General features: G+C 71.2%; 56 protein-coding genes and 1 pseudogene (2 of these 57 running past the window's edge). 18 read left to right on the forward strand and 39 right to left on the reverse strand.

Annotated features, from left to right (window positions below; all coding sequences use genetic code 11):
• The 5 genes in view from AC4BG9_RS11435 to AC4BG9_RS11455 are tightly spaced (at most 59 nt apart) and all read right to left on the reverse strand, a layout consistent with a single transcriptional unit that may run on beyond the window.
• Positions 1–455 carry the beginning of a WXG100 family type VII secretion target gene (locus tag AC4BG9_RS11435; protein WP_490571223.1) on the reverse strand. It extends 1,222 nt beyond the left edge of the window, so the window shows 455 of its 1,677 coding nt (coding positions 1–455); it begins with the start codon at positions 453–455; the stop codon falls past the left edge of the window.
• On the reverse strand, positions 452–1,468 hold the full coding sequence (locus AC4BG9_RS11440) for a hypothetical protein (RefSeq protein ID WP_490571224.1): 1,017 nt from the start codon (positions 1,466–1,468) through the stop codon (positions 452–454). Before AC4BG9_RS11440 ends, AC4BG9_RS11435 begins: the two co-directional genes overlap by 4 nt.
• Positions 1,469–1,527: 59 nt before the next feature.
• On the reverse strand, positions 1,528–2,826 hold the full coding sequence (locus tag AC4BG9_RS11445; protein ID WP_490571225.1) for a TRAP transporter large permease: 1,299 nt from the start codon (positions 2,824–2,826) through the stop codon (positions 1,528–1,530).
• Positions 2,823–3,437 (reverse strand): TRAP transporter small permease, encoded by a 615-nt coding sequence (locus AC4BG9_RS11450; protein WP_490571226.1) that lies wholly within the window; start codon positions 3,435–3,437, stop codon positions 2,823–2,825. Before AC4BG9_RS11450 ends, AC4BG9_RS11445 begins: the two co-directional genes overlap by 4 nt.
• A gap of 1 nt (position 3,438) precedes the next feature.
• Positions 3,439–4,461 (reverse strand): TRAP transporter substrate-binding protein, encoded by a 1,023-nt coding sequence (locus AC4BG9_RS11455; RefSeq protein ID WP_490571227.1) that lies wholly within the window; start codon positions 4,459–4,461, stop codon positions 3,439–3,441.
• An 80-nt stretch (positions 4,462–4,541) separates the two neighbouring features.
• Here AC4BG9_RS11455 and AC4BG9_RS11460 point away from each other — a divergent pair, with 80 nt between their 5' ends.
• From AC4BG9_RS11460 to AC4BG9_RS11470, 3 genes are all read left to right on the forward strand, one after another.
• Complete coding sequence (locus AC4BG9_RS11460) at positions 4,542–5,348, forward strand: helical backbone metal receptor (RefSeq protein WP_490571228.1); 807 nt, start codon at positions 4,542–4,544, stop codon at positions 5,346–5,348.
• A 50-nt stretch (positions 5,349–5,398) separates the two neighbouring features.
• On the forward strand, positions 5,399–7,174 hold the full coding sequence (locus tag AC4BG9_RS11465; RefSeq protein ID WP_490571229.1) for a hypothetical protein: 1,776 nt from the start codon (positions 5,399–5,401) through the stop codon (positions 7,172–7,174).
• A gap of 260 nt (positions 7,175–7,434) precedes the next feature.
• On the forward strand, positions 7,435–8,916 hold the full coding sequence (locus tag AC4BG9_RS11470; protein WP_490571230.1) for a hypothetical protein: 1,482 nt from the start codon (positions 7,435–7,437) through the stop codon (positions 8,914–8,916).
• On the opposite strand, the gene AC4BG9_RS11475 is transcribed toward AC4BG9_RS11470, so the two are convergent.
• The 4 genes from AC4BG9_RS11475 to AC4BG9_RS11490 are packed head-to-tail and all read right to left on the reverse strand — an operon-like array spanning position 8,917 to position 11,895.
• Positions 8,917–9,612, reverse strand: a complete 696-nt coding sequence (locus AC4BG9_RS11475) for a dihydrofolate reductase family protein (protein ID WP_490571231.1) — start codon at positions 9,610–9,612, stop codon at positions 8,917–8,919.
• Positions 9,594–10,100 carry a class III extradiol ring-cleavage dioxygenase family protein gene (locus AC4BG9_RS11480; protein WP_490571232.1) on the reverse strand — a complete coding sequence of 169 codons (507 nt, stop codon included), beginning with the start codon at positions 10,098–10,100 and terminating at the stop codon, positions 9,594–9,596. The genes AC4BG9_RS11475 and AC4BG9_RS11480 overlap by 19 nt, the downstream gene beginning before the upstream one ends.
• Positions 10,097–10,957: a dihydropteroate synthase gene (gene folP / locus AC4BG9_RS11485; RefSeq protein ID WP_490571233.1), complete on the reverse strand. Its 861-nt coding sequence runs from the start codon at positions 10,955–10,957 to the stop codon at positions 10,097–10,099. The genes AC4BG9_RS11480 and folP overlap by 4 nt, the downstream gene beginning before the upstream one ends.
• On the reverse strand, positions 10,957–11,895 hold the full coding sequence (locus tag AC4BG9_RS11490) for a glucosyl-3-phosphoglycerate synthase (protein ID WP_490571370.1): 939 nt from the start codon (positions 11,893–11,895) through the stop codon (positions 10,957–10,959). Before AC4BG9_RS11490 ends, folP begins: the two co-directional genes overlap by 1 nt.
• Before the next feature lie 71 nt (positions 11,896–11,966).
• Here AC4BG9_RS11490 and AC4BG9_RS11495 point away from each other — a divergent pair, with 71 nt between their 5' ends.
• On the forward strand, positions 11,967–12,329 hold the full coding sequence (locus AC4BG9_RS11495) for a YidH family protein (protein WP_490571234.1): 363 nt from the start codon (positions 11,967–11,969) through the stop codon (positions 12,327–12,329).
• Positions 12,326–12,655: a YidH family protein gene (locus AC4BG9_RS11500; protein WP_490571235.1), complete on the forward strand. Its 330-nt coding sequence runs from the start codon at positions 12,326–12,328 to the stop codon at positions 12,653–12,655. The genes AC4BG9_RS11495 and AC4BG9_RS11500 overlap by 4 nt, the downstream gene beginning before the upstream one ends.
• Positions 12,656–12,667: 12 nt before the next feature.
• On the opposite strand, the gene AC4BG9_RS11505 is transcribed toward AC4BG9_RS11500, so the two are convergent.
• The 10 genes and pseudogenes from AC4BG9_RS11505 to AC4BG9_RS11550 all read right to left on the reverse strand — a co-directional run bounded on the left by AC4BG9_RS11505 (position 12,668) and on the right by AC4BG9_RS11550 (position 20,457).
• Positions 12,668–13,207 (reverse strand): nuclear transport factor 2 family protein, encoded by a 540-nt coding sequence (locus AC4BG9_RS11505; RefSeq protein ID WP_490571236.1) that lies wholly within the window; start codon positions 13,205–13,207, stop codon positions 12,668–12,670.
• Positions 13,204–14,433 carry a cytochrome P450 gene (locus AC4BG9_RS11510; RefSeq protein WP_490571237.1) on the reverse strand — a complete coding sequence of 410 codons (1,230 nt, stop codon included), beginning with the start codon at positions 14,431–14,433 and terminating at the stop codon, positions 13,204–13,206. The genes AC4BG9_RS11505 and AC4BG9_RS11510 overlap by 4 nt, the downstream gene beginning before the upstream one ends.
• A gap of 57 nt (positions 14,434–14,490) precedes the next feature.
• Entirely contained in the window at positions 14,491–15,276 is a 786-nt protein-coding gene (locus AC4BG9_RS11515) for an SDR family NAD(P)-dependent oxidoreductase (RefSeq protein ID WP_490571238.1), read from the reverse strand.
• On the reverse strand, positions 15,267–16,115 hold the full coding sequence (locus AC4BG9_RS11520) for an ABC transporter permease (protein ID WP_490571239.1): 849 nt from the start codon (positions 16,113–16,115) through the stop codon (positions 15,267–15,269). The genes AC4BG9_RS11515 and AC4BG9_RS11520 overlap by 10 nt, the downstream gene beginning before the upstream one ends.
• Positions 16,112–17,002, reverse strand: coding sequence for an ABC transporter ATP-binding protein (locus AC4BG9_RS11525; protein WP_490571240.1), 891 nt, complete (start codon positions 17,000–17,002; stop codon positions 16,112–16,114). Before AC4BG9_RS11525 ends, AC4BG9_RS11520 begins: the two co-directional genes overlap by 4 nt.
• The gene (locus AC4BG9_RS11530; RefSeq protein ID WP_490571241.1) at positions 16,995–18,029 is read right to left on the reverse strand and encodes an ABC transporter substrate-binding protein; all 1,035 of its coding nucleotides are present in this window, start codon (positions 18,027–18,029) and stop codon (positions 16,995–16,997) included. The genes AC4BG9_RS11525 and AC4BG9_RS11530 overlap by 8 nt, the downstream gene beginning before the upstream one ends.
• A 144-nt stretch (positions 18,030–18,173) precedes the next feature.
• On the reverse strand, positions 18,174–18,548 hold the full coding sequence (locus AC4BG9_RS11535; RefSeq protein ID WP_490571242.1) for an SbtR family transcriptional regulator: 375 nt from the start codon (positions 18,546–18,548) through the stop codon (positions 18,174–18,176).
• Between the two features lie 9 nt (positions 18,549–18,557).
• A pseudogene (locus AC4BG9_RS11540) lies at positions 18,558–18,773 on the reverse strand (helix-turn-helix domain-containing protein); the annotation flags it as partial.
• Between the two features lies 1 nt (position 18,774).
• Positions 18,775–19,326, reverse strand: coding sequence for a UGSC family (seleno)protein (locus AC4BG9_RS11545; RefSeq protein WP_490571243.1), 552 nt, complete (start codon positions 19,324–19,326; stop codon positions 18,775–18,777).
• Between the two features lie 24 nt (positions 19,327–19,350).
• Positions 19,351–20,457: a hypothetical protein gene (locus AC4BG9_RS11550; RefSeq protein WP_490571244.1), complete on the reverse strand. Its 1,107-nt coding sequence runs from the start codon at positions 20,455–20,457 to the stop codon at positions 19,351–19,353.
• A 135-nt stretch (positions 20,458–20,592) separates the two neighbouring features.
• Here AC4BG9_RS11550 and AC4BG9_RS11555 point away from each other — a divergent pair, with 135 nt between their 5' ends.
• Complete coding sequence (locus tag AC4BG9_RS11555) at positions 20,593–21,945, forward strand: MFS transporter (protein WP_490571245.1); 1,353 nt, start codon at positions 20,593–20,595, stop codon at positions 21,943–21,945.
• Positions 21,946–21,952: 7 nt separating this feature from the next.
• On the opposite strand, the gene AC4BG9_RS11560 is transcribed toward AC4BG9_RS11555, so the two are convergent.
• A complete protein-coding gene (locus AC4BG9_RS11560) occupies positions 21,953–22,654 on the reverse strand; it encodes a tyrosine-protein phosphatase (protein ID WP_490571246.1) in 702 nt (233 codons plus the stop codon).
• The gene (locus tag AC4BG9_RS11565) at positions 22,651–23,433 is read right to left on the reverse strand and encodes an enoyl-CoA hydratase-related protein (RefSeq protein ID WP_490571247.1); all 783 of its coding nucleotides are present in this window, start codon (positions 23,431–23,433) and stop codon (positions 22,651–22,653) included. The genes AC4BG9_RS11560 and AC4BG9_RS11565 overlap by 4 nt, the downstream gene beginning before the upstream one ends.
• A 219-nt stretch (positions 23,434–23,652) precedes the next feature.
• On the opposite strand from AC4BG9_RS11565, the gene AC4BG9_RS11570 reads away from it, so the two are divergent.
• From AC4BG9_RS11570 to AC4BG9_RS11595, 6 genes are all read left to right on the forward strand, one after another.
• Positions 23,653–24,174 carry a hypothetical protein gene (locus tag AC4BG9_RS11570; RefSeq protein ID WP_490571248.1) on the forward strand — a complete coding sequence of 174 codons (522 nt, stop codon included), beginning with the start codon at positions 23,653–23,655 and terminating at the stop codon, positions 24,172–24,174.
• 651 nt (positions 24,175–24,825) lie between these two features.
• Positions 24,826–25,356, forward strand: coding sequence for a hypothetical protein (locus AC4BG9_RS11575; RefSeq protein WP_490571249.1), 531 nt, complete (start codon positions 24,826–24,828; stop codon positions 25,354–25,356).
• A gap of 101 nt (positions 25,357–25,457) precedes the next feature.
• Positions 25,458–26,228 carry a hypothetical protein gene (locus tag AC4BG9_RS11580; RefSeq protein ID WP_490571250.1) on the forward strand — a complete coding sequence of 257 codons (771 nt, stop codon included), beginning with the start codon at positions 25,458–25,460 and terminating at the stop codon, positions 26,226–26,228.
• 276 nt (positions 26,229–26,504) lie between these two features.
• Positions 26,505–26,825, forward strand: a complete 321-nt coding sequence (locus AC4BG9_RS11585) for a hypothetical protein (protein ID WP_490571251.1) — start codon at positions 26,505–26,507, stop codon at positions 26,823–26,825.
• Between the two features lie 190 nt (positions 26,826–27,015).
• Complete coding sequence (locus tag AC4BG9_RS11590) at positions 27,016–27,558, forward strand: hypothetical protein (RefSeq protein WP_490571252.1); 543 nt, start codon at positions 27,016–27,018, stop codon at positions 27,556–27,558.
• A 209-nt stretch (positions 27,559–27,767) separates the two neighbouring features.
• Positions 27,768–28,421, forward strand: a complete 654-nt coding sequence (locus AC4BG9_RS11595) for a hypothetical protein (RefSeq protein WP_490571253.1) — start codon at positions 27,768–27,770, stop codon at positions 28,419–28,421.
• A gap of 4 nt (positions 28,422–28,425) precedes the next feature.
• Here AC4BG9_RS11595 and AC4BG9_RS11600 read toward each other — a convergent pair whose 3' ends face one another.
• The 4 genes from AC4BG9_RS11600 to AC4BG9_RS11615 form a co-directional block, all read right to left on the reverse strand.
• Positions 28,426–28,935 (reverse strand): carboxymuconolactone decarboxylase family protein, encoded by a 510-nt coding sequence (locus AC4BG9_RS11600; RefSeq protein ID WP_490571254.1) that lies wholly within the window; start codon positions 28,933–28,935, stop codon positions 28,426–28,428.
• 1 nt (position 28,936) lies between these two features.
• Positions 28,937–29,401 carry a carboxymuconolactone decarboxylase family protein gene (locus tag AC4BG9_RS11605; RefSeq protein WP_490571255.1) on the reverse strand — a complete coding sequence of 155 codons (465 nt, stop codon included), beginning with the start codon at positions 29,399–29,401 and terminating at the stop codon, positions 28,937–28,939.
• Positions 29,402–29,464: 63 nt separating this feature from the next.
• Positions 29,465–30,469 (reverse strand): UDP-glucose 4-epimerase GalE, encoded by a 1,005-nt coding sequence (galE, locus tag AC4BG9_RS11610; protein ID WP_490571256.1) that lies wholly within the window; start codon positions 30,467–30,469, stop codon positions 29,465–29,467.
• An 11-nt stretch (positions 30,470–30,480) separates the two neighbouring features.
• On the reverse strand, positions 30,481–31,023 hold the full coding sequence (locus AC4BG9_RS11615; protein ID WP_490571257.1) for a dihydrofolate reductase family protein: 543 nt from the start codon (positions 31,021–31,023) through the stop codon (positions 30,481–30,483).
• 127 nt (positions 31,024–31,150) lie between these two features.
• On the opposite strand from AC4BG9_RS11615, the gene gmd reads away from it, so the two are divergent.
• Positions 31,151–32,164, forward strand: coding sequence for a GDP-mannose 4,6-dehydratase (gene gmd / locus AC4BG9_RS11620; RefSeq protein WP_490571258.1), 1,014 nt, complete (start codon positions 31,151–31,153; stop codon positions 32,162–32,164).
• A gap of 121 nt (positions 32,165–32,285) precedes the next feature.
• Here the strand turns inward: gmd and AC4BG9_RS11625 are convergent, their stop codons facing one another.
• From AC4BG9_RS11625 to AC4BG9_RS11660, 8 genes are all read right to left on the reverse strand, one after another.
• Positions 32,286–34,616: an arylsulfatase gene (locus AC4BG9_RS11625; RefSeq protein ID WP_490571259.1), complete on the reverse strand. Its 2,331-nt coding sequence runs from the start codon at positions 34,614–34,616 to the stop codon at positions 32,286–32,288.
• A gap of 56 nt (positions 34,617–34,672) precedes the next feature.
• The gene (locus AC4BG9_RS11630) at positions 34,673–37,012 is read right to left on the reverse strand and encodes an arylsulfatase (protein WP_490571260.1); all 2,340 of its coding nucleotides are present in this window, start codon (positions 37,010–37,012) and stop codon (positions 34,673–34,675) included.
• A 66-nt stretch (positions 37,013–37,078) separates the two neighbouring features.
• On the reverse strand, positions 37,079–38,032 hold the full coding sequence (locus tag AC4BG9_RS11635; protein WP_490571261.1) for a formylglycine-generating enzyme family protein: 954 nt from the start codon (positions 38,030–38,032) through the stop codon (positions 37,079–37,081).
• Positions 38,029–39,714, reverse strand: a complete 1,686-nt coding sequence (locus AC4BG9_RS11640) for a dipeptide ABC transporter ATP-binding protein (RefSeq protein WP_490571262.1) — start codon at positions 39,712–39,714, stop codon at positions 38,029–38,031. The genes AC4BG9_RS11635 and AC4BG9_RS11640 overlap by 4 nt, the downstream gene beginning before the upstream one ends.
• A 2-nt stretch (positions 39,715–39,716) precedes the next feature.
• Positions 39,717–40,610: an ABC transporter permease gene (locus AC4BG9_RS11645; protein ID WP_490571263.1), complete on the reverse strand. Its 894-nt coding sequence runs from the start codon at positions 40,608–40,610 to the stop codon at positions 39,717–39,719.
• A complete protein-coding gene (locus tag AC4BG9_RS11650) occupies positions 40,607–41,566 on the reverse strand; it encodes an ABC transporter permease (protein ID WP_490571264.1) in 960 nt (319 codons plus the stop codon). The genes AC4BG9_RS11645 and AC4BG9_RS11650 overlap by 4 nt, the downstream gene beginning before the upstream one ends.
• Positions 41,567–41,569: 3 nt before the next feature.
• Positions 41,570–43,132 (reverse strand): ABC transporter substrate-binding protein, encoded by a 1,563-nt coding sequence (locus tag AC4BG9_RS11655; RefSeq protein ID WP_490571265.1) that lies wholly within the window; start codon positions 43,130–43,132, stop codon positions 41,570–41,572.
• A 108-nt stretch (positions 43,133–43,240) separates the two neighbouring features.
• A complete protein-coding gene (locus AC4BG9_RS11660) occupies positions 43,241–44,416 on the reverse strand; it encodes an ROK family protein (protein WP_490571266.1) in 1,176 nt (391 codons plus the stop codon).
• A gap of 376 nt (positions 44,417–44,792) precedes the next feature.
• On the opposite strand from AC4BG9_RS11660, the gene AC4BG9_RS11665 reads away from it, so the two are divergent.
• Positions 44,793–46,307: a sugar transferase gene (locus tag AC4BG9_RS11665; RefSeq protein WP_490571267.1), complete on the forward strand. Its 1,515-nt coding sequence runs from the start codon at positions 44,793–44,795 to the stop codon at positions 46,305–46,307.
• 7 nt (positions 46,308–46,314) lie between these two features.
• Here the strand turns inward: AC4BG9_RS11665 and rfbA are convergent, their stop codons facing one another.
• Complete coding sequence (gene rfbA, locus AC4BG9_RS11670; RefSeq protein ID WP_490571268.1) at positions 46,315–47,181, reverse strand: glucose-1-phosphate thymidylyltransferase RfbA; 867 nt, start codon at positions 47,179–47,181, stop codon at positions 46,315–46,317.
• Positions 47,182–47,228: 47 nt separating this feature from the next.
• Here rfbA and rfbB point away from each other — a divergent pair, with 47 nt between their 5' ends.
• Both rfbB and AC4BG9_RS11680 read left to right on the forward strand, forming a co-directional pair.
• Positions 47,229–48,227 (forward strand): dTDP-glucose 4,6-dehydratase, encoded by a 999-nt coding sequence (gene rfbB / locus AC4BG9_RS11675; protein WP_490571269.1) that lies wholly within the window; start codon positions 47,229–47,231, stop codon positions 48,225–48,227.
• A gap of 5 nt (positions 48,228–48,232) precedes the next feature.
• On the forward strand, positions 48,233–49,633 hold the full coding sequence (locus AC4BG9_RS11680; protein ID WP_490571270.1) for a sugar nucleotide-binding protein: 1,401 nt from the start codon (positions 48,233–48,235) through the stop codon (positions 49,631–49,633).
• 18 nt (positions 49,634–49,651) lie between these two features.
• Here the strand turns inward: AC4BG9_RS11680 and AC4BG9_RS11685 are convergent, their stop codons facing one another.
• From AC4BG9_RS11685 to AC4BG9_RS11705, 5 genes are all read right to left on the reverse strand, one after another.
• Positions 49,652–50,023, reverse strand: coding sequence for a phosphomannose isomerase type II C-terminal cupin domain (locus AC4BG9_RS11685; RefSeq protein WP_490571271.1), 372 nt, complete (start codon positions 50,021–50,023; stop codon positions 49,652–49,654).
• Positions 50,024–50,100: 77 nt separating this feature from the next.
• Positions 50,101–50,385, reverse strand: a complete 285-nt coding sequence (locus AC4BG9_RS11690; protein ID WP_490571272.1) for a DUF2516 family protein — start codon at positions 50,383–50,385, stop codon at positions 50,101–50,103.
• A gap of 111 nt (positions 50,386–50,496) precedes the next feature.
• Positions 50,497–51,087 (reverse strand): hypothetical protein, encoded by a 591-nt coding sequence (locus tag AC4BG9_RS11695; RefSeq protein ID WP_489963999.1) that lies wholly within the window; start codon positions 51,085–51,087, stop codon positions 50,497–50,499.
• A 6-nt stretch (positions 51,088–51,093) separates the two neighbouring features.
• Complete coding sequence (locus AC4BG9_RS11700) at positions 51,094–51,501, reverse strand: helix-turn-helix domain-containing protein (RefSeq protein ID WP_489964000.1); 408 nt, start codon at positions 51,499–51,501, stop codon at positions 51,094–51,096.
• Between the two features lie 60 nt (positions 51,502–51,561).
• The gene (locus AC4BG9_RS11705; RefSeq protein ID WP_490571273.1) at positions 51,562–52,542 is read right to left on the reverse strand and encodes an asparaginase; all 981 of its coding nucleotides are present in this window, start codon (positions 52,540–52,542) and stop codon (positions 51,562–51,564) included.
• A gap of 42 nt (positions 52,543–52,584) precedes the next feature.
• Between AC4BG9_RS11705 and cysC the strand changes: the two genes are divergently transcribed.
• Together cysC and AC4BG9_RS11715 are read left to right on the forward strand one after the other, a co-directional pair.
• Complete coding sequence (gene cysC, locus AC4BG9_RS11710; RefSeq protein ID WP_490571274.1) at positions 52,585–54,342, forward strand: adenylyl-sulfate kinase; 1,758 nt, start codon at positions 52,585–52,587, stop codon at positions 54,340–54,342.
• Positions 54,342–55,094: the 5' portion of a sulfite exporter TauE/SafE family protein gene (locus AC4BG9_RS11715; RefSeq protein ID WP_490571275.1), read on the forward strand. 276 nt of this gene lie beyond the right edge of the window; the window shows 753 of its 1,029 coding nt (coding positions 1–753); its start codon is at positions 54,342–54,344; the stop codon falls past the right edge of the window. Before cysC ends, AC4BG9_RS11715 begins: the two co-directional genes overlap by 1 nt.

A 55,094-nucleotide genomic window follows, 5' to 3' on the forward strand; every position in this document is an offset into this window, starting at 1 on the left:
TCGAGGCTCACCTCGTCGCCGGTCAGCACCGCCCGGATGGCGGCGAGCTGCTGGTTGTAGGACTTCCCGACGTCGATCAGACGCGCGTTGACCAGCCGGGCGAAGAGCTCCTCGACGACCGGCGGCCAGCCGGCGGGCCGGTTGCGCCAGCAGCCGATGTAGTGATCGGCGTTCGTCTCGGCGGTCTCGTAGGCGCGGATCGCCGCGTCCAGGGCCCAGCGGGCGCGGGCGACCGCGGAGCGGGTCACCGACAGGCCCCGCTGCAGGCCGTTGGCGCGGAGCAGGTACGAGGACGCCGCCGGCCCGGACCACACCGGGACCTCCTGGGCCTGGGTGAGGTCCTCGTCGACGCCGGCGATGTCGTGGATCACGCCTTCCAGCGTGGCGAGCCTGGTCCGCAGGGCGGCGGCGTCGCCCGAGACGATCCTGCGGTACTCGATCTCCGGGTTGGTCATCCGTCCACTCCTCCCAGGTCGACGGCCGCGAACTCCGTCGCGCCGGCGGGCAGCACGATCCTGCGGCCGGTGGAGTCCGGCCACGTCGTGCACGACCCCGACGGCACGAGGCACGACATCAGCGTCGCCGTGTCGCCGGGCGCCATCCGCTTCCCCGTGCCGGGACCGGTGACGACCATGCCGACCACGGTCTCCTGGTCGGCCCACCAGGAGAGCCACCAGCGCGGCTCGTCGACGGAGAGGGCGACCTCCTCACCCGCGCGGCCGACCACCCGGTCCGGTCCGGCGTCGGGCTTCTCGATCGACCAGCGCCCGTCGGGGCTGACCAGCGCGTCACCTCCCCCGCGCACGTCGTCCTCGCCCGCCGGGCGTCCCTCCCCGGTGGCGAGGTCGTAGACGAAGTCCCCCTCGCGGGCGGCCACGTGGACCTCGTCGTCGGTGATCCCCCAGACCTGGACCTCCGCCTCGAGCAGCTGGTGGACCGGGTCCTCGGCCTCGGGCTCCATGCCGTCGGCGGAGGTCAGTGCCTCCCCGCCGGCCAGGTCGAAGATCCGCAGCGCGGCCTCACCCGTGTCGTAGTCGGCCTCGAGGACGACGAGGGTGTCACCGTCCGGCGAGGCCGCCAGGGCGTCGTCCGCGACCTCGAGGCCGGTGTCGACCGGCTCCCCGCCGGGGGCGACGAAGAACAGGTCGCCGCCGGAGAACTGCAGGGCGTCGTCCTCACCCTCGCCGGGGACGAAGAAGACCCCGTCCCCGGCGACGACGAAGGCCCGCACCGGGTCGCCGGTCTCGACGGTGGTGCCGTCGCCCAGGGTGACGACCGAGCCGGTCGCCCAGGCGAACCCCCCGGTCTCCACCGGGTCGGTGCTGGTCCGCCATGGGGCGTCAGGGCCGTCGGCGGCTCCGCCGTCCTCCCCGCAGCCGCCCAGCGCCAGGACCAGCGCGAGGACCAGTGCCGGCGCGTCGGCACGCGCCCGCAGACGCGTGCCGCGCGACCTCCCCCGTGTGTTCACCCCCGCACGATCCCACCGCGGGGGCCACCTCAAACCTCAGCGCGCCGGTGGGCCCCCGGTCAGCCCCCGCGACCCGGTAGCCAGAGCACGATCTCGGGGAAGACCGTGAGCACCCCGACCGCCCCGAGCATGATCAGCACGTAGGGGAACGCGCCCCGGAAGATCACCCCGAGCGGCTCCTTCGACACCCCTTGCAGGATGAAGAGGTTGACCCCGACCGGCGGTGTGATCAGCCCGATCTCGATCAGGATCACCATCACGATGGCGAACCAGACCAGGTCCACCTCGTAGAGCTGGAGCAGCGGGAAGAGGATCGGCATGGTCAGCAGCATCATCGAGATGCCTTCCATGAAGAGCCCCAGGAAGAGGAAGAGCACGTAGACCAGGAGCAGGAAGACGGTCTTGTTGGGCGCCAGGTCGGTGATCACCGAGGCCAGCTCCCGCGCACCACCGGTGATCGCCAGGGCGTAGGAGAGCATGTGCGCCCCCACGATGATCAGCATGATCATCGCGGTCACCTCGGCGGTGCGGCGCAGGATCTCCCAGAGCCTGGCGAACGAGAGCTTGCGCATCGCGGCGGCGATGAGGAGCGCTCCCACGGCGCCGAGCGCGGAGGCCTCGGTCACCGTGACGTAGCCCGCGTAGATCCCGCCCAGGACCACCACGATCAGGACGCCGAGCGGCACCAGGTCGCGCAGCGCCGCGAGGCGGTCGCTCCGGGTGACCTCGACGGCCTCGGCGGCCGGATCGACGGGGATCGGGTTGCGGCGGTGCGCCAACGCGACATGGACCATGAAGGCGGCGAGCATCAGCAGGCCGGGCACGATGGCCGCCGCGAAGAGGTCGACGACCGAGACGGAGACCAGCGCGGCGTAGAGGATCAGCGGGATGCTGGGCGGGATGAGGATGCCGAGCGTGCCGCCCCCGGCCAGCGACCCGACGCTGAGTCGCGTGGAGTAGTTGCGCCGGCGCAGCTCGGGGTAGGCCACCTCGGAGATCGTCGCGGCGGTGGCGACGCTGTTGCCCGCGATGGCGCTGAAGACGCCCGACGCCACGATGTTGGTCTGCAGGAGACCGCCCGGGGCCTTGTCCAGCCACAGCGCCAGGGCGCGGTAGAAGTCTGCGCTGATGCCCGTGCGGAGCACCACCTGCCCCATCAGCAGGAAGAGGGGGACGGCGGTCAGGACCGGGTTGTCGATGCCGTTCCACGCCGCGTAGGCGAAGCCGCCGAACGGCGCACCGCCCTCGTGGCTGAGCACCGCGAGGAAGGCGGCGAGGCCGAGGGCCGCACCCACCCACACCCCGGCGAGCAGCAGGATCAGGGTCGCCGCCAGCAGGACGACGGTCGCGAGGCTCACAGGACCTCCTCCACGTCGGTGGCCGGGTGCTCGTTGCGGACGAACTGGCCGACGGCCACGAGCGTCTGACGGACCGTCTCCAGCGCCAGCACCGCGAAGCCGATGACGGTGAAGGACTGGACGATCCACAGGGGCGTCCGGGCGATGGTGACCGAGACCGTCCCGTTGTCGTAGGAGTTCAGGGCGAGCTCACCGAGGTGGTAGCCCAGGACGCAGGTGAAGACCAGCAGCGCGAGGCAGGAGACGACCTGGAGCGCGGCCTCGGGTCGCGGTCCGAACCGCTTGCCCAGCCACTGGAGCAGGATGGTCAGCCGGACGTGCTGGCCGGAGCGCAGCGCCCCGGCCAGCCCGAGGAACGACAAGATGACCAGCCCGTAGGCGCTGTACTCGTCGGCGACGAGCGTGGAGCGGCCCCAGAACGTGCGGTAGGCGATCTCCACCACCATGATCCCGAGCACGCCGACCAGGGCCAGCGCGGCCAGCGTGTCGGCGGCGCGGCCGACCAGGTCCACCCCGCGACCGGCCCACCCGTCCGGACCGGCCGGCCGGGTCGGCCCGGCCGGCTCCCCCCGGGGCGGCGGCGCCGCAGCCGCGGCGTCCAGGTCGGTCATCTCAGTTCTCGCCGAGGGCGGCTCGGATGTCGGCGAGCAGCGCTTCGGCGTCCGGGCCGCGGTCCGCGGCCCACTCGTCGTACTTCGGGCTGAGGGCGTCGACGATCTGGGCGAGCTCCGCCTCGTCGGGCTCGACGATGTTGGTCCCGGCGTCCTCGACCGCCTGCCAGAACTCGTCCTCGCCGGAGCCGATCTGCACCTCCATCAGCCGCTCGGTGGCGCTGGCGCCGGCGGTGCGCAGGATCTCCTGGTCCTCGGCGCTGAGGTCCTTCCAGATGTCGGCGCGGATCCCGAAGAAGTCGTAGATGTAGCCGGCGTCGGTCTTGACCACCGACTTGGCGAGCTCGGGCAGGCTCGACCCGACGGCGTGGGAGACCGACGTCCAGGCGCCCTCGATCACGCCGCGCTGGATGGAGGAGTTGACCTCGGCGGCCGGCATCGTCACCGGCTCCATCCCCATCTCGGTGCTGGCCGTGGAGAAGGAGGTGTTGAAGACCCGCACCTTGGCACCCTCGGCGTCGCCGATGGTGGAGACGGACTCGTCGGCCAGCCACAGCTCCTGCGGCGGCCAGACGTACTCGCCGAGCCGGACCATGTTGTGCTTCTGCTCCAGGACCGGGTCGAAGTGCTCGTTGATCACCGGGCGGACCGCCTCGAGGTCCTCCTCGCTGCCGAGCAGGAAGGGGAAGCTCGGCACGTCGAAGAGCGGCTCGTCGCCGCCGACGGAGCCCGTGGTGGCGAGGGTGGCGTCCATCAGGTTGGAGCGCATCGTGTCCAGCGCCTCGTCCTGGGTGTACGGGACCTCGCCGGCGGGGCGGAGGACGAACGTGAGGCGACCGTCGGTCTTCTCCTCGACCTCGTCGGCGAAGGCCTGGAGCTCGAGGTTGACCGGGTGGTCGAGCCCGACGTGGGTATACATGTCGAAGCTCTGCTCGCCGCTGGCGTCGTCGGAGCCGCCACAGGCGGCGACACCTCCCAGGACCATGGCGGTGAGGAGACCGAGGACGGGGCGCTTGGCGATCATGCGGAAGACTCCGATGTGAGTGAGATAACAAACCTTTAATGATTCTTATCATGCGCATAGTCCTTTGACCAGGAGTTCTCGTGCCCGTCTCACGCGATCCGATCCCCGGCGAGCCCCCGCGTGACGACCTCGGTGTCGCGGTCGCCCGGCCGCCGGTCGTACGCCGGGTGGTCAGCCTGGTCCCCTCCCTCACCGAGGCGATGGCCTCGGTCGACGCCGACGCCCTGGTCGGCGTCACCGACTGGTGCCCCGACCCCGAGGGGCTCACCGCCACCCGGGTCCGGGGCACCAAGAACCCCGACACGAAGGCGATCGTCGCCCTCGCGCCCGACCTGGTCGTGGCCAACAAGGAGGAGAACCGCGAGCTCGACGTGCGCCGGCTCCGCGACGCCGGGGTGAGCGTGTGGGTGACCGAGATCGAGACCGTGCCGCAGGCCATCAGGTCGATGGAGCGGCTCTTCGACGTCGCGCTGGGCTGGCCGCGTCCGCGGTGGCTCGCCGAGGCCCGCGACCTGTGGTGCGGCGACCCGCTGCCGCCCCGGGCCCGCACGGTGGCCGCGATCTGGCGGGACCCGTGGATGGCGGTCGGTCGCGACACCTTCACCGGCGACCTGCTGGCCCGCGCGGGGCTGCCCAACGTCCTGGCCGGGCACGCGGACCGCTACCCCACGCTGCCCGTCGAGGAGCTCGACGCCGCCGGCGCCGACCTGGTGCTGCTCCCCGACGAGCCCTACGCCTTCTCCGCCGACGACGGCCCGGAGGCGTTCGGCCGCACCCCCACCGAGCTCGTCGAGGGGCGCCTGCTCACCTGGTACGGGCCGTCGCTGGTCGAGGCGCACGCGGTGCTGTCCCGGATCGCGGCGACCCGCCCCGGCCGGGAGGCCTGACTCCGCTAGCGTGCCCCGCACCGCCACGGCCGTTCCAGGGGGGAGACGCCATGCTGCGAGACCGCCCTCGGCCGTCTCGGCTGTCAGGCCGGTCCTGGCCGCGCTGGCTCCCCCGTCCGCGCCTGGCCGCCCTGAGTCACCGCGCCGTCCTGGTGCTCGGGGTGCTGCTCGTCGCGGCGGGTGGGGCGGGCGCCGTGGCCCACGGCCCCGACGACACCCTGATGCTCGGCGAGCAGACACAGTCGGCGGCCACCGCCGGCCTGCCGTCGGTGGTCCGCCCTGTGTCGACCGCGCTGGGCGGCGCGACGCTGGTGGTCCGGGCGCAGGCGCCGGGCGGCGTCTTCCTGGGGGCCGCCGACCGCCTCGACGTCAGCGACCTCGTCGAGGGCGTGCGGCACGTCCAGGTCGACTCCCTCGGGTTGCGCGAGGGGTCCTTCACCGAGGGCGTGCCGGCGCTGCTGCGACCCGAGCGCCTGGTCGGCTGGCGCGAGCGCGCCGAGGGCGGCGGGGTCCAGGAGGTCCAGATCGACCTGCACGGCCGGCCGATCGACCTGCTGGCCGTGCCGACGCGGCCCGGCGAGGCGGTCACCATGTCGTTCGGCGTGCACGTGTCGGGGATCTTCACCAAGACGCTGCTGAATGTGGCCCTGGGCCTGGGCCTGATCGTCGCGTGGGTGGTGGCCGGGCTCAGCCGCCGTCGCGTCGCCGTCGCCCCGCCGGCCCAGGGAGTCGCCGGGGAGCTCGCCGGTGAACCTGCCGGGGCTCCGCAGGAGCCGCCGGTCGCCCAGCCGGTCCCTGCTCCGGCTCCTGAGCCCGTCCCCGCACCGGCTCCTGCGCCCGTCCCTGCGCCCGTCCCTGAACCGGTCCCTGAACCGGTCCCTGCGCCGGCCAGGCCGGTGCCGGTCCGTCCCCCCGCTCGCCCCGGCTTCGGCGTGGGGGTGGCGGTCGGCGCGGCCACGCTCGTCCTGGGCTGGTGGGCGCGGCGGCGACGCCGGCGTACGACGTTCCTGCTGCTGCTGGCACTCCTGCTCAGCGGCTGCGGCCTGGCCGCCGGCGACGACCAGTCCGGCGAGAAGCCCGGCTTGGAGCCGGCCGCGGTCGCCGAGGCGCTCGACGACTACGCCGTGCGGCGGACCCGGGCGGCGCGCCGCTCGCGCGCTCCCCGCTCCGACGACACCTCCTGGCCCCTGGCGCAGGCCGGGCCCCTGCTGGCCGCCTCCGAGTGGCGCACCGCCGTCCAGCGCCTCACCGGCGAGGAGCCCCGGGTGCGCCCGCCCGTCCTGATCGGGGAGCAGGTGCACGCCCCGCTCTTCCGCGACTACCCGCTGTGGGCCGCGGTGGTGGTCAAGGAGAAGGGCGTGGGCCGGTCGCTGGTGGTCTTCACCCGTGACGCCTTCGTCGAGCCCTGGCGGGCCACCGCCGCCGTCGACGTCGCCCGCGACACGGTCCCGGAGCCGCAGCCGGAGCCCCGCGACCTGTCCGGCTCGGCGCTCGAGGAGGCCGCGGCCACCAGCGACCTGATCGGTGGCTGGTGGCAGGAGGGCACCGCCGGCGGCCTGGTCGTCGACCGCGCGACCAGCCGACTGCGCGAAGAGCTCGTCCCGGGCTTCCTGCCCCCGACGATCGTGGAGTGGCCGGAGCCGAGCGAGCAGAGCCACGTGGTCGAGGTCCGTGGCGGCCACCGGATCCTGGTCACCGTCCACCAGCTCACCTTCGGCAGCGAGACCCACGCGCTGACCACGCTGGCGCTGCTGCGCACCGGCGCCCACCCGCAGGTGCTGGCCACCACCGCCCTGCGGATCAGGGGCTGGGCCGACCTGCTGTGACCCCGCCGGCGGCGGTGTCGTCTCGCCTGTGGACAGCGGCCCCGGCCTCCGCGCGGGACCGCTAGCGTGCTGGTGTCACGGTCGGGGAGGCCGCGACTCTCGGTACTCATGGGGGGGACCACCACGTCATGCGACGACTGATTCATGCTGCCCTTTTGCTGCTCGGCCTGCTGCTCCTGGGCATCGGGCTCGGCGCATCGGCCCTCGTCGGCCCGGACGACACGGTCCGACTGACACCCCTCGAGGCAGGCTCTCCGGCAGTGACCGCACCACGGGTCACCGCGTTCACCGGGGCGAGCCTCGTCGTCCGGGCTCAGTCACCGACGGAGGCGTTCGTCGGGGTCGGTCATCGGGTCGATGTCGACGACCTGCTGGACGACGTGGCGCACCGCGAGCTGACCGGCGTCCGGTTCCTCGAGCTCATCGGCCGGGGCGTCGAGGGCGGCGAGGAGATCACCGACCCGACGACGCTCGACCTGTGGACCGACTCCACCCACGGTGGCGGCGTCCAGGAGCTCGAGGTGCCGCTGACCGGTGACCCCGTCGCCGTCCTGGCCGCTCCCCTGGGGGGCGAGGCGCTGACCGTCACGGTCGGCGCGAGGATCGGGGGCCTCTTCGCCGTCTGCCTCGCGATCGCCGGCACCGGGGTGCTGCTCTTGCTCGCCGGGTGGGTGCTGCGCCGGCGCAGCAAGCGACGCCGTACGGGCACGCCGCACCCGGCCGAGTCCACCACCGGGTCGGGCGTGCCCCGGCAGCGCACGGGCGCCGGCGCCCCGGTGCGCAACGTTGCCGGCTTCGTCGCCGTCGGTGTGCTGGCCGGCGGGTGCGCGCTGCCCGCCAGCGTCGCTGTCGAGCCGGCCTCCAAGCCGGCGCTGACGCCGGAGGAGGCGCCCGACGTGGTCGCCGCGGTCGATCAGCGCTTCCTGGCCGCCACCAAGCGGGCGATGCGTCGGCCCTACGACTCCTCGCGGCTGGGCGACGTCCTGGCCGGGCCGATGCTGCGCGACGCCCAGTACGACAGCGCCGCGGCCGCCGCGGGCGTGATGACGTGGAAGAAGTCCGGGCGCGACGCCGACGCCGGGCTGCTCTATGCGCCCCGCTTCGGGGGCTACCCGCTCTGGGCGGCCGTGGAGCTGACGGCGGACGGCAGTCCCGACGAGACCGACGAGAAGCCGGACAAGGGGTCCCCGAAGACCCGGGACGACGTGCCCTCGCTCCTCGTGGTGACCCGGGAGTCGGTGCGGGAGCCGTGGCGTGCCACTTCGACCGCGGCGGTCGACGACCTCCCGGAGCCGGCCGAGGAGGCCGGCGCCGTCCCGGAGTCGGTGGAGCGAGCAGCGAAGAAGGCAGCGCGGCAGCTGGAGGCCTGGTGGCAGAGCGCCACCCCCCGCGGCCTGCGCATCAGCAAGAGGCTCCAGCGGGCCCGTGCCGAACGGCTCGAGGTCGCCGATGGCGCGAGCTACAAGATCGCGGTGCGCAGCTCCCCCACCCTCGATCCGGCCCAGCAGCTGCGCCTCGTCGAGGTTGCCGACGGCCACCTGGCGATCCTCGTGCACGACATGCAGGTCACCCTCGTGCCGTCGCCCGGCTACTCGATGTCGTGGAAGGACGGCTGGGAGAAGGTCAACGGTGAGGACGGCGGGGAGCTCTACAACGACCACTCCGTCACCTCGGTCATCCACCTACCCGACCAGGGGCGTCCCCGCGTCCTGGGGAGCGCGCTCTCCGACAAGCTGAGCTGATCAGCGCCGCACGAGCCAGCGCCCGAGCAGGGTGCCGTCCTCCTCGAGCAGCACGGTGGGCTCCAGCGGGACGTCGACGGGCGGGCCGGCGGTGATGGCCAGGTGCTCCCCCGCGATCAGCCGGGGCACCACGGTCAGGCAGAGCTCGTCGGCGACCCCGACGGCCATCATGTCGCGGAGCAGCTGCGGCCCGCCCTCGCTGAGCACGTCGGTCCAGCCGCGCTCGGCCAGCCGCTCCTTGAGCAGCACCAGGTCGACCTCGCCGGGGGCGTCCGGGTGGTCGAGGCACCACACGTGGTCGGCGCCGAGCAGGTCGCGGGCCTCGTCGAGGTGGGGGGCCTTCGCGGTGGTGGCCAGCAGCACCCGGCCCGGGTCGGCGCCGCGCAGCGTCTCGGGCACGCTCCCCGAGCGGGTCACCACGACGATCGGGAGCTGGGCGGGGCCGTAGCCCTCGGCCCGCGCCGTCCCGGCGCCGACGACCAGGCAGTCGGCCATCCGGCGCAACGCCCGGAAGACCCGCTTGTCGACGGCGTTGTTGATGCCGCCGCTGCGGCCGTCCTCGCCCTGGGCGGCGCCGTCGACGGTCGCGACCATGTTGACCCGCAGCCACGGTCGGCTCGGGGCGGCGTAGAGGTCGGCGAGCTGCTCGTCGTCCACCTCGCCGGAGACGGGACCCATCAGGACGCGCACTGCCACCTCACCACCCAGTACTGGACTCCGTAGGGATCTGCATCGAGGTCCACCTGGACCTCCCCGACCGAGACCCCGCGCTCGGTCAGCTGGCGGGCCAGCAGGCTGAGCGAGCGCAGCCCGGAGGCGAGCAGCTCCTCGCCCTCGTCGACGTCGAGGGAGGCCAGCCCGGCCAGGTCGCCGAGGCGCAGCAGCTGGCGCAGCCAGTCGTCGTAGCCGGCCGCCCGCGAGTCGAGGTGGCCGGGCGCCCGCTCGGAGCGGCGGGCGGAGCCGTTGGCCATCACCAGCAGGTCCTCGCCGTCGAAGTCGCTGCGCCGGCCGAGCAGGACCTCGCCGATCCGCGCCGCCTCGCCGTCGTCGGCGAGCACCCGCACCGAGGGGCCGAGCCAGTCCACCGCGGCGGCGCAGGCGGCGCGCAGGTCGGCGACCGGGTCGACCAGCGAGGCGTACGCCGGCAGCAGCGCCGGCGTCGGCGGCGCGATGACGATCCTCATGCCAGCCCCCGGATCGCCCGGGCGGGCGGGCGGCGCCCCGCGATGGACCACACCATGTCGACCGTCTGCCGGGTCTCCACGACCTCGTGCACCCGGTAGATCCGCGCCCCGGCCAGCGCGCTGACCGCGGTGGCGGCCAGGGTGCCGACCAGCCGCTCCCCCACCGGGAGGTCGAGGGTCTCGCCGACGAAGTCCTTGTTGGAGAGCGAGACCAGCACCGGCCAACCGGTCTCCACCATCTCGGCCAGGCGGCGGGTGACCTCCAGGGAGTGGAAGGTGTTCTTCCCGAAGTCGTGGGCCGGGTCGATGATGATCGACTCCCGCGCCACCCCGGCGGCCAGCGCGCGGCGGGCGTAGGCGGTGGTGTCGGCGATCGCGGCGGCGACCACGTCGGCGTACTCCAGCCGGTGCGGGCGGGTGCGCACCCGCACGCCGCCGGTGTGGGTGCAGACCAGGGCGGCCCCGTGGGCGGCGGCCACGTCGACGAGCTCGGGGTCGGCCCCGCCCCAGGCGTCGTTGAGCAGGTCGGCGCCGGCCTCGCAGACGGCGTCGCCCACCGAGGCCCGCCAGGTGTCGACCGAGATCACCACCTCGGGGAACGCCTCGCGGACCCGGGCGACGAAGTCGACGACCCGCGCCTTCTCCTCGGCCTCGCCGATCTCGGCGCCGGGGGCGGCCTTGATCCCGCCGATGTCGACGATCTCGGCACCCTGGGAGACGACCAGCTCGACGCGGGCGAAGGCGGCGTCCTCACCCCAGGTGGCGCCCTTGTCGTAGAACGAGTCGGGGGTGCGGTTGACGATCGCCATCATCAGGGTGGCGTCGTCGTCGAAGCAGCGCGAGCGGAGCCGCAGCATCAGGCCACCCCCGCGTCCCGCAGCAGCGGCCCGGCGGGCGGGCGCTGGTCGACCGGCACCCGCGAGACCTGGGGGCGTACGCCGTCGCCCGTCGCGGCCGGCAGGAACTGGGTCAGCGCGATCGCGTCCGCGTGGTGGCTGTGGCTGGAGCGCGCCCACCCGGCGGTGAGGATCTGGGTGGCCATCGCGCCGAGGTCGAGCAGCGGCTGCTGGTGGTGGGCGCGGCGACCCAGGTCGACCTGGGCGATGGCGTCCAGACCGGCGCCACGCCAGGTGTCGATCAGCGCGGCCAGCTCGACGGCGTACCCGGTGGGCACCTCGAGGCCGGCGAAGTGGTCGCGGCGCACCGCCCACTCCCCGGCCAGCGGCTGCACCAGCCCGGCCAGCGGCGGGAAGAGCAGGGCGATCAGCGGGCGGGCGACCAGCTCGGTGACCCGGCCGCCCTCGAAGGGGCCGGCGGCCTCCCCGCCACCGGGGCGTTGGTAGAAGCCCTTGACCAGCTGCACCGCGGGGTCGGTGAGCAGCGGGCCGAGCAGGCCGGGCACGAAGTGGGTGTCCCAGTCGGTGAGGTCGGCGTCCATGAAGACCAGGACGTCGCCGGAGGTGACGAAGAGCGACTTCCACATCGCCTCCCCCTTGCCGGGGCGGCTGCCGAGGTCGGGGCGGATCTCGGCGCTGCGGTGCACCACGGCGCCGGCGTCGGTGGCCACCTCGTAGGTCGCGTCGGTGGAGTCGGAGTCGACGACCACGATCTCGTCGACCAGCGCGGCGGTCTCCAGCAGCACCTCGCGGCAGCGGGTCACCACGTCGCCGACGGTGGCGGCCTCGTTGCGGGCCGGGACGACGAGGCTGACCCGGGTGGCGCCCTTGGCGGTGCGCAGGTCCGCCAGCGACCAGTCCTGCCAGCGGTGGGTGCGCCGCGCGAACCAGTCCTCCATCACGGCGTCAGCCTACGCAGGCGTCCCTCGCGACCCGCGACAACGGGGCTCCGGTGGGTGACACTGGAGCAATGGACACCAAGCGGCCCCCCTGGCCCCGGTGGGTCTACGGACCCGGCCAGGACCCGCCCTACCAGTCGACCCTCTCCAACGAGCGGACCTTCCTGACCTGGGTCCGCACCGCGCTCGCGCTGCTCGCCGCGGGGATGGCGCTCGACGTGGTCGACCTGTCGGTCTCCCGCACGGTGCAGACCGCGATGGCCCTGACCCTGGTCGTCCTCGCGCTGCTCTGCGCGGTGGTCAGCTGGCTGCGTTGGGGGACGACGGAGCGGGCGATGCGCCGCAACGAGTCGATCCCCTCGATGGGGTTCGCGGTGGTCTTCGTGCTGGCGATCATCGGCATCGGCATCGTGATGGTCGTGTCCTGGCTGTGAGCGAGCCGCCCCCCGGCGTGCCCGACCCCCGGGACCCCGGGGGGTCCGAGGCGCGCGACGTGATGACCTGGCAGCGGACGACGTTCGCCCTGGTCGCCGTCGGCATCGCCGCCGCCCGTCACATGTGGTCGACCCTGGGGGTCTACGCGCTGATCCCGATGGGCCTGGTGCTGCTCTTCTCGGCCTGGGTGCTGGGCGAGGGGTGGCACCGCTACGACGAGGACCAGGAGGGCGCCGAGCGGCCGGACGGCGGTCCGACGCTCGCGCTCTCGGTCGTCGTCGCCCTGATCGCCGCCCTGGAGGTCGTCTACCTGTTCAGGGCCTGACGCCGGCCGTGCTCACTCGGCCGCCTGCCGGAACCGCTCCCAGCTGGGCAGCAGCTCGGGCAGCGGCGCGGCCTTGGGCTCCGTGCCGGGCCACCGGACCCGCAGCGGGTCGAGGCGGCCGGCCAGCTCGCGCAGCGGCATCGCGTAGAAGGCCAGCACCTGGCGGGAGCGGAAGCGCCAGCGACCCTCGTCGCGGACGTAGCGGTCGTGGTAGCGGAAGCCGGTCACGAACATCTCGTGGTCGATCTCCATCTCGGCGCTGGAGAGCACGGTGCCGCGTGCGGTGTCCTGCTCCAGCTCGTCGAGGACCAGCGTGTGCGGGATGTGCAGGGTGACGCCGTAGGACCTGAGCCGCTCGCCGTAGTAGCGCATCGCGGCGTCGCGGCCCACCGAGTGGCCGGCCACCGAGTCGAACTCGAAGTCGCTGGCGAAGCAGGCGGCCAGCGCCTCCATGTCGCGGTCGTCGCAGGCGTTGCCGTAGCGCGCCAGCAGCTCCTCGATGGCGATCCTGTCCTCGATGCGGCGCACCCGCTCGAGCAGCTCCTCGCTCATGCCAGCACCTCCGCGGCCGCGTGCAGCACGACCGGCACCGAGGGTGGGCAGCGCAGCATGAACCCCTCGTCGGGCGGCAGGTCGCCGGCCGGCTCGATCCGGGCGACCCGGCTGCCGAGCTCGCGCAGCGCGTGCCGCATCTCGGTCTGGGCCAGGCGCGCCCCGACGCAGTAGTGGCTGCCGGCCCCGAAGGGGAGGATCTCCCCGGCGGCGGTGAACTGCTTGCTCCCCTGGCCGAGGTAGCGGTCGTGGCGGAAGGACTCGGGATCCGCGAAGACCTCCGGGTCGCGGTTGGCCGAGACCAGCAGCAGGCAGACCCGCTCCCCGTCGGGCACCAGGGTGTCGCCGATGGTGACGTCGGCGACGGTGCGGCGCATCAGGCCGTTGACGGGCGGGAAGTAGCGCAGCGCCTCCGCCGAGAGGGCGGCGACGGCGTCCTCGTCGTCGAGCCGCTCGCGCAGCCACTGCCACACGGCCGGCTCGGTGGCGACGTGGCGCAGCATGCTGGCCAGCACCCGCTCGGTGGTCTCGACGCCGGCGACGAGCAGGAAGACCACCGAGGAGACGATCTCGGAGAGCGGCAGCGGCTTGCCGTCGTACTCGGCGGTGGCCAGCGAGGAGACGAGGTCGTCGCCGGGCTCGCGGCGGCGCTGCTCGACGTACGGCGCGAGGAACTGCTCGAGCTCGTCGCGGGCGGCCAGGGCGCGGGTCCTCGCCTCGGGGTTGTTGACGCTGGCGACGCCGCCGTTGCCGACCGCGCGGTACCAGCGCTCGAACGACTCCTCGTGGCCCAGGTCGGTCATCTCGGTGATGGCCAGCAGCGGGATCCACATCGCGAACTCGCGGCGCAGCTCGATCGGCGAGCCCAGGGTGAGCGCCTCCGCGGTGCGGACGGCGATGTCGTGGACCCGGTCGTCGAGGCCGTCGCGCAGGGCGTTGCGGCTGCGGATCCGGTTGGCCACGACGCCGACCTTCTTGGCGTGCTCGTGGCCCTCCATGTGCAGGTAGGTGCGGCCGTACGGCGGGGCGCCGGGGCCGCTCTGCACCGCCCGGAAGCTCCCGGCGTCGCGCAGCACGCCGCGCACGTCGTGGTAGCGGCTGACCACCCAGGCGCCCAGGGTGGTGCTGAAGAAGACGGGGCTCTCCTCGCGGAGCCGGGCGAAGACGGCCGCCCGGTCGACGTCGGGGTCGTCGGCGACCACCCGGTCGAACTCTTGTTCCAGCACGGTGTCTGTCTCCTCGGGGGGCGTCAGGTGGCTGTCAGGTGGGCGGTCAGGCAGCTGTCAGGTGGTGGCGCCGCGGGCGCCGTCGATCACGAGGTGCGAGCCGTTGATGTACTCCGCCTCGCGGCTGAGCAGGAAGAGCGCCGTCGACCCGACCTCGTCGGGGCGGCCCAGCCGGCCGGAGTAGTTGCGGCCGATCAGGTCGGCGGCCGCCGCGGCGGGGTCGCCGGTGCCCTCGAGGTGCTGGGTGAGCAGGGCGGTCTCGATGCTGCCGGGACAGATCGCGTTGCAGCGGATGCCCTGGCGGCCGAAGTCGACGGCGACCGCCCGGGTCAGGTTGAGCATGCCCGCCTTGCTGACCGCGTAGGCGACGTGGCCGGGTCGGGCGAAGAGCCCTTCCAGGGAGGAGATGTTGACGATCGCCCCGCCACCGGCCTCGAGCATCGCCGGGATGAGCGCCCGGCACATCCGCCAGGCGCCCTTGAGGTTGACGTCCATGACGGCGTCCCACTGGTCCTCGGTGAGGGAGACGACGTCGGCCTCGATCAGCCGGCCGGCGTTGTTGACCAGGCCGGTCACCCGGCCCTGCCACTCCAGCACCGTGCGGAGCGCGGCGTCGACCGAGGCGGCGTCGGTCACGTCGAGCACGGCCCCGTGGGCGGAGAGCCCGTCGGCGGTCAGCTCCTCGACGGCCCGGTCGACCCCGGCCTTGTCGAGGTCGCCGATGAGCACGTGGGCGCCCGCCTCGGCGGCCGACCGGGCGATCGCGGCACCGAGGCCGCGGGCGGCGCCGGTGACCACGACCACCTCGTCGAGGAGGCGGGGGGCGGGGGCGGTCACTGCCATCTGAGCACCCACCGCTCGAAGACGCCCAGCAGCCGGTCCATCACGAAGCTGATCAGCGCCAGCACCACCAGGACGGCGAAGACGCCGCCGACCTGGAGGGTGTTGCTGTAGCGCACGATGTCGGTGCCCAGACCGTCGCGCGAGCCGATCATCTCGCTGGCGATGACGCCCAGCAGGGCGTAGGTCAGCGAGAGCCGGATGCCGGCCACCACGACCGGCACCGAGCCGGGCAGCACGATCTTGCGGTAGCGCTGAGTCGTCGACATGCCGAGCGAGTCGGCCAGCACCAGCAGGTCGCGGTTGGTCTCCTTCACCCCGGCGCGGGTGTTGAAGAGCATGATGAAGACGACCAGGGTGACGCCCACCGCGGCCTTGGCGTTGACGGTGAGGCCGAACCAGACGATGAAGAGCGGCGCCAGCGCGATGCGGGGCAGCGAGTTGAGCGGCACCAGGAAGGGCTCGAAGACCCGGTCGAGGTAGTTCGAGGAGCCGAGCACCAGTCCGGCCAGCCCGCCGAGCGGGACGCCGATCAGCAGCGAGAGGCCGACCGCGTGCATGGTGGCCAGCGTCTGGCTCCACAGCGAGCCCGACTCGTAGAGGTTGCGCAGCTGCTCCCAGACCTCCAGGGGCCCGGAGATCAGGGACTTGTCGACCAGCTCGTAGCGGCCCAGCGCGTCCCAGGCGAACATCAGGACGACGAAGAGCACCACCTGGCTGAGCAGCACCGCGCGACGGCTGTGCCAGAAGGAGCCCGACGGGCCCTTGGCGCGGCGCCGCGGCGCCTTGCCTCTGGTGGGGTCGGCGGTGGGGCCGGTGGCCTCGGCGGTGGCGACGCTCATCGCTCGCCCTCCTTGAGCTCGTCGAAGAGCTGTCGGTGCAGGGTGCGGAAGCTGTCCTCGAAGAGGATCTCCTCCAGCCGCGTGTGGCGGGGCCGGGGCACGTCGACGGTGTGGTCGTAGGCGATGCGGCCCGGGTGGGGGTGCATCACGATCACCCGGTCGGCGAGCAGCAGCGCCTCCTGCAGGTCGTGGGTGACGAAGAGGACGGTGGCGCGGTCCTCGGGGTTGTTGGACTCCCAGAAGAGCAGCAGCTCGCGCTGCAGGCGCAGCTTGGTCTGGGCGTCGAGGGCGGCGAAGGGCTCGTCCATCAGCAGGATGTCGCGGTTGGGCGCCATGGTGCGCGCCAGCGCGACCCGCTGCCGCTGGCCCTGGGAGAGCTGGCTCGGGTGGCTGGCGGCGAGGTGCTCCAGCTCCACCGAGCGCAGCGCCTCGGTGGAGCGCTGCTGCAGCTCGGAGCGGGAGATCCCCTCCCCCTCCATGCCGAGCTCGACGTTGCGCTGCGCGTCGCGCCACGGGAGCAGCGCGTCGCGGGCGAACATGTAGGAGGTGTCCTTGCTGCCCATCTGGGGGGCGTGGCCGTTGACCTCGACGGCGCCGTCGGCGGCGGCGAGGAGCCCGGCGAAGACGTGGAGCAGCGTGGTCTTCCCGCAGCCGCTGGGGCCGACCAGGGCGACGAAGTCACCCTTGGCGACGTCGAGGCTGACGTCGTCGAGGATCGGCACCGTCGCCGCTGCCTCGCCGGCCGGCCTGGGCCGCAGGCGGGCCAAGGGCGAGCCGTGCTTCTTGCGCGGCGGGTAGTGGAAGGTCAGGTTGCTGGCCTTCAGCACGGAGGGCTGCGTCGTGGCGCTCACGGCACGGGCTCGCTCGGGGGCGGCGGCCTCAGTCATCGAGTCCCTCCCAGAGCATGTCGGCACAGCGGATCGTGGGGTCGGAGGCGACCGTCTTGGCCGCCTCGGCCTGCTCGGCGCTGAGGTCGATCGCCGCGCAGTCGAGCTCCGGGGAGAAGATCGCGGTCATCCCGTCGGGGCCGACGAACTGCTCGGCGACCGCCTCGTCGAGACCGAAGTCGTCGGCCAGGAAGGAGACGACGTCGGCGGAGTTGGCGTCGTCCTGGAGCCACTCGTCGGCCGCGGTGATGGCCTCGCAGAAGTCCTTCGCCTTCTCGGGGTTCTCCTCGAGCCACTCGGTGGTGGCGAAGTAGCCGGTGTGGAAGGGCAGCTGTTCGCCCGACTTCACCATGTCGACGGCGACCCGGGCGTTGCCGGCGGCCACCTCCGACTGCTGCACGAAGGGGTAGCCGAAGATCGCGTCCACCCGGCCGGAGCCGAGAGTGGCCGCGGCCTCGCCCACGGTGCCGACGGCGACCAGGTTGATGGAGTCGATGTCGGCGCCCGCCTGGTCGACCAGCGAGCGGAAGTAGGCCTCCTGGCCGGCGCCGAGGCTGTCGAGCCCGAAGGTCTTGCCCTCGAGCGCCTTGATCCCCTCCTTCCAGTCGGCCGGGTCGACCGTCTCGATGTCGGAGTCCTCGGTGACCATCACGACGTTCCACGCCTTGTCGACCCCGCCGCAGAAGAAGCGGACGTCCTGGCCCTGCTGCTGGGCGGCCATGACCTGGCTGACGGCGTTCTGGGCGACGTCGATCGAGCCGGAGGTGAGGGCGGCGAGCTGGGTGCCGGCCGAGGTGACCTGGACGAAGTCGGGGGTGATGCCCCGCTCCTCGAAGAACCCCTTCTCGGCGGCGATCTGGTCGGGCACGGTGATGCCGGCGCCGGCGAAGTTCGCGATCGTCACGGCGTCGGAGCCGCCCTCGTCACCGTCGTCGCCACCTCCGCAGGCACTGGTGAGCGCGAGCATCCCGACGCACGCGACGGCGAGGGCGGGGCGACGGAAGCCGCGGCGAAGACCTGCATTCATGAGCACTCCTGCGTTCGGGATGAGTGTGACGTAAATCACACGATAACTGACAATAGTGAATATGAATAGGGAGTCGTGGATGTGCCAGGGACTGGTCCACAGCGGGGTGCCGACCCGCCGGCGGAGCCGGCTCCCGGCCGGCTCTCAGACCCGGATGGCGGTCCAGGCGAGCTCGGCGACCCGGTGCCACTGCTCGGGGTCCGAGCGGCCCTGTTCCGAGAGCCGGCCGGCCATCCCGAGGATCAGCAGGGTCAGGTCGGCGTAGGAGACGTCGTCGCGGACCAGCCCCGCGCGCACGGCCCGGCGCAGCGCCAGGGTGAAGCGGGCCTCGACCCGGGCGCGGGCGCTGCTCATCCGCTCGTCGAGGTCGCCGGCCCGCAGCAGGTCGAGCGCCATCCTGTTGCGCCGGAAGCGCTCCACGACCTCGACGATCAGCTCGCGCAGGGTGTCGTCGCGGACGTCACCGGCGACCCGCTCCTCGAGCACCTCGGCCCACTCCACGAGCCAGCGGGTGGCCACCTCGCCGAGCAGCTCCTCCTTGGTGGCGAAGTTGCGGAAGACGGTGGCGTTCCCGACGTCCGCCCGCTCGGCGATCTCCGCGACCGTGGCGCTGAGGCCGCGCTCGGCGAAGACGGCGACCGCGGCGTCGGAGACCCGCCGGCGGTTGCGCGCGGCGTCGGCCCGCGGGCGGCGCTGCGGGACCTCCCCGACGCCCTCTTCGACGTCCCGGGTGCCGGTGGCGATCTCAGCCCCCCGCGGTCACGAGGGCGGGACCCCCGAGCTGGTCGGTCGCCGCCGGGACGACCGAGCGGGCCAGGGTCGCCAGCCGGTCGTCGCCCTTGGTCGCCACCGGGTGCGGCACCACCAGGCTGTGGTAGCCAGGGGCGCCGAGGTTGGCGGCGAAGCGGGCGACGTGGGAGACGAAGACCTCGGTGATCAGCACGGTCGAGGCGACGCCCGCGCGCTCCATCAGCAGCGCGTCCTGGAGCGAGGAGGCACTGCACGACCCGCAGTCGCCGACGCCGGCGATCACCAGGTCGGTGCGGGCGACCAGGTCGGCGATCTGGTCGTCGTCGAGCGGGACGGCGGCCGAGGCCTTGCTGATCATCACCACCTCGGAGAGGCCGAGCGTCTCCTTGAGCTCGGCGCCGACCATCTTGAGCAGGTCGCCGGCGCGGGGCTTGCCGTTGTCGACCAGCCCGAGCCGGGCGCCGGCGAGGGCGGGACGCGCGGCCAGGCTGATCGCCTCGGCGGGCGGGTCGGCGACGGCCGGCACGTGGACGGTGATGGTGTTCATGGGCCCTCCCGGGCGTCGAAGGGGTCAGGCCTTGGCGAGCTTGGAGAAGTCGATCTCGCAGGCGTCGGGCCCGCAGTCGGGCATCGCCTCGCCGAGGGTGCGCACCCGTCGGGTCACCGCGCGCACGTGCTGGACGCCGGCGAAGCTGGGGATGTAGGCCGACCAGCCCGGGCCGCCGCCGCCGGCGGTGACCAGGAAGACGTCGTCCGCGCTGGCCATCGAGGGCAGCCGGCCGTCGGGGCCGGGGGTCATGTCGTGCTGGCTGTTGACCTCGAGGGGCACGCCGTCGGCGAGCAGCTCCGCAGGGGTCACCCGGCTCTCGCGGGCCAGGAACTCGCGGGTCTGCTCCTGGGTCCAGCCCGCCTGGGTCAGCGCCAGGGCGTGCTCGGGACCGAGGACGACGATGCCCTGCCCGCCCTTGCCGACCGGGAAGTTGGAGGAGGCCTTCATCGCCGAGACGAAGGTGCGCAGCACCTGCTCGGGCACCTCGGAGAGGTGGTTGGCCACCTGGCGCGGGGCCTCGGTCGCCATCACGGTCACCGTGGTGTCCTCGAGCTCGTAGCCCTCCTGCACCCGCAGCGGCGACCAGGGCGCGGCCGGGTCGGCCTCGGCGAAGCAGAGCGTGTACTTGCCGGGGTTGCCCAGCGACGAGGCGTCGAGGTCGCCGGTGGCGGCGCCGAAGACGTTGCGCGCCACCAGCCGCACCGCGCGGCCGATGGTGGCGTTGGCCCGGTTGCCCGCGCCGAGCGCGTTGTGGCCGGAGTTCATGCCGATCTCGTGGGCCAGCGGGCCGCTGACCACCACGCAGGTGGCCGCCCCGCCGGTGCTGGTCCAGGCGGCGTGGGCGTTGAAGGTGGGGTCGAGCGAGGCCGAGAGGGCGGCCACCACGACCGGGAAGTACGACGGGAGGCAGCCGGCCATCACCGCGTTGACCGCCGCCTGCTCGGCCGTCACCGAGCGGCCGCGCCGCGGGATGCCGCCGATGACGTCGTCCCGCTCGAGGTCGACGGCGGCCAGCATCGCGTCGACGGCGGGCACGGTGGGCGGCACGACCGGGAGGCCGTCGGTCCAGCCGCGCCGGAAGAACTCCTCCGCGACGTCGTCCTGGTCGAGCTCGAGCAGCTCCGACATGGCCATCTCCTTCGCCTCTGGTGTGACCTGACCCACAGTAGGAACCAAAACGGACTGAGTCAATCCGTTTCGGTGACCAGTTTTCGGCGGGTCCCTGGCGCCGGGTCCCGTCGGGGTGCCTAAGGTGACGCCACCGTGCCTGTCGTCGCCCCTCTCCTGCTGCCCGCCCTGGTCCTGCTGACCACCGTCACCTCACTGATCGGGGCGCTGGGCGCCCCCCTGGTGCCGGAGATCGCCGGCGAGTACGACGTCTCCCTCGACACCGCGCAGTGGTCGCTGACCACGAGCCTGCTGGTGGGCGCCGCGGCGACGCCGGTGCTGGGGCGGCTCTCGGCGACCCGGCACCGCAACGCGGTGGTGGTCGCCGGGCTGGCCGCGGTGACCCTGGGCGGCCTGCTCTGCGCCTTCCCGCTGGGCTTCGGGGTCTTCCTCACCGGCCGCGGCCTGCAGGGCCTGGGCTACGGGCTCACCCCGGTGGCGATCGCGATCGCCCGCACCCACCTCCCGGTGGCCAGGCGGGCCGGCGGCATCTCCCTGCTCTCGGTCACCACCGTGGCCGGGGCGGGGCTCGGCTTCCCGTTCGCCTCGATGATCGCCGAGGCGTGGGGGATCCACGTGGCCTTCCTGACCGGCACGCTGCTCAGCGCCGCGACCCTGGGGCTCTGCCTGGCGGTGCTCCCCGTCAACCCGTGGGACGAGCCCGCCCGCGTCGACTGGGTGGGCACCCTGCTGCTCTCCGGCGGCACCACCGCGGCCTTGGTGGGGCTGGCCGAGGCGACCACGGCCGGTAGGCCGTTCCTGCTGACGGCGTTCGGGCTGGCCGTGGTCTGCGCGCTCACCTGGGGGTGGTGGGTGCGGCGCACCCCGCGCCCGATCGTCGACCTGCGGCTGGCGCTGCAGCCGGTGCCGCTGCTGGCGCACTCCACCTCGTTCCTGGTCGGGGTGGGTGCCTACCTGCTGCTGCCGCTGGTGACCGTGGTGGTCCAGGCCGACGGCTGGGGGCTGGGCCACGGCCCCGGCGCCGCGGGGTGGCTGATCGCGCCCTACTCGGTGCTGAGCGTGGCCGCGAGCCGGGTCGGGCTGCGGCTGGCCACGGTGATCGACCGGGTCTACCTGCTGCCGCTGGGCTGTGCGACCTACCTGGCGGCCTTCGGCTGGGTGACCCTCTGCCACGACTCGCTGGCCCAGCTGGTGGTCGGGATGGTGCTCGCCGGCACCGGCAGCGGGCTCGCGCTGGCCGCCATCCCGGGGCTGCTGGTCAGCTCGGTGCCGGCCTCGGAGACCGGCAGCAGCCTGGGGTTCACCATGGTCGTGCGCTACCTCGGGTTCTCCCTCGGCAGCACCCTGGGCGTCTTCGTGCTCACCTTCGACGGCACGCCCGACGCTGCGGCTTTCACCCGGGCGATGCTGGTCTGCTGCGGCGCGGGGGTGGTGATGGTGGCGGTCTCCCTGCTGTACGCCGTCCGGGCGATCCGGCTGCGCCCCTGAGGGGGTCTCACCCCTCGCGGAAGCCGGCCGTCCAGTCGTCCAGCGCGGCCTCGGGGGTCCCGTGCTCGACCAGCCAGCCGCGCGCGCCGCCGTGCCGGGGGTCGTCGATCACCTCGACGACTTCGGCCATCGCCTCGGCGGAGGTGAGCAGCCACTGGGGGTTGACCGGCTTGCGGGTGGGGTTGTGGTGCTTGCGGATGCGCGCGACCACGGCGTCCATGTTGTCGCCGGTCAGCGCATAGTCGGCGATGACGTCGGCGCGGGCGACTCCGGAGCTGAGGAGCAGGGCGGCGACCACGATCCCGGTGCGGTCCTTGCCGGCGGTGCAGTGCACCAGGGCGGGGCCCGGCCGGGTGACCACGATCCCGGCCGCGGCGGCGACCCGGTCGGCGGCGGAGTCGAGGATGTGCCGGTAGAGCTCGCCGATGGCGGCGTCGCGGATGTTCTCCGGGGCGGCGGCCTCGTGGAGCGGGTGCAGGATCCGCTCGGCGCCCTCCAGGGAGTACGGCACCCGGTTGGCCTCGCGCTCCATCCGCAGGTCGACGACGGTGGCCGGGGGCCAGTGCGCGACGTGCTCGGGGTCGCGGTCGTCGGGGTGGGGGGCGTCGCTGCGGTAGAGCACCCCGTGCCGGGTCACCCCGCCGCCGGCGACCGGCAGGCCGCCGAGGTCGCGGAGGTTGACCAGCCGGTCCGCCCCGGGTGCCGTCATTCCTCGTCCAGGACCTTCTTGGCGAACTGCGGCTTCTCCTTGGCGAGGAACGCGCGGACGCCCTCGGCGAAGTCCTCGCCCGTGTAGACCTCGCGCAGGAGCTCCTCGTCGAAGGCGGGTGCGTGCTCCTGCTCGGTGGCGCGGGCGTGGAGCTGCTGCTTGGTGGCGCGCTGGGTGGTGGCGGAGGCGCCGATGATCTCGCCGACCAGCTCGTCGAGGGTGCCGTTGAGGTCCTCGGTGATCTCGGTGAGGGCGCCGACGGAGAAGGCCCGCTCGGCGTCGACGAGGCGGCCGGTGAGCAGCATCTTGCGGGTCAGGGACTCGCCGAAGACCGCGGCGCAGCGGTGCACGATCGGGGCGGCGAGCGCGTTGCCGAGGGTCTTGGCGATCGGGTAGCCGAAGCGCGACTCGGGGGTGGCGATCCGGATGTCGCAGTGGGTGGCGACGGCGAGCCCGCCGCCGACGCAGAAGCCGTCGATGGCCGCGACGGTCACCTGGGGCACCGCGAAGAGCAGCCCGAGCAGCTCGCGGATCCACTCCTCGTAGGCGACGGCGTCGGCCTCGAGGAAGTCGGAGATCTCGTTGCCCGCCGCGAACGCCCGGCCGCCGGCGCCCCGCAGCACCAGGACCCGCACCTCCGGGCGGTTCTGCAGGTCCTCGCAGAGCTCGCGCAGCTCGCCGTACATCGCCTTCGTGAAGGCGTTGTGCCGTTGCGGACGGTTGAAGACCACCGTCACGACGCCGTCCGCCTTGGTCACCAACAACTCAGGATCGTTCACGACCCCAGACTAGGGAAGCCGGTCCCGGGCTCGGCACCGGGTCCTGACTGAGGCCCGGGCACCGCTTCGGGCGGACCCCACCTACCCCAGATCGGGGAACCTGACCGGCGCCCTCGCCCGCACCCGCCTGAGCGCCCCCCACGCGTGTGGACAGCGGGGAACGGGACGCTCGATCCTCCCTAGTCTCGACGCGCACCGGTCCGTTCGGAGGGGAACACCATGGCCGTACGTCGCACGCTCGCCACGCTGCTGGCAGCTCTCTCGCTCGCGGTCGCCGGATGCGCCGAGGACGAGCCTGTCCCCCGGATCGCCGAGCCCACCGAGTCAGCGTCCTCCTCCCCCTCCGCGTCCGCGGCGAGCGAGGCTGCGCAGGCGGAGACGCCGGAGGAGTTCATCCAGCGCTGGGCCGAGTCCAACCACGAAATGCAGACCACGGGAAACACGTCCGAGTACCGACAGATCACGCGGGAATGCGCACTGTGTATCTCCACTGCCGAGCGCATCGACGCGATCCATTCGGCAGGCGGTTTCGTCGAGTGGGACGGCATGGAGATCACGAAGATCGAGAAGCTCTATCCCCGCCGCTACGACGTGTGGGTGACGTCGGCCCCCACACGCTACAAGTCGTCAGCTTCCGCACCAGTTGAGCGCTTTAACGGCGGGCGCACCAAGTACGTACTCACCCTCCAGCGCGACGGTGAGAGCTTCATGCTGGTCGACATGGCGCGCAGGCCACTATGAGCTTCGTTGCCTTTCTGGCGATCCTCCTCACCGTGAGCCCGGCAGTGCCCACAGGAGCTGGGTCTGCGAGCGGGATGTGAGGACCAGACAGACCTCAACAATGTGGGGAGGACATGCGGGCGGTCTGCGGGCGAAACACAGGCGCGCATCAACAGCACGATCAGCGAGTACGAATATCGCGTCAGGAGGCTCTGCCAAGACCTGGAGACGGGGGTGCGCCCCATCGACGAGGGGCCTTGTGACCGCCCTGCCTACTGCGAGGCGTCTGCGACCGGGCGCTACCTGGTCGATCGCCGGCTCCGCGCCGGCGGCCCCTGGACGTTCGACAGCCACGTGTGTCTCGGAGAGGAGAACGAGGTCAACGTCCAGGGTGAGCCCGGTCCCGAAGAGGTAGCCGTCGCCTTCGCGACGCTCGAGTGGGGTTTCCTGGTTTCCGACATCGTCCTGCGCCCAGTCCAATGACTGCGCTGCCCTCTGGACTCTGGACTCTGCAACCCACGCTCCTTCGTGGGGCCTCCTCACTCTCCCCCGGATTGGGGATCTTCCGGCGGTCTCCCCGTTCCCACGTGGGACGCCTGTGGACAGCCCCGGGCAGGGCCGAGGGCTGCCCCTACTGTCGATCGCGCACGGCTCTTCCGGGGGAGGTACTCCATGTCTGTACGACGACCAGGCCCGTCCGCGCGACGCTCGCTCGTCCTCCTCGCTGGGGCCCTGGCGCTCTCCCTCGGTGGGTGTGCGGAGGATGCGGAGCCCAAGTTCGCCGAGCCGTCGGCGTCGGTGTCCTCGCCTCCGTCTGCGACCGCGGCGAGTGTCGAGGAGACGCCCGAGGAGTTCATTCAGCGCTGGGCCGAGACCGAGCGAGAGATGCTCAACACCGGGGAGACCGATGCCTACAAGGCGATAACCGGTCCGTGCGAATCATGCGGTCGCCTGATCAGGGACATCGAGCAGTACTACGCCGACGGCGGCTTCGTCCGCTGGGACGGGTACAAGATCCGACGCATCAAGCCCGTCGGTGATGGCTATTTCGAAGTTGCCGTGACGGTGTCACCCACGGTGTTCAAGAGGTCCAGCGCTGGGAAGCGGGAAGGCCTTCCTGGCGGACGCAGCGTCTACCGCCTACGAGTGGGCCAAGGTAACGGCGGCCACGTGCTCGACGATTTCGTAGAGGTCGAGCGTTGATGGCTCTCATATTTGCGGCGATGCTCCTGGCTTCTTCTGGCCTCTCATCCCTCGCCCCCGCACCAGCCTTGGGCGACGGCGGGTGCGAAGACAACGTCGGGATGCACGAGGTGTCGGCGATCTGCGAGCGGTCCTTCGCCGAGACCCAGAACTTCATCGACCGCACGGTGCAGCAGTACCGCTATGCCCTGCACCCCATCTGCAAGGAGATGGACGAGAGGAACTGGTGCGTCGCCATCCAGGCCCAGCTCGCCTGCGCCACACCGCCTGACACCTTCCAGTTCCGGATCGAACGACAACTCCTCATCGGCGGCCCCTGGGAGGTCGCCGGCATCGCCTGCCTGGGCGAAGGCGAAGAGATCAACGTCAACGGCCGCGGCATCAGCGGCGAACTGGTCGCCTCAGCCTTCGAGACCCTCGACTGGGACCCCGCCACCCTCAACATCCAACCCGCCGACGGCGAGACCCTGGTCAACCTCGACACCATCTTCTACACCGGCTCCACCGAACCAGTCACCCAACCGATCACCCTGCTGGGCCGCACCGTCACCATCGAAGCGACCCCCATCGAGTTCACCTGGCACTGGGACACCAACGCCGACGGCACCCCCAAGGGCGAGACCACCCCCCTGAGCACCACCCACGGCGGCGCCCCCTTCCCCGAGGGCGGGGCGGCCCTACCCGACGACGCGATCACCCACCGCTACACCCAGGCCGACACCAAAGTCCGTCCACGCCTCGACGTCACCTACAAAGGCCGCTACCGCGTCGGCGACGACCCCACCTGGCAAGACATCCCCGACACCCGCACCATCACCGGCACCCGCCAGGAACTCACCGTCCTGGAGGCCCGACCCACCCTGGTGCGCTGACCGCGTGCGCGGAACGTCCGCCCAGGAGGTCGGGGCGCACCTCTGGACAGGATCTCCATGTCTGCACGACGCCCACGCTCCTCCGCGGGACGCGCGCCCGTACTCCTCGCAGGAGCCCTAGCGCTCACGCTCAGTGGGTGTGCGGACGATCCCGAGCGCGAGTCCGCTGGACCGTCCGAGTTGGCGTCAACGTCGTCGTCCCCGTCGACCCCCTCTCCGAGTGCCGAGGAGACGCCCGAGGAATTCATCCAGCGCTGGGCGAGGACCGAGCGAGACATGCTCAGCACCGGGGAGACCGCGGCCTACGAAGCCATCATCGCGGAGTGCAGTGCCTGCCACACGTTGGTGGAAAGGGTCGACGCCTATTACTCGGCAGGCGGCTTCATCGAGTGGGACGGGATGACGATCCAACGAATCAAGAGGCGCTCGCCTTCCGTGTTCGAAGTCTGGATCGATGCGGCTCCCACTCGGTACAAAGCGTCGCGGTCCGCGGCACTCAAGACCTACTCCGGCGGCCGGACGAAATATCAGTTCGAACTTGAAGCCACCCCCGATGGTTTCCTGGTTTCCGACATCGTCCTTCGCCCAGTCCAATGACTGCGCTGCCCTCTGGACTCTGGACTCTGCAACCCACGCTCCTTCGTGGGGCCTCCTCACTCTCCCCCGGATTGGGGATCTTCCGGCGGTCTCCCCGTTCCCACGCGGGACGCCTGTGGACAGCCCCGGGCAGGGCCGAAGGGCTGCCCCTACTGTCGATCGCGCACGGCTCTTCCGGGGGAGGTACTCCATGTCTGTACGACGACCAGGCCCGTCCGCGCGACGCTCGCTCGTCCTCCTCGCTGGGGCCCTGGCGCTCTCCCTCGGTGGATGTGCGGAGGACGCGGAGCCCAAGTTCGCCCAGCCGTCGGCGTCGGTGTCACCGTCGGAGGCGGAGGCGGAGGCGGAGGCGGAGGCGGGTGTCGAGGAGACGCCCGAGGAGTTCATCCAGCGGTGGGTAGACACGGACCTGGAGATGCACAACACCGGAGACACCAGGGCGCACAACCAGATCGCCAGTGAGTGCGCACCATGCCGCGAAACCGCTGACCGCATCGAGGAGATGTACGCAGCCGGGGGGTTCGTCGAGTGGGACGGCATGGAGATCACCAAGCTCGAGAAGATGTCGCCCCGCAGCTACGACATCTGGGTGACCGTCGCACCCACCCGCTACAAGAGTGCAAGCACCGCGCCCGTGGAACGCTTGGCCGGCGGCAAGACCAAGTACATGCTCACCCTCCGGCGAACGCCTGAGGGTTTCACGCTCGTCGACCTGTCTCGTAGGCCGCTGTGAGCCTCGCAGCAGTCCTCCTCCTCGTCAGTTCGCTGAATCCGGCCCCGGTGCCAAACCCAGCCGCCGACGCATGCAGCACAGACGTGTCTTTCCGTGACGTGAGCGTGGCGTGCACTCGCACGCCCGAAGACACCCGCGAGCGCATCATCAGCACGATCAGCGAGTACGAATATCGCGTCAGGAGGCTCTGCCAAGACCTGGAGACGGGGGTGCGCCCCATCGACGAGGGGCCTTGTGACCGCCCTGCCTACTGCGACGAGGCGTCTGCGACCGGGCGCTACCTGGTCGATCGCCGACTCCGCGCCGGCGGCCCCTGGACGTTCGACAGCCACGTGTGCCTGGGAGAGGAGAACGAGGTCAACGTCCAGGGTCAGCCCGGTCCCGAAGAGGTAGCCGTCGCCTTCGCGACGCTCGAGTGGCCGGCGGCCACCCTCGTCGTCCAACCGGGTGGCGGGGAGACCCTGGTCAACCTCGACACGGTCTTCTCCACCCCGTCCACCACCCCCGAGACCCGGTCGGTCAGTCTGTTGGGCTACCCGGTGACCATCGAGGCCAGTCCTGTCTCCTTCGCCTGGACCTGGGACACCAGCCCCGGAGCCCACCCGGACGACGCCAGCACGACCACCACCACCCACGGCGGTGCCCCCTTCCCCGAGGGCGGGGCGGCCCTGCCCGACGACGCGATCACCCACCGCTACACCCAGGCCGACACCAAAGTCCGTCCACGCCTCGATGTCACCTACAAAGGCCGCTACCGCGTCGGCGACGACCCCACCTGGCAAGACATCCCCGACACCCGCACCATCACCGGCACCCCCCAGGAACTCACCGTTCTGGAGGCCCGACCCACCCTGGTGCGCTGAGGGGTCAGCTCAGGACGTGGTCGCCGCGCTCGTCGAAGGTCAGGACGTTCCGGCCCTCGACGGGGGACTCCATCCGCAGGGCCACCAGCGACTTCTGGCTGCTCCACTTCACGATGTCGCCGACGATCTCGATGACCTCCTCCGGGGAGAAGTGCTCGAGCAGCTGGGCGCGCAGCTGCTGGGAGACGCCGACCGGGGTGAAGATCATCGCGTCGGTCAGGCGCAGCGCGACCTTGACCCGTTCGGGCAGGTCGCTCGTCTCGTAGCGGTCGATGGCGGCGCTGGTCTCGTCGTCGAAGCCGGCGGCGAGGGCGTCGCTCGACCGCAGCGACTGGCACAGGCGACAGTCGTGGACGCGGGCACAGCGCAGCCGGACCGCCTCGGTGACCAGGCTGTCGAGACCGCCCTGGCGGACGGCGACCCGCGCATAGCTGCGGATCGCCCGGTCGAGCGGGGTGCCGCGGCGTCCGGAGTTCCGCTCGAGGATGTCGAGGCGCGGCTTCATGGTCTCCATGTCAGCCTCCCAGGCCCTGGTCGCCGACCCGCTGGTCGTCGAAGATCGAGGCGAGCACCAGGTCGGCCCGCGAGGAGAGGTCCTGGACGTAGAGCGCCATCACGAAGTCGTAGACCTGCTCCTCGGACCACGCCGGCTTCAGGGCGTCGATGTCGACCTGCGACACCGCGCTCACCGACAGCACGAACTGCTCGGTGAGGTTGAGGCAGGCCCGCTCGTGCTCGCCGAACAGGTCGGACTCCCACCACTGGGACAGCGCCGCCACCTTCGCCGGGTCCACCTCGGCGGGCGCCGGGACGACGGACGCCGTGCCGTCGCCGGAGTGCATCTGCCGCATCCGCAGCAGGCACAGCTCGACCTCGGGGCCACGGCTCGTCGCCGAGGCCACGTCCTTCATGGCGAGCAGCTCCTCGACCAGCTCAGGAGCCCTGCGGTGGGCGTAGCCGCCCGGGGCCAGGGCGCTCATCGCGTCTGCCGGGGAGATTCCATGCGCATCAATCTTCCACCGACTCGCCGGTAGGTCAACGGCTCACTCGTAGCCGAGGATCTCCTTGCGCTTCTCGCCCCAGGCCAGTGCGGAGGCGATGGCGTCGTCGAGGGTGAGCTCGGTCTTCCAGTCCAGCAGGCGCGAGGACTTGTCGACATTCGCGAACGCGCCGACCGCGTCACCCGGGCGCGGCGGCGCCTCCCGGACCGGCACCGGCTGCCCGAAGACCCGCTCGAAGGAGGCGACGAGCTCGCGCACCGTCGTCCCTTGGCCCATCCCGACGTTGATCACCGTGCTGGGCGCGTCCTCGGCCGCCAGGACGGCGTCGAACCGCTCGACCGCGCGCACATGGGCCTTCGCGAGGTCCCAGACGTGGATGTAGTCGCGGATGCCGGTGCCGTCGCGGGTCGGGTGCTCGACGCCGGTGATGGTGAAGGCGTCCTTGAGGCCGCGGGCGGCCATCACCAGCTGGCCGAGCACGTGGGAGGGCTCGCGCACGTAGATGCCGGACTCCAGGTCGGGGTCGGAGCCGACGGGGTTGAAGTAGCGCAGGATGATCGCGCGCAGCGAGGTGGCCTCGGCCATGTCCTGCAGCACCTGCTCCATCATCCGCTTGGTGCGGGCGTACGGCGAGCCGGGCGCGAGCGGGTCCTCCTCGGTGACCTCGAAGTCGGCCTTCTCGGCGTACAGGGAGGCCGAGGAGGAGAAGAGCACCCGCGGCTTGCCGAGCGCGACGAGCTCGTCGAAGAGCTCCAGCGACTTCGCGACGTTGTCGCGGTAGTACTCGTAGGGCAGCTTCATCGACTCGGGCACGAGGATCCGCGCCGCCATGTGGATGGTCGCCTCGATGTCGGGGTGCTCGGCGAAGATCCGGCGCAGCAGCTCACGGTCGGCGATGTCGCCCTCGTAGAAGATCCGGTCGCCCACGAAGGCCCGCGGGCCGCTGAAGAGCGAGTCGAGTACGACAGGGGTGTGGCCGGCCTGCTCGAGCGCCTTGCAGGTGATGGTGCCGATGTAGCCGGCGCCGCCGGTGACGAGGATCTTCATGGTCGTCCACCCTAGCGGCGGGGCCCGACCACCTCGTAGCGCGCACAGAGGAAGGCGCCGTTGCGGTCGTGCTCGACCAGCCGCAGGTCGAAGGCTCGCGGGAAGAGCGGCCGCCCGGCGCCGAGCGTCACGGGCGCGATGGAGACCACGACGTCGTCCAGCAGCCCCCGCTCGGCGAACTGGGCGGCCAGGTCTCCCCCGCCGACCACCCACAGGTCACGTCCCTCGGCGGCCTCGACCATGGCGGCGTGCACCTCCTCCACCGGCGCGGCGGTGAAGGTGATCCGCTCCCCCACGGCGTTCAGGTCGCGGTGGGTGAAGACCCAGCTGGGGATCGTGTAGGCCCACTTCTCCCCGGTCTCGGCCATGTGGTCGACGATCCACTGATAGGTGGTGGCGCCCATCGCCAACGCCCCGATGCGGGCATAGAAGTCGTCGTAGTTCATCGGCCCGCGCTCGTCGATCTCCTGCTCGAAGAGCCAGGCCAGCGAGTCGTGCTCGTCGGCGAGGAAGCCGTCGAGGGTGGTGGCGGTGTAGTAGGTCGTGCGGGTCATGGGAGCCCTCCCCTGTCTGGCAGCCGGACGGCCGCGTGACCAGTGTGTCCACGTGCGCAGACATCTCATCCGCGCAGACCCTCCACCCCCGCGCCCGACTGGACGTCAGACTGCGAGACTGCTCCGCATGACGCAGCCCGACAACCCTGGTGGCGAGCAGCCGCGTGCCCTGATCACCGGCATCACCGGCCAGGACGGCCTCTACCTGGCCGAGCTGCTGCTGGCCAAGGGCTACGAGGTGCACGGGGTGATCCGCGGCCAGAACAATCCGCGCCGCGAGCTGGTCGAGCAACTGGTCCCCGACGTGCACCTGCACAACGGCGACCTGACCGACATGTCGAGCCTGATGCGCGCGCTCAACCTGTCGCAACCCGAGGAGGTCTACAACCTCGGGGCGATCACCTTCGTGGCCGGCTCGTGGGAGAACGCGGTGCAGACCGCCAACGTCACCGCGACCGGCGTCCTCACCATGCTGGAGGCTGTCCGCCTCCACTGTCGCAGCGAACCCAGAGCAGTCCGCTTCTACCAGGCGTCGAGCTCGGAGATGTTCGGCAAGGTCCAGGAGACCCCGCAGCGCGAGACGACGCTGCTGTGGCCGCGCTCGCCCTACGGCGTGAGCAAGGTCTTCGGCCACTACATGACCATCAACTACCGCGAGTCCTACGGCATGCACGCCTCCTCGGGGATCCTCTTCAACCACGAGTCACCGCGCCGGGGCGAGGAGTTCGTGACCCGCAAGGTCACCAAGGCGGTCGCGAAGATCCACCTGGGGCTCCAGGACGAGCTGGTGCTGGGCAACCTCGACGCGCGGCGCGACTGGGGGTTCGCCGGCGACTACGTCGAGGCGATGTGGCGGATGCTCCAGCAGGACGAACCAGACGACTACGTGATCGCCACCGGCGTCTCCCACTCCATCCGGGACCTGGTCGAGATCGCGTTCGGTCACGTGGGGATCGACGACTGGCAGCGCTTCGTGCGCCAGGACGAGCGCTTCCGCCGCCCGGCGGACGTGGAGAGCGTCGTCGGCGACGCGAGCAAGGCGCGCGAGGTGTTGGGCTGGGAGCCGAAGGTGGCTTTCCCCGAGTTGATCACCATGATGGTCGAGGCCGACATCGAGGCTCTCAAGGCCGGCTGGAAGTGAGCCGGCAGGTCGTCATCGGGGTGTCCGACCCGCACGAACTTCGGGCCCCCGCTCCGGATCATCGTCATCCGGAGCGAGGGCCTCGCAGATCAGGTCTCGGACCCACCCACCGCAGGTGCGGTCAATGGGTGACGAGCTCCGCTTCGAGCCGCTGCGCGGCTGACGGAGTCGCTGCTGCCTGCTCCGTGACCAGAACGACCCGGCCGATCGAGCCGGTGTAGCGATACTCGTCGCCGCGGGAGTAGTCATCGGTCACGGGCGTCCCGGGGTTCGCCCCGACGGTGAGCCGCCCCGCGCCGAACATCGCTGTCCTCGGCACTCTCCCCTCCCCGAGAAGTACCCCGTCGAGGAAGAGCCTTCCGACACCCGACCGGCCCAGCCCGCCACCGTCGTACTCGAACTCGTACTCCGCCACGTGCTCCCCCGCCGGGAGCGGTCGGTTGGCCCGCACGTGCGTCGTCTCGAGGCTGCACAGGTTGTGCGCGAAGGTGAGGATCCCCTGGCGCACGTAGAACGACAGGCCGTTGAACGAGCTGCCCAGACTCACCAGCACCCCGTCGGAGTCGTCGGAGTCGGCGATCAAGGGCACGGTGAACCGGAAGCTCCGGTTGGAGACGTTCGGGAACGAGGCGGAGGGCAGCCGACGGGTGGTGGGCGGGAGGGTGACCCGGTTGCCCACGTCGTTGACCCTGCGGCCTGCGATCCCGGCGTCGATCCGCTCGATCCCCCGGTCGTCCAGCGGGAGCACCTGGTGGATCCGGGCCTGCTCGAGGAAGAGCTCCTGCAGCGCAGCGAGCCGCTCGGGCTCCTCGGCCGCGAGGTCCCGCGCCTGGGAGAAGTCCCGGGTGATGTCGTAGAGCTCCCAGACGTCGTCCTCGAAGGGGATGGGATCGGTGTTGGAGAGATCCCAGGGCGACCGGTGCTTGGTGACCGCCGTCCATCCCTGGTGGTAGATACCCCGGTTGCCGAAGATCTCGAAGTACTGCGTGAGGTGACGGTCGGCGGCAGCACCGTCTCGCAGCGCATAGAGCATCGACGTGCCCTCGATCGGGCGCTGCACGATCCCGTCGACCCGCTCCGGGTGCGGGATCCCCGCGGCTTCCAGCACGGTGGGTGCCACGTCGATCACGTGGTGCCACTGGGTCCGGAGCGCGCCGCGGTCGGCGATGCCCGCCGGCCAGTGGACGACCAGGCCGTTGCGGGTGCCACCGAAGTGCGAGGCCACCTGCTTGGTCCACTGGAACGGCGTGTCCATGGCCAGCGCCCAGCCCACGGGGTAGTTGGCGTAGCTGGTCGGATCGCCGATCTCGTCGAGCCGCTCGAAGATCTCCTCGGCGGTCTCGGGGAGCCCGTTGTAGGTGCGCTGCTCGTTGAACGTGCCGGTCTGGCGACCCTCGCAGGACGCCCCGTTGTCGCCGAGGATGTAGAGGACGAGCGTGTTCTCGAGCTCGCCGCTCTCACGCAGGTGATCGACGAGCCGCCCCACCTGTGCGTCGGTGTGCTCGGCGAAGGCGGCGTAGACCTCCATCAGTCTCTCGGCCACCGCCCGCTCGGTCTCGGTGAGCTCGTCCCAGTGCGGAGCGCCGTCGGGCCAGGCGGTGAGCGCCGTCTCGGGGGGCACCACTCCCAGTTCCTTCTGCTTCGCCAGGGTGCGCTCACGCTGCTCGTCCCAGCCGTGCGAGAACTGGCCGCGGTACCGGTCCTTCCACGACTCCGGGACCTGGAAGGGCGAGTGGGTGGCGCCGAACGGCAGGTAGGCGAACCACGGCTTCCCCCGGTCCACGCTGCGGACCGAGTCGATCCAGTCGGCCGCCCGGTCCACCAGGTCCTCGGAGAGGTGGTAGCCCTCCTCAGGCGTGCGCGGTGGCTCGACCTGCGTCGTGCCGTCGAAGAGGGCCGGGTGGAACTGGTCGTCGGCGCCGCCGATGATGCCGTAGAACTTGTCGAACCCCTCCTCGGTGGGCCAGTGCGTGAAGGGACCGACGTGGGTGATCTCCTCCTGCGGGATCTGGTGCCACTTGCCGAAGACGCCCGTGGCGTAGCCGTTCTCCTTGAGCACCCGTGCCAGGGGGGCGGCGTCAAGCGGTCGGATCCCGGTGTAGCCAGGCGCGGTGGAGGCGAAGTCGGTGACGACGCCCATCCCCACGCTGTGGTGGTTGCGCCCTGTGAGCAGCGCCGCCCGGGTGGGCGAGCAGATCGCGGTGGTGTGGAACCGGTTGAACCGCAGGCCGTCCTCGGCCAGCTGCTCGGCGACCGGCATCGCGCAGGGCCCACCGAAGGCGGAAGAGGCGCCGAAGCCCATGTCGTCCAGGAGGACCACCAGCACGTTGGGGGCACCGTCGGGCGCCTCCACCCGGGCGGGCGCCGGGAACGGGGTGGCCTGCTGACGGTAGTCGTGCTGGGCCTCGACGTCGGGGCGGCTCAGCACGATCGGAAGGTCGGTCCGGTTCATCGAGGTCTCCTCGGGGGGACGGCGGGCGGCGGCGGATCGTGTGTCGGGGGTGGCGCTCACTGGCTCACCAGCTCGGCGCGCAACTGGTCGGCAAGGGAGACCTCGAGCGAGTCGGGCCCGGAGACGAGGGTCACCGTGTGCACCGTGCCGGTGTAGGGGTTCCCGGCCCCACGGGCGTAGTCCTGGGCGACCGGTGAGCCGCGGTCGATCCCGACGTTGGTGGTCTCGTTGGTGGAGAAGGTCATCGGGGTGGTCTGCGCCAGCCGCCCCTGCCCGGCAAGGGCCCCGTCGAGCCACAGCTCGACCGTCCCGCCCGCACCGAACGCGTCACCGTCGAAGTGGAAGAGCACGTCCAGGAGGTGCCGTCCCGCCGGCACCGGCTCGTCGGAGACCACGCTCGTCCAGTCGACCCCCAGTCGGTTGTGCACGTAGCGCACCTGTCCCGCGACGAGGTGGACCGCCAGCCCGCCAGGCGACCCACCGTGCGCGACGAGGACGCCGTCGCTGGCGTCGCTCTCAGCGGTGAAGTCGACGGTGATCCGGTAGGAGGTGGACGTGAGCCGCGGGGTGCCACGCATCCCGACGTAACGGTCGGCCGGGGTGAGGGTGACGCTGATCTCGCTGGGGAGCGTCGGCGGCCCCTGCTCGCCGGCCACCGGGAACTTCCCGACCCGGTCGTCCAGCGGCAGCACGTGGTACTTGCGGGCCTCGGTCAGGAAGAGCTCCTGCAGTTCGGCGAGCTTCTCGGGGAGCTGGTCAGCGAGGTCGTGGGCCTGCGCCCAGTCGGTGTTGGTGTCATAGAGCTCCCAGCGGTCGTCGGCGAAGGTCAGCGCTTCGCGGCTCGCGATCTCCCAGGGGGTGCGGTGCTTGCTGACGGCGGTCCAGCCGTTGTCGTAGATCGCCCGGTTGCCGAAGATCTCGAAATACTGCGTGGTGTGCCGGTCCTCTGCCTCGCGGTCCTCGAAGGTGTGCCGGAACGAGACGCCCTCGATCGGGTCCTGGGCGACACCGAGCAGCTCCTCGGGCTGGGGCAGCCCGGCGGCCTCAAGGATCGTGGGCAGCACGTCGATCACGTGGGTGAACTGCTCGCGGAGCTCGCCGCGGGCCTCGAACCCGGCCGGCCAGTGCACGATCATCCCGTTGCGGGTGCCGCCGAAGTGGGAGGCCGCCTGCTTCGTCCACTGGAAGGGGGCGTTCATCGCCACCGCCCAGCCCACCGGGTAGTGCGGGTAGGTCTCCGGGCCGCCGATCAGGTCGGCCTGGTCCACGACTCGCTGCGGGTCCTCGACGAGCCCGTTGATCGTGAGGTGCTCGTTGAGAGTGCCGCCGAGACCCCCCTCGGCCGCGGCGCCGTTGTCGCCGAGCACGTAGACCAGCAGCGTGTTGTCGAGCTCGCCGGTCTCCCGCAGGAAGTCCACCAGCCGACCGATCTGGGCGTCGGTGTGCTCGGCGAAGGCGGCGTAGGCCTCCATCAAGAGCTGGGCGGCCTCCTGCTCGACCGGTGTGAGCTCGTCCCAGAGCGGTACGCCGGGGGTCCACGGGGCCAGCTCGGTCTCGGGGGGCACCACACCGAGCTCCTTCTGCCGCGCCAGAGTCGCCTCCCGCTGCGCGTTCCACCCCTCGGCGAAGTCGCCGCGGTTGCGCCCGCGCCAGTCGCGCGGCAGGTGGAAGGGCGCGTGGGTGGCGCCGAAGGAGAGGTAGGTGAACCACGGCTTGTCGTCGCTCGAGCGACGAACCTGGGTGATCCACTGCTTCGCCTGGTCGACCATGTCTTCGGAGAAGTGGTAGCCCTCCTCCTCGGTGCCAGGCACGTCGATGGCGGCGGTGCCGTCGTAGAGGGTCGGGGTGAACTGGCTCGACTCCCCGGAGTTGATCCCGTAGAACTTCTCGAAGCCCTCACCGGTCGGCCACCGGTCGAAGGGGCCGGCCGGAGTGATCTCCCAGTCCGGGGTCTGGTGCCACTTGCCGAACGCTCCGGTGGCATAGCCGTTGAGCTTGAGGACCTGCGCCAGCGTTCCTTGGCTGGGCTCGCGCATCGCGTCGTAGCCCGGTGCATTGGTGGCGAAGTGGGTCAGGTTGCCCATCCCCACCGTGTGGTGGTTGCGCCCGGTGAGCAGGGCTGCCCGGGTGGGCGAGCAGATCGCCGTGGTGTGGAACCGGTTGTACCGCAGCCCGTTCCCGGCGAGCTGCTCGCTGACCGGCATCGCGCAAGGCCCGCCGAACGCCGAGGAGGCACCGAACCCCATGTCGTCGAGGAGGATCAGCAGCACGTTCGGGGCCCCCTCCGGCGCGGTCGGCACGCCGGGGCGCGGGAAGGGGACTGTCTGCTGCTGGATGGTCTCCGCAGCCTCGACGGGCTCGGTGGTGAAGTGGTGCGGCAGGCGAGTGCGGTCCATTGAGGATCTCCTGGTGTGGGCGGTGGGTGGACTGGCGAGCAGGTCGAACGTGAGCTGGGCCCGGCGTCAGGCGTCGTTGGCGCAGCGGAAGCCGACGTTGGCCGAGGTGGAGTGGGGGTCGTTGCTGGAGCGGGCGGCGACCCGGTAGCGGTTGCAGTAGGAGTCGTGACAGAGGAAGGAACCACCGCGCATCACCCGCTGGGCCCCTGTGTCGGGACCGCGAGGGTCTTCGAGGGGCGACTCGGCGTACCAGGTCGGTGAGAACCAGTCCTGGCACCACTCCCAGACGTTGCCGGCCATGTTCCACAGGCCGTGCCCGTTGGGGCGGTAGCTCTTGGCCGGGGCGGTCGTGAGGTGTCCGTCGTCCTCGGTGTTCTGCGTGGGGAACCGGCCTTGCCAGATGTTGAGCCGCCAGGAGCCGCCGGGGACGAGCTCGTCACCCCACGGCAGCCGCTTGCCCTCCAGGCCGCCGCGGGCGGCGTACTCCCACTCGGCCTCGGTGGGGAGCCGTTTCCCGGCCCACCGGCAGTAGGCGTCGGCGTCGTGCCAGGTGATGTGGACCACCGGGTGGTCGGGCTTGGCCTGGGAGCGCGCGCCGTGCGGGTGGCGCCAGTCGGCGCCTCGTACCGCGAGCCACCAGGGAGCGGAGTCGACCTGGTGCAGCACGTCGCTCGCAGGCGCGTCGAGTGCCAGGTGGAAGACCGCGGAGACCCCGAGCTGCTCGGCCTCCGTGACGTAGCCGGTCTCCTTGACGAACCGGGCGAAGTCGCGGTTGACCACTGCGGTCTCGTCCAGGAAGAAGTCCCGCAGCTGCACCCGGTGCACGGGGGTCTCCCCGTCGGCGGGGTAGCCCTCGTCGTGGTGGTCGCCCATCGAGAACGAGCCGCCGGGGATCCGGACCTGCCGCTTGGTGGGGCGCTGCGACGCCCGCGGCACCCCGTCACGGCCCGGGTTCGGTGTGGGCAGCAGCGCAGCTCCCGGCGCACCGGCGCCGAGTCCGCCTCCGCAGCAGCTGCTCATGCCGTCACCGAGATCTCGTCCACTGCCCTGTCGCGGTGCCGTGCTGCCGCCCGGTGGGCGTCCGACGCACGGGCCGAGGGGTCCGGGACAGGGACGGCAGCGAGCAGGGCCCGGGTGTAGTCGTCACGCGGAGCGGCGAACACCCCGGCGGCCGCGCCCTCCTCCACCACCCGGCCGGACCGGAGCACGGCGACCCGGTCTGCGACCTGGTGCACCACCGCGAGGTCATGGCTGATGAAGACGCAGGCGAAGCCGAGCTCGTGCTGCAGCCGGGTGAAGAGCTTCAACACCTCGGCCTGGATCGAGACGTCGAGGGCGCTGGTCGGCTCGTCGGCGATCACCAGGCGCGGAGAGAGCACCAGAGCTCGGGCCAGGGCGACCCGTTGCCGTTGCCCGCCCGAGAGCTGGTGCGGCAAGCGGCCGGCCAGGGAGGTGGGAAGCCGCACGGCGGCGAGGAGCTCCTCCACCCGGGCCCTCCGCTCGGCCGCCGTACCCACCCGCTGGATCTCCATCGGCTCCCGGATCGAAGCGCCCACGGTCAGTCGGGGGTCCAAGGACCCGGCCGGGTCCTGGTGGACCAGCGCCAGCTCGCGGCGCAGTCGCTGGAGCCCGCCGGCGCGCAGGCCCGCGAGGTCCTGCCCGGCGACCTCGACCCGTCCGCCGCTCGGGGAGACGAGGCCAGCGACCAGCCGACCCAGGGTGGTCTTGCCGGAGCCGGACTCCCCGACCAGGCCGAGGATCTCGCCTTCCCGCACGTCGAGGGTGACCTGATCGACGGCGCGGTAGGGGGCGTTCCCGTGCCGGCCCGCGAACTCCACGGAGACGTCGTGCAGGACCAGAGCGCGTGCCTCGGGGCGAGCGACGAGCGGCCGCTCCGTCTCTGCGGCACCCGCCGGCGTCGCCTCCGGCATCCGGGGTACGGCGTCCAGCAGTTGGCGCGTGTAGTCGTGCTCGGGTGCCTCGAAGAGCTGAACCGTGCGAGCGGCCTCCACCACCTCGCCGGTCTTGAGCACCACCACCCGGTCCGCACGCTCGGCGACCACCCCCATGTTGTGGGTGATCAGCAGGATCCCCATCCCCGTGCGGTCGCGCAGGCCGAGGAGCAGGTCGAGGATCTCGGCCTGCACCGTGACGTCCAGCGCGGTGGTGGGCTCGTCGGCCAGCAGCAGCTTGGGCTCGTTGGCCAGGGCCAGGGCGATCGCCACCCGTTGCTTCTGGCCACCGGAGAGCTGGTGGGGGAAGTAGTCGAGGCGACTCTCCGGCTCGGGCAGGTCGACCTGACGCAGCAGGTCGAGGGCCAGCGCCCGACCCTCGGCGCGTGAGACCTTGCGATGCGCCCGGATCGCCTGGAGCAGCTGCCAGCCCACCCGGCGCACCGGGTTGAGCGCACTCTGCGGCTCCTGGAACACCAGGGCGACCTGAGCCCCGCGGACCTGGTTGAGCGCCCGCTCGCCGGCACCCACCATCTCCTGGCCGAGCACCTTCACCGAGCCTCGGACCGTGGCGCCCTCGGGCAGCAGCCCGAGCACGGAGCGAGCAGTCATCGACTTGCCCGACCCGGACTCCCCCACCAGGGCGACGACCTCCCCGGCGTGCACGTCGACGTCGATCCCGGCGACCGCGGGTCGTGGGTGGGCGAAGTCGATGTGGAGGTCACGGACCTGTAGCAGCGGTGCGGGCATGTCTATCTCTTCCTCGAGTGGGCGGCGAGCGCCTCGGAGACCAGGAGCAGGCCGAGGACCAGGACCGCGACGACCACGAGCGGACCGATCACCGCCGTCGGGGCGTGGTACATCACGCGAGTCCCCTCCTTGATCAGGGAGCCCAGTGACGGCGTCGGCGGGCTGACCCCGAGGCCGAGGAAGCTCATCGCGCCCTCGATGAAGACCGCCACGGACATCCCCAGCGCCAGCTGCACCATCAGCGGTTCGAGGCTGTTGGGGAAGACGTGCCGGCGCAGGACCCACCAGGAGGAGGCACCGGCGACCCGGGCCGACTCCACGTACGGCAGCTCGCGGATCGTGAGCACGGAGGTGCGCATCAGGCGGCCGAACGCCGGAATCTCGGCGATCACCACGACGGCGGTGACGGTGACCAGCCCCGGCCCGACCAGCATGGTGAGGGCGATGGCGAGGATGATCGTGGGGAAGGCGAGGATCAGGTCGAGCAGCCGCTGGAGCAGCACGTCGGCCCACGCCCAGAACGAGGCGGCCAGCCCCAGAAGCGATCCCAGGGCCGCCCCCACCGGCACGGCCCCGAAGACCACCAGCAGATCGACCCGGATCCCGTGGAGCATCCGGGAGAAGAGGTCGCGGTTGACCTCGTCGGTTCCGAGCAGGTGGGCGCCGGACGGCGGGAGCATGTTGGCGCCGGGGACCTGCTCGTTGGGTCCGTAGGGGGACAGCCAGGGCGCCAGCAGTCCAGCGAGGACGACCACCCCGACCAGGACGGCCCCGACCAGCCCGCGGCCACGCGTGAGCGCGCGCCACACCTTCTCGGGCTCGGCGCTGGACTCGTCTGCGAGGACGGCGGCGTCCAGCACCGCGACGGGCTCGAGAGCGGGTTCCTGCACGCTCATGCGGCACCCCCCAGCCGGATCCGCGGATCCAGCCATGCGTGGGCCAGGTCGGTGGCCAGCTGGACCACCACGAACACCGTGACGGAGAGCAGGAGCATCACCTGCACCAGCGGGTAGTCGCGCCCCGAGATGCCGCGCTCGAGCAGGTGGCCCAGGCCCGGCCAGGCGAAGATCGACTCCACGATGACCGCGCCTCCGAGCAGGTGCCCGACCTGCAGACCGGTGACCGTGATGCTGGCCGGCAGGGCGTTGCGCAGCACCTGGGTCAGCACGATGCGGGTTCGCGGGATGCCCAGGGCACGGGCGGTTACGACGTACGGCTTGTGCATCTCGGTGCGCAAGCCGGCGGTGAGGAACCGGGTCAGTGAGGCGGCGATCGGAGCCGCCAGGCAGACCGCCGGCATCACGAGATACTGCAGGGTGATGTCGGGGCGTGCCGACAGTCCGCCCGGCGGCTCCCCGCCGGCGGGAAGCACCGGCCACAGCACCCCGAGCAGCAGCACCAGCACCACCCCGGTCACGAAGTTGGGGACAGCCACCGCCAGAGTGCTGAAGGCGGTGACGAGGCTGGTCAGCCAGCGCTTCTCGACAATCACCGAGATGGTGCTGACAGCCAGCGCGACCCCGACCGCCAGGGCGAGCGCCACTGCGGCGAGGACCAACGTGTTGCCCGCGGCAGCGAGCACCAGCTCGTTGATCGGCCCGCCGACCACCATGGAGCGGCCGAGGTCGAGGGTGAGCAGCGCCCCGACCCAGTTGAAGTACTGAGCGACCTGAGAGCCGGTCAGACCGAGCTCCTGGCGCAGCGCCTCCAGCGCCTCTGGCCCGGCGTCGGCCCCGGCGAGCACCGTGGCCGGGTCACCGGGGACGAGCCGGAGCAGGGTGAAGACCAGCACGGACGCGACGGTCAGCACCCCGAGCGCCGACGGGATGCGGGAGAGCGCGTATCTGGCCACCCGTCACTCGCTCACTGTGGCGTCGGCGAGGTCGATCTCGCCGCGCTTGGACCAGGCCACACCCTCGAGCCCGGCCTTGGTGGCGAACTGGTGCTCATAGTTGACGAGGCCGATGACGAAGGCGCCCTCGAGCAGGTCCCCGTTCAGGGCGCCGTAGGCCTTCTCGGCGTCCGAGGAGAGGCCGTCGGACACCTTCCAGGCGGCCTCGGCGTGCTTCTGGTAGTCGGCATCGACGTAGTTGGAGGCGTTCCGCTCGGAGTTGAACGGATAGGCGCTCACCGTCAACGTCGAGGGCACGTACTGCGCGAAGGCGTGGATGTTGAGCCAGAGGCCCTTGTAGCTGCCCTCCAGCAGCGCCTTGCCGGACGTCGCGATGTCCAGGGGTTCGATCTTGGTCTCGATGCCGATCTCGGCAAGGTTGTCCTGGATGATCAGCGCGATCTGCTCGAAGACCCCGCTGCCGGCTCCGAAGCTGATGACGATCGGCGGCACGTCGCCGACCGCCTCGACGAGCTTGCGGGCGGCGTCGAGATCACCGGTGTAGGTCTGGTTTGCCTGGTCGTCGTGCGCCGGGGAGTAGTCGGGCCACGGCAGGTTGTCGGTGTCGCCGTGACCGCGGTAGACCTCCTCGAGGATGCGGTCGCGGTCGATCGCTTGGGCGATGGCCTGTCGGACCCTGACGTCGTCGAGCCCGGGCGCCTTGACGTTGGCGCCGAGGTAGAGGGTGCGCTCCACACCGTCGAGGTCGAGGACCTGGAAGGCAGCGTCGTCCTCGAACGCCTCCACGTCGCGGCTCGTCGGGGTGAGCAGGACGTCGACCTGGCCGGACCGAAGCTGGGCGGACTGCGTCTGCGGGTCGGGGACGACGACGAGCTCGACGGTGTCGAGGTTGGGGCGGCCGTCCCAGTAGTCGTCGTTCGCCTCGAAGGTGATCTTGGAGTTGGGGGTCCAGCCCGTGAACCTGAAGGGGCCGGTGCCGATGTAGGACTTGCCTGTGCCGAACTCCGCCAGGGACTCCGCGTCGATGATCGGGACGATGTCGAGGAGGTCGAGGATGTTGCCGACAGGGTGCGCGAGGGTGAGCACGACCGCGTGCTCGTCGCTCGTGTCGTAGTCGGTGATCACGGCGGCGGTGCGCCCGAGCTGGCCGGCCCGCGTGGGGTCGGTGTAGGCCTTGAGGCTGGCCTCGACGTCCTTGGAGGTGAAGGGGCGTCCGCTGTGGAAGGTCACGTCGTCGCGCAGCTGGAGAGAGACCGTCCGGCCGTCCTTCGAGATCTCCCACTCGGTGGCAAGGCGGGGCTGGGGCTCCAGGGAGTCTCCGGGGTAGTCGATCAGGGACTCGTAGACCAGGCCGGAGATGGTGTTCTGGCTGTCCATCCCCTGGTAGAAGGTGGTCGGCTGGTGATCGACGCCCGTCACCAGGGTGACCGAGCCGCCCTTCTGGGGGTCGCCACCGGTGCCACCGGAGGCCTCGTCCACCGCGGAGCTGCAGCCTGTCGCGAGCGACAGGAGCACGGCCGCGGTGGCGAGTGCAGGACCGCGGTGCAGACGGGAGTTCGATGGCATGGGGGATTTCCTCTCGGGTGGTGCTAGGTGATCCGGTCGGTGGGGGAATGCGGGGTGCGGTCAGCTGGGTGAGGCGCCCGGCAACGAGCGCGCTGGCAGCCGGCTGGGTCACCCGGACATGCGCCGGGCGAGTTCGGGCTGGGCTGGCGGGTGCCTTCGCGGCACCGCGTCGAGGGGGTCTCGCAGCACCGCCTCCATGGCGGCGGCGCAGGCGGAGGCGGCTTGGACCCCGCCGTCGAACCGCGCGATGGCGAGGGGCATCGGGGGCAAGGTCGTGGCAGCCTCGAAGGCAGCGGTGAGCTCGCGGTGGGCGGTCTCGCCCGAGCTGAAGGCCTCACCCACCAGGACGACGCGCTCAGGGTCGACGATGTCGCGCACGGCGGCGACGGCGCGGCCGAGCACCTGGGCGCGGGTGCGCAGCATCGCCACCGCCCGTGGGTCGCCGGCCGCGCCGAGCTCGTGCAGGCTCTCGATCCGCGGTGCGGCGACCCAGCCGTGGTGATGGGCACGGGCCGCCAGGTCCGCGTCACTGGCGACGACCTGGAGACACCCTGTGCGGCCGCAGGCGCACTCGCCGGACTCGCCGGTGGGCAGGTGATCCAGGCTGTTGACCCCCGGGACGACGACCTGGTCGTCGAGGTCGTGGGCCACGGCGTAGGAGACGGTGTCCCGGGCATAGACGTAGGCCGTCGAGACGCCCTTGGCGGCGGGGTCGCGCAGGCCGGCCGCTGCGACGCCCACCAGGTGCTCGGTCACGACGACGTCGAGCCCCAGCTCCTCCTCCAGCAGCAGCTTCACCTCGGTGCGAGGGATTTCGAGTCCCGACCATGACGCGACGGCGCCGACCCCCACCGGGGTGCGGAAGCGCAGCGAGCGCAGCTGGCCGGCCACGGCCTCGGCGGCTCTGCACAGGTCAGTCTCCAGCGAGTCGCCCCGGGCCAGGATGGCGCGTCGCAGGCACCGGCCGTCGAGCGTGGTGCAGGCGACCGTCAGGACGTGGCGTCCTACGTGCACCCCGACGAGCGTGTAGGACTCCTGGTCGAGCCCGACCGGGATGCCGGGACGCCCCGTCGCTCCGGGCACAGCCAGGTCGTGGCGTTCGCGAACGAGTCCGGTCTCGAGGAGGGCGGTGAGCGCACGAGACACGCTGGCGGCACTACAGCCGGTGGCGGCGGCCAGCCGCTCGCGCGTGGTGGGACCGCCACTGTGCAGACGCTCCAGGACGCGGGAGACGACGGGCCCACGCCGGCCGTGCGCCAGCACGACGAACGGGCTCCGACCCATCCCGCCTCACCCCCCACTTCCGCCTGATCTATATATTGTTACGTAATTCAGTAAAGATTGCGGACAAAGTATGGCCCTCCAGGGGCGCTACCTCAAGTGGGTGCGCGAGTTCCGTCCAGCGTGGAAGAAAGGCACGCCCGTCACTCGGGGAAAGAGGTCGATGGATCGAAGCTCGATGGCCGCCGACCCGGCACCATGTGATCTGCGCCATTGCCAATCTGTGAGTTTCGCTCAGGCGCTGGCCGCAACGCGGTCTTCCGTGGGATCCCCTCCCCACTACCGTTCAGTAGTGATAGGCAGGGAGTGACGTGCATCAGAGGGTCAGCGACAATTCGACGGAAGGCTGAACATTCTCGGGATTCAGCGGGGGGATTCCATGGCACATGCACCACCACAGGTCGCCACCAAAGAGGCGACCGGAGACGGTCTTACGCGGCCGCCACATTCCCAGACCCGGCCGAAGCGCTGGCGGGCGCGAAACCAGAGCCAGTTCATTCGCGCCATTCCGTATCTGGTCTTCGTGGTGGACGCCCTGCTTCTCACCATGACCCTCGTCTCCGCGGCCTATCTGCGCGACCGGGTCGAGTGGGGTCTCGATAGTGACATCACCGGTGATGTGCGTTGGCTTGCCCCGCTGATCGCCCTGGGCTGGCTCGCGGGCATCTTCTTCCTCGGCGGGTATCGACCGGAAGTCTTTGACGCGGGTCTCGAAGAATACAAACGCGTCTTCCGCGGCACGCTTGTCGCCGCGGCCACCGTCGGCATCGGGTGCTACCTCTTCAAGTACGACCTGTCGCGGGGCTTCTTCGTGCTCGCGTTCTCCTCCGGAACAGTGATGCTGCTCCTGGGCCGATATGGGTTGCGGCATGCGGCGTATGCGCTCAGGAAGCGGGGGCACCTGCTGCACAAGGTTGTCATCGCAGGCTCGCGCTCCCACACCGACGAGCTTGCGACCAACCTCGCCCGCGAGCGGCGACTCGGCTACCAGGTGATCGGTGCGGTCACACCGGCCTATGACATGAATGAGCTCACCCCCAACGGCCTCACGGTCTTCGGCGACATCGAGGATCTGGCTCGGATCGCCATCGAGTCCGGCTCCGACGTGGTCTTCATCGCCGGCGGAGCCTTCGGCGCGTCGAGTCAGCTCAAAGAGCTCGCCTGGGCGTTGGAGAACCACGACATCCAGCTCGTGGTGGCGCCGAGCCTCACCGATGTGTCGGGCGAGCGCGTGCGTTTCCGTCCCGTAGCTGGCCTGCCGCTCATCCACGTTGACGGGCCGCGCGGTCACCTCGCGACCCGGGGGGGCAAGCGAGTCTTCGACACGTTCGCCTCAGTCGCCTTGATCCTGCTCCTGAGTCCGGTTCTCGTGGCTATTGCCCTACGCATCAAGCTCCACGACGGCGGCCCGGTGCTCTTCCGCCAGACCCGAACCGGCAGAGACGAGAAGGAGTTCGCCTGCCTCAAGTTCCGCACCATGGTCGTTGATGCCGAGGGGCTTCTGGAGAAGCTCCGCGCCCAGCAGGAGCAAGAGGGTTTTCTCTTCAAGATGAAGGACGACCCTCGGATCACTGGCCCTGGCAAGCTCCTCCGTCGTCTCTCTCTGGACGAGCTCCCCCAGCTCTTCAACGTGCTCCGCGGCGACATGAGCCTGGTTGGACCGCGACCGCCCCTCCCGGATGAAGTTGCGAACTACTCGACTGACATGAGGCGGCGCCTGCGGGTGCGTCCGGGCATGACCGGTCTCTGGCAGGTCTCCGGGCGCTCTGACCTGTCTTGGGCCGAGACGGTGCGGCTCGACCTCTACTACGTGGACAACTGGTCCATGCTTCAGGATCTCGCGATCCTCTGGCGCACCGTGGGCGCGGTCCTCAGTTCCCGCGGCGCTTACTGAGCCAGTCTCAGCGATCGCCCAAGAGCCCGATCAGGTAGGCGCCGTAGCCGCTCTTGCGCAGCGGCTCGGCGCGTGCGAGGAGCTCGTCGTCGTTGAGCCACCCCATCCGCCAGGCGACCTCCTCGGGGGCGCCGACCTTGAAGCCCTGACGGCTCTCGATGGTGCGCACGAAGTTGGAGGCGTCGTTGAGGGAGTCGAAGGTGCCGGTGTCGAGCCACGCGGTGCCGCGGGGCAGCACCGAGACCTGGAGCCGACCCTCGTCGAGGTAGCGGCGGTTCAAGTCGGTGATCTCCAGCTCGCCGCGCGGCGAGGGCTTCAGCTCCTTGGCGTAGCCGACCACGTCGTTGTCGTAGAAGTAGAGACCCGGCACGGCGTACGAGCTCTTCGGCTCGGCCGGCTTCTCCTCCAGGGAGATGGCCCGGCCCTGGTCGTCGAACTCGACCACGCCGTAGGCGGTGGGGTCGGCGACGTGGTAGCCGAAGACCGCGGCGCCCTTGATGTCGGCGAACTCGGAGAGCTGGTTGCCCACCCCCGTGCCGTAGAAGATGTTGTCGCCGAGCACGAGGCCGGCGGTGTCGGAGCCGATGTGCTTCTCACCGATCAGGAACGCCTGGGCCAGCCCGTCGGGGCTGGCCTGCACCGCGAAGCTGATGTTGATGCCGAACTGCGAGCCGTCGCCGAGCAGCCGCTCGAACGCCGCGGCCTCGTGTGGGGTGGTGATCACCAGCACGTCGCGGATGCCCGCCAGCATCAGCGTGGTGAGCGGGTAGTAGATCATCGGCTTGTCGTAGACCGGCACGAGCTGCTTGCTGATGCCCTGGGTGATCGGGTGCAGTCGCGAGCCGGTCCCGCCGGCCAGGATGATTCCACGCATGCGGCCCACCCTAGGGCTTCCGTCCCGTCCCTCTAGACTCCACGTCCATGACGCGTCTACTCGTGACCGGCGGGGCCGGCTTCATCGGCTCCAACTTCGTCCACTACCTGATGGAGCACACTGACGCGACGGTCACGGTGCTGGACAAGCTGACCTACGCCGCCAGCCGCGAGGCGCTGGAGGGGCTCCCGGCAGACCGGGTCGAGCTGGTCGTGGGCGACATCGCCGACGCGAGTGTCGTCGACCCGCTGGTCGCCTCCCACGACGCGGTGGTCCACTACGCGGCCGAGTCGCACAACGACAACTCGCTGCACGACCCGAGCCCGTTCATCCAGACCAACATCATCGGGACGTTCACGATCCTCGAGGCGGTGCGCAAGCACGGCGTCCGGCTGCACCACATCTCCACCGACGAGGTCTACGGCGACCTCGAGCTGGACGACCCGAAGCGGTTCACCGAGGACACCGCCTACAACCCGAGCAGCCCCTACTCGGCGTCCAAGGCTGCCTCCGACCACCTGGTCCGCGCCTGGGTGCGCAGCTTCGGGGTGCAGGCCACGCTGTCGAACTGCTCCAACAACTACGGCCCGTGGCAGCACATCGAGAAGTTCATCCCGCGCCAGATCACCGAGGTCATCGACGGCCGCCGTCCCAAGCTCTACGGGTCGGGCGAGAACGTCCGCGACTGGATCCACGCCGACGACCACTCCTCCGCCGTCTGGACGATCCTCAACAAGGGCCGGATCGGGGAGACCTACCTGATCGGCGCCGACGGGGAGAAGAACAACCTCGAGGTCGTGCAGCTGATCCTCAAGCACTTCGGCCGCGCCGAGGACGACTTCGAGCACGTCAACGACCGCGCCGGCCACGACCTTCGCTACGCGATCGAGTCCGGCAAGCTGCGCACCGAGCTGGGCTGGGAGCCGAAGTTCCAGAACTTCGAGGACGGGCTGGGCCGCACCATCGAGTGGTACCAGGAGCACCAGGACTGGTGGCGCCCCGCCAAGGAGGCCACCGAGGCCGCCTACGCGGCGAAGGGGCAGTGACCCCCGTGGCCGACACTTCGCTCCCCTCCCTCGAGACCACCCCCATCCCGGGCCTGGTCGTTGTCCGACTCGACCTGCGCGAGGACGCCCGCGGCTTCTTCAAGGAGAACTGGCAGCGGGAGAAGATGGTGGCGATCGGGCTGCCCGACTTCGGCCCGGTGCAGAACAACGTCTCCTTCAACTCCGACCGGGGCGTGACCCGCGGCATCCACACCGAGCCGTGGGACAAGTTCATCTCCCTGGCCACCGGCCGGATCTTCGGCGCCTGGGTCGACATGCGCGAGGGCGAGACCTTCGGCGCCACGTTCACCCTCGAGATGGATCCCTCGGTGGCGATCTTCGTCCCCCGCGGCGTCGGCAACAGCTATCAGACGCTCGAGGACGACACCGCCTACACCTACCTGGTCAACCAGCACTGGCGGCCGGGCATCACCTATCCGGCCCTGGATCTCGCCGACCCGACGGTGGCGATCCCGTGGCCGATCCCGCTGGACGAGGCGATCATCTCCGAGAAGGACCAGAACAACCCCGCGCTCGACCCGAGCACCGCGATCGCGCGGCAGAAGACGCTGATCATCGGCGCGAAGGGCCAGCTGGGCCGGGCGCTCCAGGCCGACTTCCCCGACGCCGAGCTGGTCGACCTCGACGAGCTCGACGTGACCGACGCGGAGCAGGTTGCGGCGTGGCCCTGGCGCGACTACGACCTGGTGCTCAACGCTGCGGCGTACACCGCGGTCGACGCCGCGGAGACCCCCGAGGGCCGAGTGACCGCCTGGGCTGCCAACGCCTCGGCCCCGGCCACCCTGGCCGCGCTGGCCCGCGAGCACGGCTTCACGCTCGTGCACTACTCCTCTGAGTACGTCTTCGACGGCACCGCGCCGCTCGAGCCCGGCCACACCGAGGACGAGCCCCTCTCCCCGCTGGGGGTCTACGCCCAGTCCAAGGCGGCGGGCGACCTCGCCGTGGGCTTGGCCCCGAAGCACTACCTGCTGCGCACGTCGTGGGTGATCGGCGAGGGCAACAACTTCGTCCGGACGATGCGCTCGCTCGCCGAGCGCGGGATCTCCCCGGGCGTGGTCGACGACCAGATCGGCCGGCTCACCTTCACCACCGAGCTCTCCCGGGCCACCAAGCACCTGCTGGAGACCGGCGCCGACTTCGGCACCTACAACCTCTCCAACGCCGGCCCGGCGCGCTCGTGGTGCGAGATCGCCCGCGACGTCTTCGAGCTCAGCGGCCGCAGCCGCGACGACGTCTCGGCGGTCACCACCGAGGAGTACTACGCCGGCAAGGAGGGCATCGCTCCCCGTCCGCTGCACAGCGCGATGGACCTGGCGAAGATCCGCGCCACCGGGTTCGAGCCGGAGGACGCCGCTGAGGCGCTCCGCCGCTACCTCGCGGGCTGAGGGAAGAGACCGCCGCGCTCAGGCGTCGGCGGTCTCCGACTCGGACTCCTGGCGACCGTAGTCGTCCTCGAGGCGGCAGATGTCGTCCTCGCCGGTGTAGGCGCCGTGCTGAACCTCGATGATGATGAGCTCTTCGGCGTGCATGTTGGTGATGCGGTGTGCCGCACCCTGGGCCACGTCGACGGACTCGCCGGGGCCGGCCACGATGGTCTCGCCGTCGACCACGCAGGTCGCGACGCCGAAGATGACGACCCAGTGCTCGGAGCGGTGCTCGTGGGTCTGGTAGGAGAGCCGCTGGCCGGGCAGCACGTGGATCCGCTTCACCTTGTAGCCCTGGCCGTTGTCGATGACGTGCCAGGAGCCCCAGGGGCGTTCCTCGGATGCCAGCATGTGTCTCTCCCCGTTCGTTCCGTCTGGTGTGTTGCCGGCCAACGGTAGCGTGACGGGGGTCGCACGCCCGCGCCTGGTCAGCGCCTGGTCACGCCCTGGAGCGCGGGCCGCACGTCGGCGAGGTAGACGAAGGCCGCGATGGTGAAGGCGATGTTGATCAGTCCGAGCACCCCGGGCAGCACCAGCGCCGCGACGAAGCCCAGGCCCAGGATCAGGCACCAGGTCACCTTGGTCAGCTTGCCGGCCGCCTCGTAGGCCTCCGCGGAGAACATCAGCGACGTGACGAAGGCGAACCCCTTCACCAGCAGCAGGCCGAGGAAGACGACCAGCATGAGGCCGCCCTGAAACGCGAAGAAGTCCACAGGGTCAGGATACGTGCTGACACACGGGAGCCCCGGGCGCGTCCGCGCCCGGGGCTCCCGTGTCGTGCCGCGTGGTCAGAAGAGCATCAGCTGCACCTCGTGACCGCTCCTTCAGTCGCCGACCTTCTTGGCGGCGTCGGTGACGGCGTTGGTCGCCGCGGCTGCGGTCTGAGCCGCGGTGGTGGCGGTGGCCTTGGCCGACGACTTGGTGGTGGAGGCCTTCTTCTTGGCCGGGGTCGACTTGACCGCCTTCTTGGCGGTGCTCTTCGCCGCGGAGCCGGTCTTCTTGGCCTGCGTCGTCGTGGTCTTGGCCTTGGCGCTGGTCGACTTGGCCTGCTTCACGGTCGCCTGGGTGGACTGCTGGCGGCGGATCCGGCCGACGAGCACCTCACCGCGCTTGACCAGCTCGGCGTAGGTCTCGGTGGCGGTGTCGACGTTCTCGTCGAGGAGGGCCTGCACCTTGGCGGGGTAGGTCTTGGCGTCGGCCTGCAGCTCGGAGACGCGCGCCTCGATGCGGGCGCGCAGGGCGTTGAGGTCGAGGTCGAGGCTGGTGACGTCCTTCTGCACCTTCGCGACGCGAGCCTGCACGTCGGCGACGTAGTCACGCACCTTCTCGACCGCGAGGTCGTTGACGCCGACCCCGGCGTAGAAGACCTTCGCGGCCCCGGTCCTGACGTCGAACTTGGTCGTGGTCTTGGCCATGATCGTTCACTCCCTTTCGGTGGATGGAGCCTCGGCGGTCGGAGTCTCCGGCGGTCGAGCTGAGCCCTCCCCGGCGTTGAGCGCCAGGAAGGAGGTGTAGACGTCGAGCAGCGACTGCTTCTGCCGCTCGGTGAGCCTGGGATCGCCCAGGATGGCGGTCTCGGTGGCGCCTTCGTGACCCTCGCGCGGGTCGAGGATCCCTGCCTGCACGTAGAGCTGTTCGGACGAGATGCGCAGTGCCTTCGCGATCTGCTGGAGCACGTCGGCCGAGGGTTTGCGCAGACCACGCTCGATCTGGCTGAGATAGGGGTTGGAGACGCCCGCCAGGTCAGCGAGCTGACGGAGCGACAGCTTGGATGCGAGCCGCTGCTCCCTGAGGTACTCCCCCAGCTCCCCTATCTTCCCCTTGGCCACACCCTCATCGTGCTAGCAATAGTTAGCAGTTGCAAGCACGGCGGGAGTGAGTCACGACACTCACAAATTCGGTACGCCGGTGGGCAGGCAGGCGCGGACCTCGCCGACCACCCGCCCGCCGCCGAGCAACTCGACTCTCCCGGTCGCCCGGACGGCCTCGCCGTCCACGCCCGACTCGCCCAGCACCCCCGAGCGGGCAAGCGCCACCGCCATCACCACCGGCCGGGCGCGGGCGCCCCCGTCGTCGATCTTGAGCGCGAAAGCGCGTCCGTCGGGCAGGGCCACGGCGTAGCAGGCCTCGGCGCCGGCCTTCCCGATCGCGCCGGGGATCGCGGTGAGCAGTGTCGCCTCGTCGCGGGTGGTGCCGGAGACGTAGGTCGGGTGGGACCTGATCGCCTCCGCGACCCGGTGCTCGGGTCCGGAGTCGGCGACGGCCAGCGCCCGGAACGCTCGCGCCAGGCCGGTCAACGAGGTGGAGAGCAACGGCGCCCCGCACCCGTCGACCGCGACGACCTCGACCGCTTCCCCCGTCAACTCCGCGAACGTCTCGGCGATGGCGCGCTGCAGCGGGTGCTCGGGAGCGAGGTAGGTCGCGGTGTCCCACCCGCGCAGCACGCAGGTCGCGAGCATCGCGGCATGCTTGCCCGAGCAGTTCATCAGCACCGGTGCCGGCTCGGCGCCCTGGCGCAGGGCCGCCTGCTTCGTGGCGTCGTCCAACGGGAGGTCGGGCGGGGTCTGCAACGCGGTCTCGTCCAGCCCTGCACCGGCCAGGATGCGCCGCACCCCCTCGATCTGGAACGGCTCCCCCGAGTGGGAGGCCGAGGCCAGGGCGAGCAGGTCGGGAGGCAGGTCGAGCCCGAGCCTGACCATGGCGAGCGCCTGGATCGGCTTGTTGCACGAGCGCGGCAGGATCTGGCCGGTCACGTCGCCGACCGACCACTCCGCCGAGCCGTCGGCGGCGAGGGCGACCACCGACCCGTGGTGGTGCCCCTCGACGAATCCGGAACGGACGACTTCGGCCACGAGGGCGGGGGTGGACATGTCGGTCAGGTTAACGACCGCGCCTTTGAGAGGATGTCGCGCGTGTCCGCCTCCTCGCCGCCCCAGCACTGCCCCACTCCCGCGGAGCTCGACGACCTCGAGCTCCTGGTCTCGGGGGCGTTCGCGCCCACCACGGGGTTCAACGAGCCGGGGAGTCCGATCACCCTGACGCTGCCCGCGGCGCTGCAGGACGCCGAGACCGTCGAGCTGGTCGACCCCGAGGGACTGCCCCTCGCACGGGTCTCCGGGACCACGGTGGAGCCACTCACCCACGCCCAGTTCGGGCCGTTCCGCGACCACTACCTCTCCCCGGCGCAGGTGCGGGAGCGCTACGCCGGGCGCACCGTCGTCCCGGTCACCGACGCCCTCACCACCGCCCAGCTCGACGAGCTCGCGGGCCTCGGGCCGGTGCTGCTCCTCGCCCTGGCCGGCGCCGGCACCCCGACCCTCTCCCCCGTCGCCCTGGTCCGCGCCACCCTGGCCGCCGCCGCGCTGCTCCCGGACGCGGTCGTCGTGGTCGTTCCGTTCGCCTCGCACGGGGGCGCCGACCTCGACCACGAGCTCGGCGTGCGGGTGGTGGACAACTACGCCCAGGGCGACCCGATCCACGGACTGGCCGCCCCGTCGGACGACGACCTCCCCGACGAGATCGCGGCGATCGTCGACTTCGACCGTCCCGAGCCCGGACGGCAGGGGCTCGTCCTCTTCTTCACCGGCCTCTCGGGCAGCGGCAAGTCGACGCTGGCCCGCGCGCTGACCGACCGCATCCTGGAGCAGGGCACCCGGACCGTCACCTCACTCGACGGTGACGTGGTGCGCCGCAACCTCTCGGCCGGGCTCACCTTCTCGAAGGAAGACCGCGAGACCAACATCCGCCGCATCGGCTGGGTGGCCGCCGAGATCGCCCGCCACGGTGGCGTCGCGGTCTGCAGCCCCATCGCCCCCTTCGACTCCACCCGGCAGCAGGTGCGCGAGATGGTCGAGGAGGCCGGCGGGGAGTTCTTCCTCATCCACGTCGCCACGCCCCTGGAGGAGTGCGAGCGGCGGGACCGCAAGGGCCTCTACGCCAAGGCGCGCCGCGGCGAGATCCCGGAGTTCACCGGCATCTCCTCGCCCTACGAGGAGCCGGCGGACGCCGCCGTCCGGGTGGACACGACCGGCCGGACCATCGACGACGCGCTCGACGACGTGCTCCGCGGGCTCGCCACCTCCGGTCACCTCGTGCTGAGCGACGGCCCGTCGGCCGGCGCGGCGGTGGTCGCGCCCGCCGAGGAGCCGCTGAAGGTGCTCTTCGTCTGCACCGCCAACATCTGCCGGTCGGCGTACGCCGAGGTCACCGCCCGGCGGCTCGTCGCCGGCCGCACCGACGTCGAGTTCGCCAGCGCCGGCACCCACGGCCACGACAGGGAGCCGCTCGATGCCGAGATGGCCGCCGTCCTCGCCGAAAGCACCGCGCACGACACCTTCGCCAGCCGTCCGCTCTCCCGCGACCTGGTCGCCGACGCCGACCTCATCCTCACCGCCGAGAGCTCCCACCGGGGCTTCGTGCTCGAGGAGCACCCGGAGGCCTTCCGCAAGGTCTTCACCCTGGGCCAGTTCGCCGAGGCCGCCGCCGCCAGCGACCTACGCGGCCGGGCGCTCATCGAGGAGCTTGGTCGGCGGCGCAGCGCCCCGGACGCCTCGCTCGACATCCCCGACCCCTACCGTCGCGGCGCCGACGCGGCCCGCGCCTGCGCCGACCTCATCGACCGCCACCTCGGCGTGGTGATCCCCGCGCTGACCGAGACCCAGGACTCCTGATGGACTGGCTCACCGGAGACGTCCTGACCGGAGCCTTCTTCTCGATCCTGGCGGCCGGCTTCATCGTCGGGATCGTCGTCGGCCTGACCGGGATGGGCGGCGGGGCGCTGATGACCCCCGCCCTCATCTTCCTGGGCGTCGGGGAGACCGCGACGGTCGTCACCGCCGACCTCACCGCGGCCGCGGTCTACAAGACCGGTGGCGCGATCGTGCACAAGCGCGAGGGCTCCCCCAACATGCGGCTGGCCCTGTGGCTGGTGATCGGCTCAGTGCCCACCGCGCTGCTGGGGCCCTACCTGGTCTCGTGGTTCACCGACAGCCCCGAGCAGCTCGACCGGACGCTCAAGCTCTGCATCGGCTTCGCGCTGCTGCTGGCGGCGCTGACCTACGCGCTGCGTCTCTACATCAACCTGCTTCGCGTCCGCGCCGGCAACCACGTGGTCGACGACAACCCGGTGATCCGTCCGGTGCCCACCCTGCTGGTCGGCATGGCCGGGGGCCTGCTCGTCGGCGTCACCAGCGTGGGCTCCGGCTCGGTCATCATGATCTCGCTGCTCATGCTCTATCCCGGACTGTCGGCGGTGAAGTTGGTCGGCACCGACCTGGTGCAGGCGGTGCCGCTGGTGCTGGCGGCCGCCATCTCCAACATCGCCATCCACGGGCTCGACTGGGGCATCCTGATCCCGCTGGTCCTCGGCTCGGTGCCCGGCACCATCCTGGGCAGCAAGCTCGCGCCGCGGGTGCCGCAGTCG

This window comes from Nocardioides sp. Z40_12, assembly GCF_058215795.1.

Bases quoted from the DNA above. Each gene is read 5' to 3' on its own strand.
- AC4BG9_RS11570 (WP_490571248.1), top strand. From the start codon at position 23,653: ATGGCCGTACGTCGCACGCTCGCCACGCTGCTGGCAGCTCTCTCGCTC.
- folP (WP_490571233.1), bottom strand. From the start codon at position 10,957: ATGCTGCGGCTCCGCTCGCGCTGCTTCGACGACGACGCCACCCTGATG.
- gmd (WP_490571258.1), top strand. From the start codon at position 31,151: ATGACGCAGCCCGACAACCCTGGTGGCGAGCAGCCGCGTGCCCTGATC.
- galE (WP_490571256.1), bottom strand. From the start codon at position 30,469: ATGAAGATCCTCGTCACCGGCGGCGCCGGCTACATCGGCACCATCACC.
- AC4BG9_RS11490 (WP_490571370.1), bottom strand. From the start codon at position 11,895: ATGGAGGACTGGTTCGCGCGGCGCACCCACCGCTGGCAGGACTGGTCG.
- AC4BG9_RS11605 (WP_490571255.1), bottom strand. From the start codon at position 29,401: ATGAGCGCCCTGGCCCCGGGCGGCTACGCCCACCGCAGGGCTCCTGAG.
- AC4BG9_RS11495 (WP_490571234.1), top strand. From the start codon at position 11,967: ATGGACACCAAGCGGCCCCCCTGGCCCCGGTGGGTCTACGGACCCGGC.
- AC4BG9_RS11635 (WP_490571261.1), bottom strand. From the start codon at position 38,032: ATGAGCAGCTGCTGCGGAGGCGGACTCGGCGCCGGTGCGCCGGGAGCT.
- AC4BG9_RS11480 (WP_490571232.1), bottom strand. From the start codon at position 10,100: ATGAGGATCGTCATCGCGCCGCCGACGCCGGCGCTGCTGCCGGCGTAC.
- AC4BG9_RS11560 (WP_490571246.1), bottom strand. From the start codon at position 22,654: ATGACGGCACCCGGGGCGGACCGGCTGGTCAACCTCCGCGACCTCGGC.
- AC4BG9_RS11665 (WP_490571267.1), top strand. From the start codon at position 44,793: ATGGCACATGCACCACCACAGGTCGCCACCAAAGAGGCGACCGGAGAC.
- AC4BG9_RS11590 (WP_490571252.1), top strand. From the start codon at position 27,016: ATGTCTGTACGACGACCAGGCCCGTCCGCGCGACGCTCGCTCGTCCTC.
- AC4BG9_RS11640 (WP_490571262.1), bottom strand. From the start codon at position 39,714: ATGCCCGCACCGCTGCTACAGGTCCGTGACCTCCACATCGACTTCGCC.
- AC4BG9_RS11685 (WP_490571271.1), bottom strand. From the start codon at position 50,023: ATGCTGGCATCCGAGGAACGCCCCTGGGGCTCCTGGCACGTCATCGAC.
- AC4BG9_RS11580 (WP_490571250.1), top strand. From the start codon at position 25,458: ATGCACGAGGTGTCGGCGATCTGCGAGCGGTCCTTCGCCGAGACCCAG.
- AC4BG9_RS11455 (WP_490571227.1), bottom strand. From the start codon at position 4,461: ATGATCGCCAAGCGCCCCGTCCTCGGTCTCCTCACCGCCATGGTCCTG.
- AC4BG9_RS11450 (WP_490571226.1), bottom strand. From the start codon at position 3,437: ATGACCGACCTGGACGCCGCGGCTGCGGCGCCGCCGCCCCGGGGGGAG.
- AC4BG9_RS11600 (WP_490571254.1), bottom strand. From the start codon at position 28,935: ATGGAGACCATGAAGCCGCGCCTCGACATCCTCGAGCGGAACTCCGGA.
- AC4BG9_RS11695 (WP_489963999.1), bottom strand. From the start codon at position 51,087: ATGGCCAAGACCACGACCAAGTTCGACGTCAGGACCGGGGCCGCGAAG.
- rfbB (WP_490571269.1), top strand. From the start codon at position 47,229: ATGACGCGTCTACTCGTGACCGGCGGGGCCGGCTTCATCGGCTCCAAC.
- AC4BG9_RS11575 (WP_490571249.1), top strand. From the start codon at position 24,826: ATGTCTGTACGACGACCAGGCCCGTCCGCGCGACGCTCGCTCGTCCTC.
- AC4BG9_RS11660 (WP_490571266.1), bottom strand. From the start codon at position 44,416: ATGGGTCGGAGCCCGTTCGTCGTGCTGGCGCACGGCCGGCGTGGGCCC.
- AC4BG9_RS11505 (WP_490571236.1), bottom strand. From the start codon at position 13,207: ATGAGCGAGGAGCTGCTCGAGCGGGTGCGCCGCATCGAGGACAGGATC.
- AC4BG9_RS11705 (WP_490571273.1), bottom strand. From the start codon at position 52,542: ATGTCCACCCCCGCCCTCGTGGCCGAAGTCGTCCGTTCCGGATTCGTC.
- AC4BG9_RS11585 (WP_490571251.1), top strand. From the start codon at position 26,505: ATGCTCAGCACCGGGGAGACCGCGGCCTACGAAGCCATCATCGCGGAG.
- AC4BG9_RS11520 (WP_490571239.1), bottom strand. From the start codon at position 16,115: ATGAGCGTCGCCACCGCCGAGGCCACCGGCCCCACCGCCGACCCCACC.
- AC4BG9_RS11615 (WP_490571257.1), bottom strand. From the start codon at position 31,023: ATGACCCGCACGACCTACTACACCGCCACCACCCTCGACGGCTTCCTC.
- AC4BG9_RS11655 (WP_490571265.1), bottom strand. From the start codon at position 43,132: ATGCCATCGAACTCCCGTCTGCACCGCGGTCCTGCACTCGCCACCGCG.
- AC4BG9_RS11465 (WP_490571229.1), top strand. From the start codon at position 5,399: ATGCTGCGAGACCGCCCTCGGCCGTCTCGGCTGTCAGGCCGGTCCTGG.
- AC4BG9_RS11525 (WP_490571240.1), bottom strand. From the start codon at position 17,002: ATGACTGAGGCCGCCGCCCCCGAGCGAGCCCGTGCCGTGAGCGCCACG.
- AC4BG9_RS11645 (WP_490571263.1), bottom strand. From the start codon at position 40,610: ATGAGCGTGCAGGAACCCGCTCTCGAGCCCGTCGCGGTGCTGGACGCC.
- AC4BG9_RS11625 (WP_490571259.1), bottom strand. From the start codon at position 34,616: ATGAACCGGACCGACCTTCCGATCGTGCTGAGCCGCCCCGACGTCGAG.
- rfbA (WP_490571268.1), bottom strand. From the start codon at position 47,181: ATGCGTGGAATCATCCTGGCCGGCGGGACCGGCTCGCGACTGCACCCG.
- AC4BG9_RS11550 (WP_490571244.1), bottom strand. From the start codon at position 20,457: ATGTCGGAGCTGCTCGAGCTCGACCAGGACGACGTCGCGGAGGAGTTC.
- AC4BG9_RS11530 (WP_490571241.1), bottom strand. From the start codon at position 18,029: ATGAATGCAGGTCTTCGCCGCGGCTTCCGTCGCCCCGCCCTCGCCGTC.
- AC4BG9_RS11545 (WP_490571243.1), bottom strand. From the start codon at position 19,326: ATGAACACCATCACCGTCCACGTGCCGGCCGTCGCCGACCCGCCCGCC.
- AC4BG9_RS11515 (WP_490571238.1), bottom strand. From the start codon at position 15,276: ATGGCAGTGACCGCCCCCGCCCCCCGCCTCCTCGACGAGGTGGTCGTG.
- AC4BG9_RS11630 (WP_490571260.1), bottom strand. From the start codon at position 37,012: ATGGACCGCACTCGCCTGCCGCACCACTTCACCACCGAGCCCGTCGAG.